Raw genomic sequence first — 56,300 nt, forward strand, 5'->3', positions numbered from 1 at the left:
TGTACGCCAGTTTCGACCTGATCGGCCGCACTTACATTCGTCAGGACCTGACCTGGAAACAGATTCTGCCGGTAGGGATCATCAGCTATGCGTTCAACTTGAACCTGAGCGCGTGGGTGGGTGGCATCGCCATGCGCTATCGGCTGTATTCGCGTCTTGGCGTGAGCAAAAGCAACATCGCCAAGATCCTCGGTTTGAGCCTGGCGACCAATTGGTTTGGCTACATGACCATTGCCGGGGTGGTGTTCAGCAGTGGATTGGTGACAATGCCGCCGGGCTGGAAAATCAGCAGCAGTGCGCTGCAAGGCATCGGCGTGCTGTTGCTATTGATCAGCGCCGGCTATCTCGCCGCGTGTCAGTTTTCCAAACGCCGCGAGTGGTCGATTCGTGGCGTGGAAATCAATCTGCCGTCGTTGCGCATGGCAGTCCTGCAATTGCTGCTGGGGGCGTTGAACTGGTCACTGATGGCGGCGGTGATTTTCACCTTGCTGCCGAGCAAACTGGATTATCCGTTGGTGCTGGGCGTGCTGTTGATCAGTGCGATTGCCGGGGTCATCACCCACATTCCGGCAGGTCTTGGCGTGCTGGAAGCGGTGTTTGTGGCCTTGCTGCAACACGAGGCTTCGCGCGGCAGTCTGGTGGCGGGGTTGCTGGCGTATCGGGCGATTTATTTTCTGCTGCCGTTGTTGATCACAGTCGTGATGTATCTGGTGGTTGAGGCCAAGGCCAAGGCACTGCGAATAGAGAAGAAACCCTCTTGAGTTCGTTTTTGAATTTGAAATCGCTATCGCGAGCAGGCTCACTCCTACAGGGGAACGCATTCCAAAATGTAGGAGTGAGCCTGCTCGCGATAGCTTTCGAACAAACAACAAAGCTCATGCCGACTGAATGATGCTCAACCGTTCACCCACGACCATCTCGGTAATCCAGTCCACCAGAATCGAGGTGTAAGCCTGCTGCGACACCGGTTCGCTCAGCGCATGATCAGCGCCATCGATAATCCGGTGCGTCAATGAATGCGTCTGCTGGCACGCCGCGCGGTAACTCATGATCGCCGCGTGCGGCACGTAATCGTCGGTTTCCGACTCCACCAGCAACACATCCCCGGTGAATTGCGAACAGGCATTCAGCGCCCGATTGGTGTCCGCACGCACCAGCGTGCTGCGGTAATCACGCAAATCGGCCTTGTCCAGCTCACGCTTGGGTGTGTGCCATTGCTCGTCGCGGTACAGCGCCGGCACGCGCAGTGCCAGCCAGCGTACCGGACGCAGCGAAGTCAGGATCGCCGCCAGGTAACCGCCATAACTGGTGCCGACCACGGCAATCGCCGAGGTGTCGAGCGCCGGATGCGCGAGCAAGCGGTCATACGCCGCGAGCAAATCACGCAGATTGTCTTCGCGAGTTACACGGGTCAGCGGGATCCCGGTACCGCCGGTATGTCCGCGCAAGTCGAACGTCAGGCACACACACCCGAGACCCGCGATGCCTTTGGCCCGCTCTAGATCACGCTCTTGGCTACCGCCCCAACCATGGACAAACAACACCCCCGGGACTTTCGATTTGGGACTGAGAAAGGTCCCGCTCATCTGTTCATCATCAATGTCGATTTGAATGCTTTCGCTTCTAGCCGTCATAGGATTTGACCGTTACGTATTTGAGGAGAAATTCACTGTTCTCGGCCGGGCCGCGATACACCTCGATGGCGTCCGCCGGCAGCGGCTGATCGATGTAGGTTTCCACCGACGACACGCGGATCGAGCGCATTCCCGGATCATTGACGAAGCTTTGCAGCGCCGCCACTTCGGCGCTACTGGCACCGCCCATGCGCCAGGATTGCTCGAGCACGCCGCTGCGGGATTTGCCGTTGCTGTCCAGGCCTTGGGCGATGTCATAGTTGCGCCGCGAAGCGTAGAAGCGCGGGTAGGCTTCATCGGCGGCGCTGTCGAAAATCTGCGCCTGTTCGATGGCCAGCCGTACATCATCCGCTAGATCCAGCGCTAGCAGATCGTCATAGCCGCCTTGCACCACCAGCAGATTCGAGCCGCCGTACACGTCTTCGCCGTGGGCATCCTTGGTCAAGTATTGATCGCCACAGTAGCTCAGCACCTTGTCGCCGATGAATGACTGGCCGACGCTGTGGGTGACGACATCGCTCAAGTCCTGTTCCAGCACCACGCCCTCGCTGAACTGCTTTGCAATGTCGGGGCGGGCAAGGATTTCGTCGAAGGCGTCGAGGCTCTTGATCACTTCCTGGCCGCGACCGGCGCAGGCATGAACCGGCTTCAAGCGGATCGGGCCGCTGTACAGCAAATGCTCGGCAGCAGGCCGCGCATCTTCCAGCGCAAACACGCTGAGGCCATCGAGCACCACGTTACGCACGCGCTCCGAAAACAATGGCGACCAGCCTTGCGGCGCATGAGCCAGATGACTGCGCAAACCGTGGCTGATGGCTTTGGTGCAGATGAAATCGTGCTCGACAAAGCCACCCCACAAATCGTCAGGGCCTGTGATACCGAGTTGATGAGCGCTGGCAGCGCCGACGATGGTTTGCGTCGGTAGCAGATACAGGTCACGGCCGCGGTGTTTGTCCGGGTCGTAGCTGCCGCCGAATTTGCATCCGAGAATCTGCGCCAGCCATCGCGCCAGAGACTTGTTGGTCTGTACTTCATGTTGCGGTGCGTCGGCGCGCACCGAGTGGGCGACGACGATTTTCCTGCGGGGTGTCAGGGTCATGCGTCCCCCTTCCATCGGTTCGATGACTGTAGCGGTGAGAGGTGCAGAGATCAGGCCAACGGCCACTCTACGAAAATCCTAGTCCAATCAGAAACTTGCCAGAATCGTGCTGGCACCACGCCTGTTTCAATCTGCACGACCGCGCGCAAAACCCCGGCAATTTGCACGATCTATGGCCCTGTGGAATTCAATGTGGGAGCGAGCCTGCTCGCGAAGGCGTAGTGTCAGCGGACAGCAATTTCGCAGATCCACCGCTTTCGCGAGCAGGCTCGCTCCCACATTAGATATTCGTCGACTTCGGGTTTGGGGTCACCCCAAACCGTGCCCGATAATCACTCGGCGCCAGCCCGGTGATCTTCTTGAATATCGCACGAAACGCGCCCGGATCCTGATAGCCCACCGTCCAGGCAATGTGATCGATCGTGCCATTGCTGAATTCCAGCATTTCCCGCGCCTTGCCGACCCGCAGATGCTGGCAGTACTCGGTCGGTTTCAACCCGCTCGCTGCGCGAAAACGCCGCAGAAAGGTGCGCTCCTCCAACCCCGCCCGCTCAGCCATTGCCGCCAGCGAAACATCCGTCGCACCGGTGCTTTGCAGCCAGTGCTGCACCTTGAGAATCGCCGCATCGCCATGCCCGAGAATCGGCGCGAAGTTACTGCCGCACTCACTGGCGCTGTCACTGTGCTCGATCACCAGAAATCGCGCGGTGCCGGTGGCAATGCTCGGCCCGAGCAACCTGTCGACCAGACGTAATCCCAGTTCCGACCACGCCATCAATCCGGCCGTGGTGATCAAGTCGCCGTCGTCGACAATCGGGGTATCAGCCTTGAGCTTGATCTTCGGGTAACGCTCGGCGAAGGCCTTGGCCGAGGTCCAGTGGGTGGTGGCGCTGCGGCCGTCGAGCAGACCGCTTTCGGCCAACATCAGCGAGCCTACGCAAACCCCGCCCAGCGTCGCACCGCGGGCATGTTGATCCCGTAACCATTGCATCAGGCTGGCCGGCGCCTGCGCCGCCGAGAACCCGCCGATCGATGGCGGAATCAGCACCGCCAGCAAAGCGCTGTCGTCACCCGCATGACTGGCGTAAGTGCGCGTTGGCGGCTGATTACCTTCGACCTGCCAGTGACTGACCCGCAGCACCGGCAACTGCGCGGCCTGATGTTCGGCAGCAATCCGGTTGGCCACCGCAAACAGATCAGTCAAACCATGCACCGCTGCCATCTGCGCGCCGGGATAGATCAGCACGCCCAGTTCAGCGATGGCAGCCCTTTCTGCGCCCATTGTCAGTTTTCCCCTGTCTATTGTCGGTGCGGCCAATCCTCGAATCGCTGGTCAGCACCAATACTGAAGCCACTTCCAGCCAACACATCGAGGACACACCCATGGCCAAGCAAGCGCTCATCGTAGTCGATATCCAGAACGACTACTTCCCCCAAGGCAAGTGGCCGCTGGCCGGTGCTGATGCCGCCGCCGACAATGCCGCCCGGCTGATCGCCGCGTTCCGCGAGAACAGTGATTCGGTAATACACATTCGCCACGAATTCACCTCAGCGGACGCGCCGTTTTTCACCCCGGGTTCGGAAGGCGCCAAGCTGCATCCGAAAGTGCTCAACCGCGCCGATGAACCGGTGGTGCTCAAGCACTTCGTCAACTCGTTCCGCGAAACCGAACTGCAAGCGATCCTCGACGAACAAGGCATCAAGGAACTGGTGGTGGTCGGCAGCATGAGCCACATGTGCGTTGACGGCATTACCCGGGCTGCGGCGGATCTCGGTTATGGCGTGACGGTGATTCATGACGCCTGCGCCAGCCGTGACCTGGAGTTCAATGGCCTGACGGTGCCGGCCGCCCACGTCCATGCTGCGTTCATGTCGGCGCTAGGGTTCGCCTACGCCAGCGTGGTCTCCACTGACGAATTCCTCGCCGCCCAGCGCTAAGCAACATTCTGCAAAAACACCAGGCCCGCCTTGCCGCGGGCCTTTTTTCGCCTGTCATAAAAATCTCACGCGTGAGCCATTGATGGCACTTTGAATTGGTTGTAGTGTGGCTCACGCGTGAGATATCCATAACCGAGCCATTGCCATGAAAAGCCGTTCCCCCACCGCGAAATCAGAGAGTCCCAAGGGGGAGCGCGCGAAACCGTCGGCGAAAAAACCGTCGAGCTTCTATATGAAGCAGATGCGCGCAGGCCTGGCCGCTGCCGGTTATGTGAAACACGAAACTTGGGTGCTTCCCGAAAACCGAAGCTTGCTCAAGCAAATGGAGCAACAGCTACGCCAACCGATTCTGGCTGGCTCTTTCATGTCGGAGAATTACATGAGCGCAGGCAACAACTGGACCATCGATAGCCTCTTCAACGCCCTCAAGGCTCTGGACGAGGTGGCTTCGCAAGAGATCACGCTGTCGCTGATCCAGAGCTCCGAACCCAGCATCAAGCTGGAAATGAACGAATTCGGCGGTCTGCCGATTCACATCGCCCTGGCCGGCCAGCAGATCATCGTCGACACCGTGCTGGTGGACATCGATTCGATCTCGGACGTAGCGGCCTTCAACGACGCCGTGTTGCGCAGCCGGGAAATGTTCCCGCTGTCGTCGATCGGTATCGAGTCGATGCCCAACGGGCAGACCGTTTACAACATGTTTGGCGCCCTCAGCGCCGACTCGAGCCTGACCAACGTCGTCACCGAGGTGAAAACCCTGGTCGACAACGTGCAGCGCGCGAGCGAAGCCTTCGAACACTTCTTCAAGTAATCAACAGGGAATATCCAATGACTCAGTCCATCTGGAGCAAGTTGTTCACCGCACTGCGCGGCGGCGCCAATGAAGTCGGCGAAGCGATCGCTGACCAACAGGCCTTGCGCATCCTCGACCAGGAAATCCGTGATGCCGACAGCGCGCTGTCGAACGCACGTCGCGAACTGGTCACCATCATGGCCAAACACAAACTGGCGGCAGACCGCGTGAGCGAGTACGACGCCAAGATCAAGGATCTGGAAGCCAAAGCCGTCTCGGCGCTGAACGCCGGCCGTGAAGACCTGGCGCTGGAAGTGGCCGAAGCGATTTCGACCCTGACCAACGAACTGGATGTTGAGAAAAAGCAGAGCGACGAGTTCGGCACTTACGCCGAAAACATGCGCAAAGACATCAGCAAGGCCGAATCGCGGATCAAGAGCCTGCGCCAGCAAGTGGACATGGCCAAGGCCCGTGAAAGCGTGCAGAAAGCCCAGGTCAGCGCTTCCATCGCCAGCGGCGGTGCCAATGGCAAACTGGAAACTGCCGTCGGTACCTTGAACCGCCTGCAAGCCAAGCAGCAGCAACGTGCTGCCGAGTTGAGCGCGGCGGACGAACTGGCTGACGCTTCGACCGGCAACGACCTGGAACGCAAACTGCGCGACGCCGGCATCACGCCGAACGAAGGCAGCGCCAACGCGATTCTTGAGCGTCTGAAGCAAAAGTCCTCCCAGTAATCACTGCGGAAAAACAACCTGTGGGAGCGAGCTTGCTCGCGAAAGCGTCGTATCAGTCGACATCGATGTTGACTGACACGCCCTCTTCGCGGGCAAGCTCGCTCCCACATGGTTTACGGCGTGTCGTTCGCCGCTCAGCCCGGTACACTAGCCACGCTTTTTCGCCGACGAACACTTCCACCCGCTTCAAGGAACGTACCCATGGGATGGTTTAAAGACTTGCTGGGCACCAGCAACTGGCAGACCGCTGCGCCAACGCCGACCGTTGTCAGCGGTCCACTCGGCATGGCGCAAGGCAAAGCCGTCAGGTTCGATACGACGCTGGCGCTGTTGCTCGACGGTTCGACCACGGTGCGCGTGCCCTTCGATCAGGCGATCTGGAGTCACGGCTGGGTCGACCTCGGCCAGTCCAATAAACTGCACCGCTATTACATGAACGACGAGGATTTCTGGCTGCAGATCCACGTCACCGGTGACGATCAGATCGAATCGGTCACCCTGTTCAACTACCTCAGTTACGTGACCGTCAACAGTGACGCCGAACTGCAGCGCCTGGCCGGCCCCAACAGCCAGATCGGCTTGCCCGCCTACAACCACGACGGTGTCGAATACAACCGTGAGTGGGGCACCGAACAAGGCCAGACCGAACTGGTACCGATGACCGAACAAGTGGTCAATCCGGACGAGAGCTACACCATCGAACATCACTCCATGCTTTATGCGCGCGAGACCGGCCTGACCGATCGCCGCGAATTGCTGCTGTTCTCCGTCGAGCAGGACGAAGAAGGCACCGTCAGCCTGAGCACCTCGCTCGGCATCTCGCTGTACACGACAGATCTGAGCACCATTTAAAAAAGGAAGTTTTTCATGCTGGAAGTGCTGGCCGTTTCCCTGAACAAAACCGCACTGGTCGGTTTCGTCGTCTACCTCATCGGCGCCGTACTGTTGTTCATGCTGTTCCAATTCGTCTACACGCGCATCACGCCGCACAAGGAGTTCGAGCTGATTCGCTCCGGCAACGTTGCCGCCGCGATCGCTTTGTCCGGCGCGATCATCGGCTTCGCGATTCCGGCCAGTAACGTGATTGCATTTTCGGTGAATGTTCTCGATTTCGTGCTCTGGGCGGTGATTGCCGCCGTCGTGCAACTGCTGGCGTTTCTGGCCACGGGTGTGGTGCTCAAAGGCACTTCGCAACGCATCGCCAACGGTGAAATCGCTTCGGGTATCTATGTCGCTGCGGTCGCGATCAGCGTCGGCATGCTCAATGCGGCGTGCATGACACCGTCCAACTGATCGGCAGGAAGCCTTCGATGAAACGCAGCAAATACGTTCAGCTGTCCCTCGCGGCCTCGGTGGCCATGGCCATTTCCGGCCAGGTGACAGCCGCGGATCAACCGCGCAATTTCCAGAGCCTGGAACAGTGTGTCGGCGCCGAAGTGGCTGCCGACATCTGCTCCAGCGCCTACGTCGCCGCCCTGACCGAACACCGGCGCATCGCCCCGGTGTACAACGACAAGGCCAAATGCGATGCGGACTTTGCCGCCGACTGGTGTCAGAAGAATTCCGACGGCCGCTTCGTGCCGAAACTCGGCGGCTTCAAAGTGCCGAAAGACGGTGAGCCGGCGCAGAATCTCGACGCCATCGCCGGCGCGCAAATGCCTGCGGGTGATGCGGCGGCTGTGCAGAGTGTGCAAAACACTTCGCACACCTCCAGTGGCGGTGGCAACGGTTGGCTGACCGGCTGGCTGATTGGCAATGCGATGAGCAACAACGCCGAACGCACGGTTTACCGCGATCGCGAAACGCGCCAGCCCTACAACACCTCGACGCAGTACCGCAGAGCCGACACCACGACGCGTAGCCAAGCGGATTACGAGAGCAGTAAAAGCAAACCGGTCAACGTGGCTTCTTCGACCTCACGCGGCGGCTTCGGCAGCCAGTCCAGTGCGCGTAGCGGCTGGGGTGGTTGGGGCAGCAGTTCTGGTTCTGGTCGTTCGAGCAGCTGACGATGAAGAAGATCCTCTGCACCGAGCGCCCCGACTGGAAACAGACCGCCGAGAGCCTCGGTTTCATGTTTCACACCATCGACGATCAGCCGTACTGGGACGAAAGCGCGTACTACCAGTTCACGCTTGCGCAAATCGAAAACGATCTCGAAGACCCGACCACCGAACTGCACGAGATGTGCATGGATCTGGTCGACCGGGTGGTCAACAGCGAAGAGTTGCTGGATCGCCTGAGCATCCCGGCGGCGTACTACGACATGATCCGCACGTCCTGGCGGGAAGGTCATCCGCATCTGTATGGGCGCATGGACTTTTCCTACAACGGCAACGGCCCGGCGAAGCTGCTGGAGCTCAACTACGACACGCCAACCAGTCTTTACGAAGCGGCGGCGTTCCAGTGGGGCTGGCTGGAGCAATGCATCGAGCGCGGCACGCTGCCGCGCCATGCCGACCAGTTCAACAGCATCGATACCAAGCTGCATCAGGCCTTCGCCGAGCTGCAACTGAAGCGGCCGTTCTACTTCGCCTCAATGAAAGATTCGGTCGAAGACAAGGGCACCACGGATTACCTGCGCTTGATTGCCGAGAAGGTCGGTATCGAATCGCGGCATATCGATATTGAAGACATCGGCTTGACCGCTGAAGGTCGCTTTGTTGATCTGGAGGATCGCTGGATCCCCCACCTGTTCAAGCTGCATGCCTGGGAGTTTATCTTCCACGAACCGTTCGGCGCGGCGATTGCCGAGTGCGACACGCAGTTTTTCGAACCAGCGTGGAAAGCCATCCTGTCGAACAAAGGCGCGCTGCCGTTGCTGTGGGAACTGCACAAGGGTCATCCGAATCTGCTCGCGGCGCATCTCGATCCGGATCCAGCCAGTGCTGTGCCCAAGGGCTGGGTACGCAAACCGTACTTTTCCCGGGAAGGTGCCAACATCGAGCTGCAAACGGCGGAAGGTCTGATTGTCAAAGAGGACGGGCCCTACACCGATGCGCCATTCATCCTGCAGGAATTTGCGCCGCTGCCAAAGTTCGATCACAGCTACACGCTCATCGGTTCCTGGGTGATTGGCGATCAGGCGGCGGGGATTGGCGTGCGTGAGGACAACAGTCTGATCACCAAGGATTCAAGCCGGTTTCTGCCGCATTTGATCCTCGATTGATCGCTTCGGCACGGCAGAGGCCGGGCATAAAAAACCGTAGCGTTGGCGCGCTACGGTTTTTTTATGGCTGTGGCTTACGACAGCTCTGTCGTGCGCGAGCGATCCGTAAGCGGAGCATCCGCATTGGCGGTCTCGGTTGCGGCAATGCCGGCCATTCTGCGACGGGAGATTTCCGCGCCACGACGACGCAATGGTGTTTCGACGAACCGATAATTCAGTTCACTACACACCAGCATGATCAACAACGACGTGAGCAAGAGTTCAACTGTGTAGTCCGCCCCCAGCGTCCCGCCATTGCTGCCGGCCATGCGCGTCCAGATTTCGGTACTCAGGTGGTAAGCGAATACATGCACGACGTACAAGGCGTATGAGCGCGAGCCCAGCCAGTCGAACAACCCGCGCAACAGCGCAGGACAATAGATGTAGCCTTTGTCGTAACTGGCCAGCCAGACCATGATCACTGCGGTTATTGCGATCAGGCCGACAGCAATCGGCATTACGAGCAATTGCGCCGCGATGGCCCCCAACATGTACAGAAGCCCCAGGGTCAGCGCCAGGCGCTTGAACAGACTGGCGCCGAGCGCGACCGGCTCAAGTTCCTTGTACAGCGGCGTGCGTGTGAACAGGCAGAGCAGAATCCCCCACATCATCGCATCGAGCCGGAACGAAAAAAGCATCGGTGCCGGCGCTGCGCCAAAGGCATTGCGATCAAAGCCGAACTGCGCGGCGATCAGCGCGATCAAGACAATCACTCGCCAGCGTGTCGAGGTCACCAGCAACAGGAACAACGGGAAGATGAAGTAAAACTGCTCCTCCAGCGCCAGGCTCCAATACACCGAATTAGGCCCCAGAATCGCGCCGTACTGATTGGCCAGATTGCCCGAGAATGTCGCAACAGCGGTGAAGCTGCGCAAATTGTCGAACCAGGACTGGAAGGCGTTCGACTGGTTGAAGAAAATCGAGAACACCAGTGGGATCAATACCCACAGCCATGCCGTCGGCAAAAGGCGATACGCACGGCGGATCCAGAAGGAAGTCGCGGCCATGCCAAACCGGTTCTGCTGGCGGTTTTTATCGAAATAATCGAGATAAGCCTTACTGACCACGTATCCGGAAATGCAGAAGAACAGATCCACCCCGGTCCAGGGTGAATACACCGTGAACAATTTGGTCAGGAACACTCCCTGAAACGGCAGCAATTGAGGAAGATGGGCCATGATCGTCATGAGGATGGCCGCCCCGCGCAAATACTCGATTTCCTTGTTTTTGCTACTGCTCATTGGACTCTCTTGTTGTTGTGTATGAACAGTCTGCAAAGCTGTTCTGGCGAAGACGGACAGGTTCAACAGTCGACGGCACGGATCATGGAACGGCTGGCAACGGCCTTCAAGACTCTGAGCGTAACTTTATCGAGATATCGACGAAGACTGGCTGGTCAGTTGGCGGTCATCGCCTTGAAGTGCGCCCCCAGAAATGACAAAACCCCCGCAATGCGGGGGTTTTGGTCAAATCAGATCAGCATCAGAACGGGATATCGTCATCAAAGCTGTCGAAATCCGGAGCCGGTTGCGGTGCGGCCTGCTGTGGAGCCGGAGCCGAACGCTGCTGTGGAGCCGACTGCTGCGGGCGCGGAGCCTGCTGACGTGGAGCAGATGGCGCCGACTGCTGGTAGTTGTTGCCACCGCCCTGCTGGTCGCCCTGTTGTGGACGGCCGCCGAGCAGTTGCATGGTGCCTTGCATGTCGACCACGATTTCAGTGGTGTAACGCTTGATACCGTCTTTTTCCCACTCGCGGGTCTGCAGCTTGCCTTCGATGTAAACCTGCGAACCCTTGCGCAGGTATTCGCCGGCGATTTCGGCAACCTTGCCGAACATCGAAACACGGTGCCACTCGGTCTTCTCGACCTTCTGACCGGTTTGCTTGTCGGTCCACTGTTCGCTGGTGGCCAGACTCAGGTTGGTCACGGCGTTACCGTTAGGCAGGTAGCGAACTTCGGGATCCTGGCCGCAAGTGCCGACCAATATGACTTTGTTAACCCCACGGGCCATAACGTTCTCCTAGGCTTCGCAAGCAGCCCCGGCCGGGTTGTTCACCAGGCGTTCGAGGGTGTCGCGATCCACTAATTCTTTGTCCAGTTTGATGTAAACAGCTGCTTCGTCAGCAACTATCACTGCATCGGTTACCCCTACGAGGGCCTTGAGGCGCTCGACCAGACCCGCTTCGCGGATCGCCTCGGGCGACAACGGCAAGCGCAGGCTCGTCACGTAGGGAGGTTCACGCATGGTAACAGCAAAGGCCAGCCAGATGGCAGCCAGACCCGCGCATCCAAGGAACACAACCGACAGACCGCCATGCTGAAACAGCCAGCCGCCGAGTATCCCGCCGAGTGCCGAACCGAGGAACTGGCTGGTGGAATACACGCCCATGGCCGTGCCCTTCCCGCCCGCCGGTGAAACCTTGCTGATCAGCGACGGCAATGAAGCCTCCAGCAGATTGAACGCGGTGAAGAACACCACCGTACCGATCACCAGAGCCCGCAGGCTGTCGCCGAACTGCCAGAAGAATAGCTCAGTCAGCATCAGCGTCAGGACGGCGCCAAGCAAAACTCGTTTCATTTTGCGTTTCTTCTCGCCATAGATGATGAACGGGATCATGGCGAAGAACGAAATCAGCAGCGCGGTGAGATAGACCCACCAGTGCTGTTCCTTGGGCAAACCGGCTTTTTCCACCAGCGCCAGAGGCAGCGCGACGAAGCTCGACATCAACATGGCATGTAACACAAAGATGCCCAGATCGAGCCGCAGCAAGTCAGGATGCTTGAGTGTCGGCATCAACGCCTGACGCGCCACGCCGGACTCACGGTGCGTCAGCGGACCCGTGGACCTGGGCACCATGAACATCACGATCACGATCCCCACCAATGCCATGCCACCGGTGGCCAGGAACAACCCGGACAAACCGAACGCGCGCGTCAGCAAAGGCCCCACAACCATGGCCACGGCGAACGACAGGCCAATTGTCATGCCGATCATCGCCATGGCCTTGGTGCGGTGTTGCTCGCGGGTGAGGTCGGAAAGCAATGCCATCACCGCCGCAGAAATGGCGCCGGCACCTTGCAGGATCCGCCCGGCAATCACGCCCCAGATCGAATCGGCTTGCGAGGCCAGCACGCTGCCAAGGGCGAAGACGATCAGTCCGAGGTAAATCACCGGGCGACGGCCGATGCGGTCGGAAATGATCCCGAACGGAATCTGGAAAATCGCTTGGGTCAAGCCGTAAGCGCCGATTGCCAAGCCGATCAGGGCCGGGGTCGCGCCTGCCAGATCCATGCCGTAGGTCGCCAGTACCGGCAACACCATAAACATGCCCAGCATACGGAAGGCGAACACCAGGGCCAGACCGCTCGCCGCGCGGGTCTCGCTGCCACTCATGCGTTCGCTGTGGGGATCGTGCATGGAAAAACCTCGTGTGAACCGGCGGCGATTCTACCAGTCCCATCGGAAGACGGGGTAGATCGCGACGCTTTGACGCGTATAGATGAAACTCTCTTCATCCAGGGCAAAAAACCCTTCGTTTGATAGTGTGCATCCATCCAGTATTTGCCCGTATACTCCTACGTTTTCGACGCCCGCCGAGCGAGGCCACTTTGGACAAGATCCTGATACGTGGGGCCCGTACCCACAACCTGAAGAACATCGACCTGACCCTGCCACGGGACAAACTGATCGTCATCACCGGCCTGTCCGGATCCGGCAAGTCGTCCCTGGCCTTCGATACCCTGTATGCCGAAGGTCAGCGCCGCTATGTCGAATCGCTGTCGGCCTATGCCCGCCAGTTTCTGTCGATGATGGAAAAGCCCGACGTCGACACCATCGAAGGCCTGTCGCCGGCAATTTCCATCGAACAGAAGTCGACCTCGCACAACCCGCGCTCTACGGTCGGCACCATCACCGAAATCTACGACTACCTGCGTTTGCTCTATGCACGCGTCGGTACGCCGCGCTGCCCGGATCACGATATTCCACTGGAGGCGCAGACCGTCAGCCAGATGGTCGATCTGGTCCTGGCGCAACCGGAAGGCAGCAAACTGATGTTGCTGGCGCCGGTGATTCGCGAGCGTAAAGGCGAACACCTGTCGGTCTTCGAAGAGCTGCGCGCCCAAGGCTTTGTACGTGCCCGGGTCAACGGCCGGATCTGCGAGCTGGACGAACTGCCGAAACTGGATAAACAGAAGAAGCATTCGATTGACGTGATCGTCGACCGCTTCAAGGTTCGCGCCGACCTGCAGCAACGCCTGGCCGAGTCCTTCGAGACCGCGCTGAAACTGGCGGACGGCATCGCCCTGGTCGCGCCAATGGACGACGAGCCGGGCGAAGAGATGATCTTCTCCGCGCGCTTCGCCTGCCCGATCTGCGGCCACGCCATCAGCGAACTTGAGCCGAAGCTGTTTTCCTTCAACAATCCGGCCGGCGCCTGCCCGACTTGCGATGGTCTGGGGGTCAAGCAGTTCTTCGACATCAAGCGCCTGGTCAACGGCGAGCTGACGCTGGCCGAAGGCGCGATTCGCGGCTGGGACCGGCGCAACGTCTATTACTTCCAGATGCTCGGCTCATTGGCCTCGCACTATGGCTTCAGCCTCGAAGTGCCATTCAACGAGTTGCCGGCCGATCAGCAGAAATCCATTCTGCACGGCAGTGGCTCGCAGAACGTTGACTTCAAATACCTCAACGACCGTGGCGATATCGTTAAACGCTCGCACCCGTTCGAAGGCATCGTGCCAAACCTGGAGCGTCGCTACCGCGAGACCGAGTCGGCGAGCGTACGCGAAGAGCTGGCCAAGTTCCTCAGCACCCAATCGTGCCCGGATTGCCGTGGCACTCGCCTGCGCCGTGAAGCGCGGCACGTCTGGGTTGGCGAGAAAACGCTGCCGGCAGTGACCAACCTGCCGATTGGCGATGCTTGCGTGTACTTCGGCGAGCTGAAGATGACCGGCCGCCGTGGCGAGATCGCTGACAAGATCCTCAAGGAGATTCGCGAGCGCCTGCAGTTCCTCGTCAATGTCGGTCTCGATTATCTGTCGCTGGATCGCAGTGCTGACACCCTGTCCGGCGGTGAGGCGCAGCGGATTCGCCTGGCCAGCCAGATCGGTGCCGGACTTGTTGGCGTTCTGTACATCCTCGACGAGCCGTCCATCGGCTTGCACCAGCGAGATAACGATCGACTGCTCGGCACACTCAAGCACCTGCGCGATATCGGCAACACGGTGATTGTGGTCGAACACGACGAAGACGCGATTCGCCTGGCTGACTATGTCGTCGACATCGGCCCGGGCGCCGGTGTGCATGGCGGGCAAATCGTTGCCGAGGGTACGCCGGCTGAAGTCATGGCGCACCCGGACTCGCTGACCGGCAAATACCTGTCGGGCCGGGTGAAGATCGAAGTGCCAGCCAAACGCACCCCGCGCAACAAGAAGCTCAACCTGTCGCTCAAAGGGGCGCGCGGCAATAACCTGCGCAATGTCGATCTGGACATCCCGATTGGTCTGCTGACTTGCGTCACCGGTGTGTCCGGCTCGGGCAAGTCGACGCTGATCAACAACACCCTGTTCCCGCTGAGCGCCACCGCCCTCAATGGCGCGACCACGCTGGAAGCCGCGGCGCACGACAGCATCAAAGGCCTGGAGCATCTCGACAAAGTCGTCGACATCGACCAGAGCCCGATCGGTCGTACACCGCGTTCCAACCCTGCGACCTATACCGGCCTGTTCACCCCAATCCGTGAGCTGTTCGCCGGCGTACCTGAGTCACGTTCCCGGGGTTACGGTCCGGGTCGTTTCTCGTTCAACGTCAAGGGTGGCCGCTGTGAGGCGTGCCAGGGCGATGGCCTGATCAAGGTTGAGATGCACTTCCTGCCGGACATCTACGTGCCGTGCGACGTGTGCAAGAGCAAGCGCTACAACCGCGAAACCCTTGAGATCAAATACAAGGGCAAGAGCATTCACGAAACCCTCGAGATGACCATCGAGGAGGCGCGGGAGTTCTTCGACGCGGTGCCGGCACTGGCGCGCAAGCTGCAAACGTTGATGGATGTCGGCCTGTCGTACATCAAGCTTGGCCAGTCGGCGACCACGCTGTCTGGTGGCGAGGCACAGCGGGTCAAGCTGTCTCGCGAGCTGTCCAAGCGTGACACTGGCAAGACCCTGTATATCCTCGATGAGCCAACCACTGGTTTGCACTTCGCGGATATCCAGCAATTGCTCGACGTGCTGCATCGCCTGCGCGACCACGGCAACACTGTCGTGGTGATCGAACACAACCTCGACGTGATCAAAACGGCCGACTGGCTGGTGGATCTCGGGCCTGAGGGCGGTTCAAAAGGTGGGCAGATCATTGCCACTGGCACCCCTGAGGACGTGGCCGAGATGAAGCAATCTCACACTGGCCATTACCTCAAGCCATTGCTGATCCGCGATCGGGCTTAAACGCCAGGCATGAAAAAGCCCCTGTCACTTCAACAGTGACAGGGGCTTTTTTAACTGCAGCAATCAGGACGTATGCGATTGCAGGTAGTTCTCGAGACCGATCAGCTTGATCAGGCCCAACTGCTTTTCCAGCCAGTAGGTGTGATCTTCTTCGGTGTCGTTCAACTGCACGCGCAGGATCTCGCGGCTGACGTAGTCCTTGTGCTGTTCGCACAGCTCGATGCCTTTGCACAGGGCGGCGCGAACTTTGTATTCGAGGCGTAGATCCGCTTCGAGCATCTCCGGCACAGTGCTACCGACATCCAGATCATCCGGACGCATGCGCGGCGTGCCTTCGAGCATCAGAATCCGACGCATCAACGCGTCAGCGTGACCCGCTTCTTCTTCCATCTCGTGGTTGATTCGCTCGTAGAGCTTGGTGAACCCCCAGTCCTCATACATCCGCGAATGAACGAAATATTGATCACGCGCGGCCAGCTCGCCGGTCAGCAACGTGTTGAGGTAATCGATTACGTCTGGGTGGCCTTGCATCGCCCTACATCTCCCTACTTGAAAGTCTGTAGTTTGAACCAACCTGACTGGAAGGTCACCCGTTACGCGCAATAAAAGCGAAGATATTCTTGGAAAAGCAGCCTAAATAACGCAAAAACCGCCCAAATGAGGGCGGTTCTGCTTCTCGTTTAGACTTCGTTAAGCTGTACGTTGAGCAGCTTTGCGATTGCTTCTCCATACGCCTGGTCGGCTTTGTAGAAATGCTGCAACTGGCGGTCGACTACATCAGTCGAAACTCCGCTCATCGCACCAGCGATGTTGCTGACCAGCAACGCTTTCTGATCGTCGCTCATCAGGCGAAACAGCACACCGGCGTGGCTGTAATAATCGGTGTCTTCGCGATGATCGTAACGATCAGCCGCACCACTCAGAGCCAGCGCCGGCTCGGCGTAATGTGGAGCTTGTTTCGGCGATTCGACGTAGCTGTTCGGTTCGTAGTTAGGCGCTGCACCACCATTGCTGCCGAACGCCATCGAGCCATCACGCTGGTAAGTGTTCACCGGGCTACGTGGCGCGTTCACCGGCAACTGCTGGTGATTGGTGCCCACACGGTAGCGGTGTGCATCGGCATAGGCGAATACGCGTCCTTGCAGCATGCGGTCTGGCGAGAGACCAACGCCTGGGACCATGTTGCTTGGGCCGAACGCGGCTTGCTCAACTTCAGCGAAATAGTTCTGCGGGTTGCGGTTCAATTCCAGTTCGCCCACTTCGATCAGCGGGAACTCCTTCTGCGACCAGGTCTTGGTCACGTCGAAAGGGTTCTCGTAATGCGCTGCGGCCTGGGCCTCAGTCATGATCTGGATGCATACGCGCCATTTCGGGAAGTCACCGCGTTCAATGGCTTCAAACAAGTCACGTTGAGCGTAATCCGGATCAGTGCCGGCCAGACGTGCTGCATCTGCGGGTGCGAGATTCTTGATGCCCTGTCTGGTTTTGTAGTGCCACTTCACCCAATGGCGCTCGCCTTGAGCGTTGATCAGGCTGTAAGTGTGGCTGCCGAAGCCGTGCATGTGACGGTAGCCATCAGGAATGCCACGATCGGAGAACAGAATGGTGACCTGGTGCAGCGCTTCAGGCGAATGCGACCAGAAGTCCCACATCATCTGCGCGCTTTTCAGGTTGCTTTGCGGCAAGCGCTTTTGGGTGTGGATGAAATCAGGGAATTTCAGTGGGTCACGGATGAAGAACACTGGCGTGTTGTTGCCAACGATGTCCCAGTTGCCTTCCTCGGTGTAGAACTTCAGCGCGAAACCGCGCGGATCACGTTCGGTGTCGGCCGATCCACGCTCGCCACCCACGGTAGAGAAGCGCAGGAAGGTAGGGGTTTGCTTGCCGACGGGCTCAAACAGCTTGGCGCTGGTGTATTCGCTGATGTCATGGGTCACGGTGAACGTGCCATAAGCACCCGAGCCTTTCGCATGTACGCGGCGTTCAGGGATATTTTCACGGTTGAAGTGGGCAAGCTTCTCGAGCAAATGAAAATCGTCGAGCAGCAGCGGGCCACGCGGGCCGGCGGAGCGAGAATTCTGATTATCAGCGACAGGTGCGCCACTGGCGGTCGTAAGCGTTTTGATCTGGCTCATGCGGTCTTCTTCCTCTGTCAGTCTTGAAACTGCCGGCTAATCGGCTTGCTGGGAAGTATTGATCATCCATGTGACAGCTACAAATTCATTAACTTGCAGACATCGATAGATAATTACTAATTATGTTTCCCGGGACATAGTGACAACAGAGACATGTCAAAAGCTTGTATGAACAGCGCATTTTCTTGCGCGCACAAAAAACCGGGCACTAGGCCCGGTTCTTTGTTTCAGACTGACGTCTTACTCGGCGGATACAGCTTCGCCAGCAGTAGCACGATCAACCAACTCGACGTACGCCATAGGCGCGTTGTCGCCAGCGCGGAAACCGCACTTGAGGATGCGCAGGTAGCCACCCTCACGGGTAGCGTAACGCTTGCCCAGGTCGTTGAAGAGCTTACCAACGATAGCTTTCGAACGAGTACGGTCGAAAGCCAGACGGCGGTTAGCCAGGCTGTCTGTCTTGGCCAGAGTGATCAGCGGCTCAGCAACGCGACGCAGTTCTTTGGCTTTTGGCAGAGTAGTTTTGATCAGCTCGTGCTCGAACAGCGACACCGCCATGTTTTGGAACATGGCCTTGCGGTGCGAGCTGGTGCGGCTCAGGTGACGACCACTTTTACGATGACGCATGGTTCATTCCTTACCAAACACTACGTTCGGTGATTACGACGATCAGGCAGTCGCCTTGTCGTCCTTCTTAAGACTTGCAGGCGGCCAGTTGTCGAGGCGCATGCCGAGGGACAGACCGCGGGAGGCCAGAACGTCCTTGATTTCAGTCAAGGATTTCTTGCCCAGGTTCGGAGTCTTCAACAGCTCTACTTCGGTACGCTGAATCAGGTCGCCGATGTAGTAGATGTTTTCCGCCTTAAGGCAGTTAGCCGAACGTACAGTCAGTTCCAGATCGTCAACCGGGCGAAGCAGGATCGGATCGATCTCGTCTTCCTGCTCGACAACCACTGGCTCACTGTCACCTTTGAGGTCGACGAACGCAGCCAACTGCTGTTGCAGGATGGTTGCAGCGCGGCGGATAGCCTCTTCAGGATCCAGAGTACCGTTGGTTTCCAGATCAATAACCAGCTTGTCCAGGTTGGTACGCTGCTCGACACGGGCGTTTTCCACCACGTATGCGATACGGCGAACCGGGCTGAACGAAGAGTCAAGCTGCAAGCGACCGATGCTGCGGCTTTCGTCTTCATCGCTCTGACGCGAGTCGGCTGGTTCATAACCACGACCACGAGCTACGGTGAGCTTCATGTTCAGGGCGCCGTTAGACGCCAGGTTAGCGATTACGTGATCGGGATTAACGATCTCGACATCATGATCCAGCTGAATATCGGCAGCGGTAACCACCCCCGAACCCTTCTTCGACAAGGTCAGCGTAACTTCGTCACGACCGTGCAGCTTGATGGCCAGACCTTTAAGGTTCAACAGGATTTCAATTACGTCTTCCTGTACACCTTCGATGGCGCTGTACTCGTGGAGCACACCGTCAATCTCGGCCTCGACTACTGCGCAGCCGGGCATTGAGGACAACAGGATGCGTCGCAGCGCGTTGCCCAGGGTGTGGCCAAAACCACGCTCGAGAGGCTCGAGAGTGATCTTGGCGCGGGTTGGACTGACAACCTGCACATCAATGTGGCGGGGTGTCAGGAACTCATTTACCGAAATCTGCATGGATGCACCTATTTTCTAGCCCTTACTTGGAGTAGAGCTCGACAATCAGGCTTTCGTTGATGTCGGCGGACAGATCACTGCGAGCAGGAACGTTCTTGAAAACGCCCGACTTCTTCTCAGTGTCTACTTCTACCCATTCTACGCGGCCACGTTGGGCACACAGATCGAGAGCTTGGACAATGCGAAGTTGGTTTTTTGCTTTCTCGCGAACTGCAACCACGTCACCAGCACGAACCTGATACGACGGAACGTTTACGGTCTGACCGTTAACGCTGATCGACTTGTGCGATACCAGCTGACGGGATTCGGCACGAGTCGAACCAAAGCCCATACGGTATACAACGTTGTCCAGACGGCATTCGAGCAGTTGCAGCAGGTTTTCACCGGTTGCACCTTTCTTGCCAGCAGCTTCTTTGTAGTAGCCGCTGAACTGACGCTCGAGAACGCCGTAGATACGACGGACCTTCTGCTTTTCACGCAGTTGGGTGCCGTAATCGGACTGGCGACCGCGGCGTTGGCCGTGGATACCAGGTGCTGCTTCAATGTTGCACTTCGATTCGATCGCGCGCACGCCGCTCTTCAGGAAGAGATCGGTGCCTTCGCGACGAGCGAGTTTGCATTTTGGACCAATGTAACGAGCCATTCTTTACAATCTCCTGGATTACACGCGGCGCTTCTTCGGCGGACGGCACCCGTTGTGCGGGATTGGCGTCACGTCGGTGATGCTGGCGATCTTGTAGCCACAGCCGTTCAAAGCGCGGACTGCGGATTCACGACCTGGACCTGGACCCTTGACGTTAACGTCGAGGTTTTTCAGGCCGTATTCCAGCGCAGCTTGACCAGCACGTTCAGCAGCTACTTGAGCAGCAAACGGGGTGGACTTGCGGGAACCGCGGAAACCCGAACCACCGGAGGTAGCCCAGGAAAGAGCGTTACCTTGACGGTCGGTAATGGTCACGATTGTGTTGTTAAAAGATGCATGGATGTGGGCGATGCCATCAACCACTGTCTTTTTAACTTTTTTACGAGGACGAGCAGCAGGTTTTGCCATGATTAAATTCCTGTCGATTCGCTGGGGCGATTACTTGCGGATCGGCTTACGCGGACCTTTACGGGTACGCGCGTTGGTCTTGGTACGCTGACCGCGTACTGGAAGACCGCGACGATGACGCAGACCGCGATAGCAACCGAGGTCCATCAAGCGCTTGATTTTCATGTTGATTTCGCGACGCAGATCACCTTCAGTGGTGAACTTCGCCACTTCGCCACGCAGCTGTTCAATTTGCTCGTCGCTCAGATCTTTGATCTTTGCTGCTGGGTTTACCCCAGTCACTGCACAGATCTTCTGTGCAGTAGTGCGACCAACACCATAGATGTAGGTCAGCGAGATAACAGTATGCTTGTTATCTGGAATGTTAACGCCTGCAATACGGGCCATTCAGTGGGACTCCAATTGACAGCTACCTACGCCCCGGAAGCCAAGAAATAGGGCGCGAGATAATATCGCTGTAATAACAAATAATCAACCCGGTAGCGCACTAGCTACCGGGCTTGAAGCACAATCACACTCAGCCTTGGCGCTGTTTGTGACGCGGTTCCGCGCTGCAAATTACTCGAACAACACCTTCGCGGCGAATAATCTTGCAGTTACGGCACAGCTTTTTCACCGATGCACGAACTTTCATCACCAACTCCTCGAACCTTATGGGTACTCAGCGCAACATGCCGCTGCCGTAACCCTTCAGGTTGGCTTTCTTCATCAGGGATTCGTACTGGTGCGAAACGAGGTGCGATTGTACTTGGGACATGAAGTCCATCACAACCACGACCACGATCAGCAACGAGGTCCCGCCAAGGTAGAACGGAACGTTTGCTGCAACCACCAGGAACTGGGGCAACAGGCACACGGCCGTCATGTAAAGAGCACCGAACATGGTCAAGCGGGTCAGAACGCCATCAATATAGCGTGCAGACTGCTCACCTGGACGGATGCCCGGAATAAAGGCACCGGACTTCTTCAGGTTTTCCGCTACGTCTTTCGGATTGAACATCAACGCCGTATAGAAGAAGCAGAAGAAAATAATCCCTGCACTAAACAGCAGAATATTCAACGGCTGACCAGGAGCGATCGACTGCGAGATGTCCTGCAACCAGCCCATACCTTCAGACTGACCGAACCAGGCACCCAACGAAGCCGGGAACAGCAAAATGCTGCTCGCGAAAATAGCCGGAATAACACCGGCCATGTTCACCTTAAGCGGCAAGTGGCTTGTCTGCGCAGCAAAAACCTTGCGGCCCTGCTGACGCTTGGCGTAGTGAACAGCGATACGACGCTGACCACGCTCAATGAACACCACGAAACCGATAATCGCTACTGCCAGCAAACCGATGGCAACCAAGGCGAAGATGTTGATATCACCCTGACGCGCAGACTCGAAAGACTGCCCGATTGCTCTCGGAAGACCGGCGACGATACCCGAAAAAATCAACATCGAGATACCGTTGCCTACACCACGCTCAGTAATCTGCTCACCCAGCCACATCATGAACATCGCACCAGCCACAAACGTGGATACTGCGACGAAATGGAAGCCAAAGTCACCAGTGAACGCAACGCCCTGCCCCGCCAGACCAATGGACATGCCAATAGCCTGAACGAGAGCGAGGACGACGGTGCCGTAGCGGGTGTACTGGCTGATCTTGCGACGGCCAGCTTCACCTTCCTTCTTCAACTGCTCCAGCTGCGGGCTGACGGCGGTCATCAGTTGCATGATGATCGATGCCGAAATGTACGGCATGATCCCCAGTGCAAAGATGCTCATCCGTTCCAGCGCGCCGCCGGAGAACATGTTGAACAAGCTAAGAATGGTCCCCTCATTCTGTCGAAACAGGTCTGCGAGTCGGTCCGGGTTGATACCTGGAACCGGGATGTGTGCGCCTATTCGGTAGACGATAATCGCCAGGAACAGAAAACGCAGACGAGCCCAGAGTTCAGACATACCGCCTTTGCCGAGCGCAGAGAGAGCACCTTGCTTAGCCATTTATTCCTCGAACTTGCCGCCAGCTGCTTCGATAGCCGCACGCGCACCTTTGGTGGCGCCGATTCCCTTGCCGATAGTGACAGCGCGAGTCACTTCACCGGACAGCATGATTTTCACACGCTGTACGTTGACGTTGATCACGTTGGCATCTTTCAGGGACTGCACGGTGACGATGTCGCCTTCCACTTTAGCCAGCTCGGACAGACGCACTTCTGCGCGATCCATGGCCTTCAGGGAAACGAAACCGAACTTCGGCAGGCGACGATGCAGCGGCTGTTGACCGCCTTCAAAGCCTGGAGCAATGGTGCCACCGGAGCGGGAGGTCTGACCTTTGTGACCACGGCCACCAGTCTTACCCAAACCGCTACCGATACCACGGCCCGGACGATGCTTTTCGCGACGGGAACCCGGCGCTGGACTCAGATCATTGAGTTTCATCGATTAACCCTCGACACGCAGCATGTAGTAAGCCTTGTTGATCATCCCGCGATTCTCGGGAGTATCCTGGACTTCTACAGTGTGACCGATGCGACGCAGACCCAGACCCTTAACGCACAATTTGTGGTTAGGGATGCGGCCGGTCATGCTTTTGATCAGCGTTACTTTAACGGTAGCCATGATCAGAAGATCTCCTTGACGCTTTTGCCACGCTTGGCGGCAATGGATTCAGGAGACTGCATAGCTTTCAAACCTTTGAAAGTGGCGTGAACCACGTTTACCGGGTTAGTCGAGCCGTAGCACTTGGCCAGAACGTTCTGAACGCCAGCAACTTCGAGGACAGCACGCATAGCGCCGCCAGCGATGATACCGGTACCCTCAGAAGCAGGCTGCATGTACACCTTCGAAGCGCCGTGAGCGGACTTCATTGCGTACTGCAGAGTGGTGCCGTTCAGATCAACTTGGATCATGTTGCGGCGAGCAGCTTCCATTGCCTTCTGGATCGCAGCAGGCACTTCACGCGACTTGCCACGGCCGAAGCCAACACGCCCTTTACCATCACCAACCACGGTCAACGCGGTGAAAGTGAAGATACGGCCGCCTTTAACGGTTTTGGCTACGCGGTTAACTTGAACCAGCTTCTCAATGTAGCCTTCGTCGCGCTTTTGGTCGTTATTTGACATAACTTAGAACTCCAGCCCAGCTTCACGAGCAGCATCAGCCAGCGCTTTCACGCGACCGTGGTACTTGAAGCCAGAGCGGTCGAAAGCCACTTGCGAGACGCCAGCGGCCTTAGCACGCGTAGCGACCAGCTGGCCAACCTTTGTGGCCGCGTCGATGTTGCCAGTGGCACCATCACGCAGTTCTTTATCCAAAGTCGAGGCGCTTGCCAGGACCTTGTTGCCGTCGGCCGAGATGACCTGGGCGTAGATGTGCTGCGACGAGCGGAACACGCAGAGACGCACGACTTCGAGTTCGTGCATTTTCAGGCGTGCTTTGCGAGCGCGACGCAGTCGAGTAACTTTTTTGTCGGTCATTTGCTATGCCCTACTTCTTCTTGGCTTCTTTACGACGGACGACTTCGTCCGCGTAGCGCACACCTTTGCCTTTGTACGGCTCTGGTGGACGGAAGTCGCGGATCTCAGCGGCCACTTGACCTACCAGCTGCTTGTCGATGCCCTTGATCAGGATATCGGTCTGGCTAGGAGTCTCAGCGGTGATGCCTTCCGGCAGTTCGTAATCCACTGGGTGCGAGAAGCCAAGGGCCAGGTTCAGAACCGTGCCTTTTGCTTGCGCTTTGTAACCAACACCGACCAGCTGGAGCTTGCGCTCGAAGCCTTGGCTTACGCCTTGGACCATGTTGTTTACCAACGCACGCGTGGTACCGGCCATTGCGCGAGTTTGTTGATCGCCATTGCGAGCAGCGAAACGCAGCTCACCAGCTTCTTCAACGATCTCAACGGACGAATGGATGTTCAGTTCAAGAGTACCCTTGGCACCCTTCACCGAAAGCTGTTGGCCTGCGAATTTTACTTCGACACCGGCTGGCAGCTTAACGGGGTTCTTAGCGACGCGAGACATGCTTATCCCCCCTTAGAACACAGTGCAAAGAACTTCGCCGCCGACACCGGCAGCGCGCGCAGCACGATCCGTCATCACACCTTTGTTGGTGGAGACGATAGACACGCCAAGACCGCCACGAACTTTCGGCAGATCTTCAACGGACTTGTACTGACGCAGGCCTGGACGACTAACGCGCTTCACTTCTTCGATAACCGGACGGCCTTCGAAGTACTTCAGCTCGATGGACAACGACGGCTTAGCGTCGGTGGTGATCTGAAAATCCGCGATGTAACCTTCGTCCTTCAGGACTTTTGCTACAGCCACCTTCAACGTGGAAGACGGCATGCTTACGACAGACTTTTCAGCCATCTGGGCATTACGGATTCGAGTTAGCATGTCCGCTAACGGGTCCTGCATACTCATGGGCTAGACGCTCCTAATACAGAAAAATTAGCCTTGCGGCTACTACTTGTCGCCGAGAACTTCCGGGCATGAAAAACACGGGCTCAGGCGAGCCGGTCATTCTAGACACACCCCAGAAATGAATCAAGCCCCAAAAGGGGCTTGATTCAGATTCAAGGCCACCGATGGTCAGGTTCTTGCGAACCCGAACATCGAGACTTTGACAGCAATTACCAGCTGGCTTTAACCAGACCTGGTACGTCACCACGCATTGCAGCTTCACGCAACTTGTTACGGCCAAGGCCGAACTTGCGGTAAACGCCGTGCGGACGACCAGTCAGGCGGCAACGGTTACGCATGCGCGAAGCGCTCGCGTCACGTGGTTGCTTCTGCAGAGCTACGGTAGCTTCCCAACGCGCTTCTGGACTTGCGTTCAGATCGACGATGATAGCTTTCAGCGCTGCACGCTTGGTGGCGTACTTGGCAACAGTGAGCTGACGCTTCAGCTCACGGTTTTTCATGCTCTTCTTGGCCATTTTCCTACTCCAATCAGTTGCGGAACGGGAATTTGAAAGCACGCAGCAGAGCGCGGCCTTCATCATCGTTCTTGGCAGTGGTGGTCAGGGTAATGTCCAGACCGCGGAGAGCATCGATCTTGTCGTAGTCGATTTCCGGGAAAATGATCTGCTCTTTCACGCCCATGCTGTAGTTGCCACGACCATCGAAGGACTTGGCATTCAGGCCGCGGAAGTCGCGAACCCGAGGCAGGGAGATCGACAGCAGACGATCCAGGAACTCATACATACGCTCACGGCGCAGAGTCACCTTGACGCCAATCGGCCATCCTTCACGGACTTTAAAGCCAGCGATGGATTTACGAGCGTAGGTCACAACGACTTTTTGGCCGGTGATCTTTTCCAGGTCAGCAACAGCATGCTCGATGACTTTTTTGTCACCAACAGCTTCGCCCAGACCCATGTTCAGGGTGATTTTTGTAACGCGTGGAACTTCCATCACGTTCGAAAGCTTAAGTTCTTCCTTAAGCTTCGGTGCGATTTCCTTCCAGTAAATCTCTTTTAGTCGTGCCATGGTCTTCTACCTAGCAGTGTTCAAGCATCAACCGCTTTTTGGGTCGACTTGAAGACACGAATTTTCTTGCCGTCTTCTACTTTGAAACCAACGCGGTCAGCCTTGTTGGTTTCGCCGTTGAAAATGGCGACGTTAGAAGCGTCCAGTGGAGCTTCTTTTTCGACGATACCGCCTTGCACGCCCGACATCGGGTTAGGCTTGGTATGACGCTTGACCAGGTTCAGACCGCTGATAACCAGACGGTTATTAGCAAGAACCTTGAGCACCTTACCGCGCTTACCTTTGTCTTTGCCGGCGATCACGATGATCTCGTCGTCACGACGAATCTTTTGCATGTCGGATCTCCTTACAGCACTTCTGGGGCGAGCGAGACGATCTTCATGAACTTCTCAGTACGAAGTTCACGGGTCACTGGCCCAAAGATACGGGTGCCGATCGGCTCTTGCTTGTTGTTCAGAAGAACAGCAGCGTTGCCATCAAAGCGGATAATGGAGCCATCAGCACGACGTACGCCGTGACGAGTGCGGACTACAACAGCAGTCATCACTTGGCCTTTTTTCACTTTACCGCGAGGAATTGCTTCCTTCACGGTAACTTTGATGATGTCACCGATACCAGCGTAACGACGATGGGAGCCACCCAGCACCTTGATGCACATAACACGGCGAGCGCCGCTGTTATCGGCCACATCGAGCATGGATTGAGTCTGAATCATATAATTTCTCCGACCCCTAGTCCTTAGACTTCCACAGCGCGTTCGAGAACATCAACCAGCGCCCAAGACTTGGTCTTGGCCATAGGACGAGTTTCACGAATAGTGACTTTGTCGCCGATGTGGCACTGGTTGGTTTCGTCGTGCGCGTGCAGCTTAGTCGAACGCTTAACGTATTTACCGTAGATCGGGTGCTTTACGCGACGCTCGATCAGTACGGTGATGGTTTTGTCCATCTTGTCGCTGACAACACGGCCAGTCAGCGTACGGACAGTTTTTTCGGCTTCAGCCATGATCACTTACCTGCCTGCTGGTTGAGCACAGTCTTCACGCGAGCGATGTCACGTTTAACTTGCGAGAGCAGATGAGACTGCCCCAACTGGCCAGTTGCTTTCTGCATACGCAGATTGAACTGGTCGCGCAGCAAGCCGAGCAGTTGCTCGTTCAGCTGCTGTGCGGATTTTTCACGAAGTTCATTCGCTTTCATCACATCACCGTCCGTTTAACAAAGGCGGTGGCGAGCGGCAGCTTTGCAGCAGCCAGGGCAAAAGCCTCACGCGCCAGCTCTTCAGAAACACCCTCGATTTCATACAGGACTTTGCCTGGCTGAATCTGGGCAACCCAGTACTCCACACTACCCTTACCTTTACCCATACGAACTTCGAGGGGCTTTTTGGAAATAGGCTTGTCCGGGAATACACGGATCCAGATCTTGCCGCCACGTTTAACGTGACGGGTCAGAGCACGACGCGCTGACTCGATCTGACGAGCGGTGAGACGACCACGAGCTACAGACTTCAGCGCGAACTCGCCGAAGCTGACTTTGCTACCGCGCTGAGCCAGACCACGGTTGTGGCCTGTCATCTGCTTGCGGAACTTCGTACGCTTAGGTTGCAACATTTGGCGTACCCCTTACTTAGCAGCTTTTTTACGAGGCGCTGGTGCTTGTGGTTTCAGCTCTTCTTGGCGACCACCAATTACTTCGCCTTTGAAGATCCAAACCTTTACACCGATCACACCGTAAGTGGTGTGAGCTTCGTAGTTGGCATAGTCGATGTCGGCACGCAGGGTGTGCAATGGCACACGACCTTCGCGATACCATTCAGTACGTGCGATTTCAGCACCGCCGAGACGACCGCTCACTTGGATTTTGATGCCCTTGGCACCAATGCGCATGGCGTTCTGAACTGCGCGCTTCATAGCGCGACGGAACATTACACGACGCTCCAGCTGCTGAGCTACGCTCTGCGCAACCAGCATACCGTCGAGCTCCGGCTTGCGGATCTCTTCGATATTGATGTGCACAGGCACACCCATTTGCTTGGTCAGGTCCTGACGCAGTTTCTCAACATCTTCACCTTTCTTCCCGATAACGATACCTGGACGAGCGGTGTGGATGGTGATACGTGCAGTTTGGGCCGGACGATGGATATCGATACGGCTTACGGACGCGCTTTTTAGTTTGTCTTGGAGATACTCACGCACTTTCAGATCTGCGAACAAGTAGTCCGCATAAGTCCGACCGTCTGCGTACCAGACGGAGGTGTGCTCCTTGACGATTCCCAGGCGAATGCCAATGGGATGTACTTTCTGACCCATCTCTTCGACTCCGTTACTTGTCAGCAACCTTGACAGTGATATGGCAAGACCGCTTGACGATGCGATCAGCACGGCCTTTGGCACGTGGCATGATGCGCTTCAGCGAACGCCCTTCGTTGACGAAAACGGTGCTGACCTTCAGGTCATCAACATCTGCGCCTTCGTTATGCTCGGCGTTGGCTACGGCCGACTCCAGCACTTTCTTCATGATCTCGGCGGCTTTCTTACTGCTGAAAGCCAACAAGTTGAGCGCTTCGCCCACCTTCTTCCCGCGGATCTGGTCGGCGACCAAGCGGGCTTTCTGGGCGGAGATTCGAGCGCCCGACAACTTAGCGGCTACTTCCATTTCCTAACCCCTTAACGCTTGGCTTTCTTGTCAGCCACGTGCCCGCGATAGTTGCGGGTACCGGCGAACTCGCCCAGTTTGTGGCCGACCATGTCTTCGTTAACGAGAACTGGGACGTGCTGACGACCGTTGTGTACTGCGATGGTCAGACCGACCATTTGTGGCAGGATCATCGAACGACGCGACCAAGTCTTAATTGGTTTGCGATCGTTCTTTTCCGCCGCCACTTCGATCTTCTTCAGTAGGTGAAGATCAATAAAAGGACCTTTTTTCAGAGAACGTGGCACTGTCGTATCCCTCTATTTACTTGCGACGACGGACGATCATTTTGTCGGTACGCTTATTACCACGAGTCTTCGCGCCCTTAGTCGGGAAGCCCCATGGCGATACCGGATGACGACCACCAGAGGTACGACCTTCACCACCACCATGTGGGTGGTCAACCGGGTTCATGGCAACACCACGAACGGTTGGGCGAACGCCACGCCAGCGCTTGGCACCAGCTTTACCCAGCGAACGCAGGCTGTGCTCGGAGTTCGAGACTTCGCCCAGGGTCGCACGGCATTCAGCCAGGACTTTACGCATTTCACCGGAACGCAGACGCAGGGTCACGTAGACACCTTCACGAGCGATCAGCTGAGCCGAAGCACCAGCGGAACGAGCGATCTGTGCACCTTTACCTGGCTTCAGTTCGATGCCGTGTACGGTAGAACCGACTGGAATGTTGCGCAGTTGCAGAGCGTTGCCTGGCTTGATTGGAGCCAGAGCGCCTGCGATCAGCTGGTCGCCAGCACTCACGCCTTTAGGGGCGATGATGTAGCGGCGCTCGCCGTCTGCGTAGCAGAGCAGTGCGATGTGAGCAGTACGGTTTGGATCGTATTCGATACGCTCGACAGTGGCGACGATGCCATCTTTGTCGTTGCGACGGAAATCGACCATACGATAATGCTGCTTATGACCACCACCGATGTGACGAGTGGTAATACGGCCATTGTTGTTACGACCACCAGTCTTCGATTTTTTCTCGAGCAGCGGTGCGTGAGGAGCGCCTTTATGCAGCTCCTGGTTGACCACCTTGACCACAAAACGGCGGCCAGGGGAAGTCGGTTTGCATTTAACGATTGCCATGATGCACCCCTTCCTTACTCAGCACTGCTGCTGAAATCGAGATCTTGGCCTGGCTGAAGGGAGATAACTGCCTTCTTCCAGTCATTACGCTTGCCCAGACCGCGAGCAGTGCGCTTGCTCTTACCCAGAACATTCAGGGTAGTGACGCGCTCTACTTTCACGCTGAACAGGCTTTCGACGGCCTTCTTGATTTCCAGCTTGGTTGCGTCAGTAGCAACCTTGAAAACGAACTGGCCTTTCTTGTCTGCCAGAACCGTAGCCTTCTCGGAAACGTGCGGGCCAAGCAGAACTTTAAATACGCGTTCCTGGTTCATCCCAGCAGCTCCTCGAATTTCTTCACGGCCGACACGGTGATCAACACCTTGTCGTATGCGATCAGACTAACTGGATCGGAACCTTGAACGTCACGTACATCTACGTGCGGCAGGTTACGAGCAGCCAGGTACAGGTTCTGATCAACAGCGTCCGACACGATGAGAACATCGGTCAGGCTCATGTTGTTCAGCTTGCCCAGCAGATCTTTGGTTTTCGGAGTTTCAACAGCGAAATCCTGAACCACGACCAGACGATCAGTACGCACCAGCTCAGCAAGGATGGAACGCATTGCTGCGCGGTACATCTTTTTGTTCAGCTTCTGGGAGTGATCCTGAGGACGAGCTGCGAAAGTGGTACCGCCGCCACGCCAGATTGGGCTACGGATAGTACCGGCACGAGCACGGCCAGTACCTTTCTGACGCCATGGGCGCTTACCGCCACCACGAACGTCGGAACGGGTCTTCTGCTGCTTGGTACCTTGACGGCCGCCAGCCATGTAGGCCACGACTGCTTGGTGAACCAGCGTCTCGTTGAATTCGCCGCCAAATGTCAGTTCGGAAACTTCGATCGCTTGAGCGTCATTTACATTTAATTGCATGTCAGCTTCCCCTTAACCGCGAGCCTTGGCTGCTGGACGTACAACCAGGTTGCCGCCAGTAGCGCCAGGAACAGCACCCTTGACCAACAACAGATTGCGTTCAGCGTCCACGCGCACTACTTCCAGGGACTGCACGGTCACGCGCTCAGCGCCCATATGACCGGACATTTTTTTGCCCTTAAATACACGACCAGGAGTCTGGCACTGGCCGATAGAGCCTGGGACGCGGTGGGATACGGAGTTACCGTGGGTGTTATCTTGCCCGCGGAAATTCCAACGCTTGATCGTACCCTGGAAGCCTTTACCCTTGGACTGACCGGTTACATCAACCAGTTGACCAGCGGCGAAGATTTCAGCGTTGATCAGATCGCCAGCCTGGTACTCGCCTTCTTCAAGACGGAATTCCATGGTGGTGCGACCAGCGGCAACATTCGCTTTAGCGAAGTGGCCAGCCTGAGCTGCTGTTACACGCGAAGCACGACGCTCGCCGACAGTGACTTGCACTGCACGATAGCCATCGGTCTCTTCAGTTTTGAACTGGGTGACGCGATTCGGCTCGATCTCAATGACCGTGACCGGAATGGAGACACCTTCTTCGGTGAAAATACGGGTCATACCGCATTTACGACCGACTACACCAATAGTCATGTTGTAAACCTCATGAGTGTACGGGGCTTTCACCCGCTATGGCCGCCCATTTCAGAGCGTTACACGACTAAGACCGAGTCTTAGCCGAGGCTGATCTGCACTTCCACACCGGCCGCAAGATCAAGCTTCATAAGAGCATCAACGGTTTTATCCGTTGGCTGGACGATGTCCAGAACGCGCTTATGAGTGCGGATTTCGTACTGGTCGCGCGCGTCTTTGTTGACGTGCGGAGAAACCAGAACGGTGAACCGCTCTTTACGGGTAGGCAGTGGAATTGGACCACGCACTTGAGCACCAGTACGTTTCGCGGTTTCCACGATTTCCTGGGTTGATTGGTCGATCAGGCGATGGTCGAAAGCCTTCAACCTGATACGGATTTGCTGATTTTGCATTGGATTTCAGACTCCGGCTGCTATTCCCACCGAGCGCAATACGCCCGTTAAAAGGAGGCGCAATTCTATAGACGCCCCAGATAGGTGTCAACCCAATAAAAAAGCCCCCGCTGAGCGGGGGCTTTTTCAATCCATCAAGCGAACTCTATAAAAGAGATTACTCGATGATTTTGGCTACGACGCCAGCGCCGACGGTACGACCGCCTTCACGGATAGCGAAACGCAGACCGTCTTCCATCGCGATGGTTTTGATCAGGGTAACAGTCATCTGAATGTTGTCACCTGGCATTACCATTTCAACGCCTTCTGGCAGCTCGCAGTTACCAGTCACGTCAGTAGTACGGAAGTAGAACTGTGGACGGTAGCCTTTGAAGAACGGAGTGTGACGACCGCCCTCTTCCTTGCTCAGAACGTAAACTTCTGCAGTGAACTTGGTGTGCGGCTTAACCGAACCCGGCTTAACCAGAACCTGACCACGCTCAACGTCGTCACGCTTAGTACCACGCAGCAGAACGCCGCAGTTCTCGCCAGCACGACCTTCGTCGAGCAGCTTGCGGAACATTTCAACACCGGTGCAAGTAGTAACGGTGGTGTCACGCAGACCAACGATTTCCAGCGGATCCTGAACGCGAACGATACCGCGCTCGATACGACCAGTCACAACAGTACCGCGACCCGAGATCGAGAATACGTCTTCGATTGGCATCAGGAACGGCTTGTCGATCATACGAACTGGTTCTGGGATGTAGGCATCCAGAGTCTCTACCAGCTTCTTGACAGCGGTAGTGCCCATTTCGTTGTCGTCTTTGCCTTCCAGCGCCATACGAGCCGAACCGATGATGATTGGAGTGTCATCGCCCGGGAAGTCGTAGGTGGACAGCAGGTCGCGAACTTCCATCTCAACCAGTTCCAGCAGCTCAGCGTCGTCTACCAGGTCAGCCTTGTTCAGGAAAACCACGATGTACGGAACGCCTACCTGACGGGACAGCAGGATGTGCTCACGAGTTTGCGGCATCGGACCATCAGCGGCCGAGCAAACCAGAATAGCGCCGTCCATTTGAGCAGCACCGGTGATCATGTTCTTCACATAGTCAGCGTGACCTGGGCAGTCAACGTGAGCGTAGTGACGGATCTTCGAGTTGTACTCAACGTGTGCGGTGTTGATGGTGATACCGCGAGCTTTTTCTTCTGGTGCGCTGTCGATCTTGTCGAAGTCAACGATTGCGGAACCGAAAACCTCGGAGCAAACGCGAGTCAGAGCAGCAGTCAGAGTGGTTTTACCGTGGTCAACGTGACCAATGGTGCCAACGTTGACGTGCGGTAGGGAACGATCAAATTTTTCTTTAGCCACGACAATTAACTCCTAGCCTAAAGGGGCTGAATCAGCCTTGTTTTTTGGTTACGGATTCGACGATGTGCGACGGAGCCGTATCGTATTTTTTGAATTCCATAGAGTAGCTTGCGCGACCCTGGGACATGGAACGAACGTCGGTCGCATAACCGAACATCTCACCCAGTGGAACCTCGGCACGGATAACCTTGCCGGACACTGTGTCTTCCATACCCTGGATCATGCCGCGACGACGGTTAAGGTCGCCCATCACATCACCCATATAGTCTTCAGGCGTAACAACCTCTACAGCCATGATCGGCTCAAGCAACTCACCACCGCCCTTCTGGGCCAGTTGCTTGGTCGCCATGGAGGCAGCCACTTTAAACGCCATCTCGTTGGAGTCGACGTCGTGGTAAGAACCATCGAACACGGTAGCCTTCAGGCCGATCAGCGGATAGCCGGCAACAACGCCGTTCTTCATCTGCTCTTCGATACCCTTCTGGATAGCCGGGATGTATTCCTTAGGAACCACACCACCTACAACTTCGTTCACGAATTGCAGACCTTCCTGACCTTCGTCAGCAGGAGCAAAACGGATCCAGCAGTGGCCGAACTGACCACGACCGCCGGACTGACGAACGAACTTGCCTTCGATTTCACAGTTCTTCGTGATGCGCTCACGATACGAAACCTGAGGCTTGCCGATGTTGGCTTCGACGTTGAACTCACGGCGCATCCGGTCAACCAGGATGTCCAGGTGCAGCTCGCCCATGCCGGAGATGATCGTTTGACCAGTCTCTTCATCAGTTTTAACGCGGAAAGACGGGTCTTCCTGAGCAAGTTTGCCCAGAGCGATACCCATTTTTTCCTGGTCATCCTTGGTCTTAGGCTCTACGGCAACCGAAATAACCGGCTCCGGGAAGTCCATGCGAACCAGGATGATTGGCTTGTCAGCGTTGCAGAGGGTTTCACCAGTGGTGACGTCCTTCATGCCGATCAGGGCCGCGATGTCACCAGCGCGTACTTCCTTGATCTCTTCACGGGCGTTTGCGTGCATTTGCACCATACGACCCACGCGCTCTTTTTTACCTTTAACCGAGTTGATCACGCCGTCGCCGGAGTTCAACACGCCCGAGTAAACACGGACGAAGGTCAAGGTACCCACGAATGGGTCGGTAGCGATCTTGAACGCCAGAGCCGAGAACGGCTCCGCATCGTCTGCATGACGCTCCAGCTCGATTTCCTCGTTATCAGGGTCAGTACCCTTGATCGCAGGAATGTCGGTCGGTGCAGGCAGGAAGTCGATAACGGCGTCGAGAACCAGGGGAACACCCTTGTTCTTGAACGAAGAACCGCAAACAGCCAGAACGATTTCGCCGGCGATAGTACGCTGACGCAAAGCAGCTTTGATCTCTTCGATCGACAGCTCTTCGCCTTCCAGGTACTTGTTCATCAGCTCTTCGTTGGCTTCAGCAGCAGCTTCAACCATGTTGTTGCGCCACTCTTCAGCCAGCTCTTGGAGCTCAGCAGGAATGTCCTTGCGAACAGGGACCATACCCTTGTCAGAGTCGTTCCAGTAGACAGCTTGCATATTGATCAGATCGATCTGACCCTGGAAGTTGTCTTCGGAACCGATAGCCAACTGGATCGGCACCGGAGTGTGACCCAGACGCTGCTTGATCTGACCGATCACGCGCAGGAAGTTGGCACCAGCACGGTCCATCTTGTTTACGTAAACAAGACGTGGAACACCGTATTTGTTGGCTTGACGCCATACGGTTTCCGACTGAGGCTCAACACCCGAAGTACCGCAGAACACAACGACAGCGCCGTCGAGTACGCGCAGGGAACGTTCAACTTCAATAGTGAAGTCAACGTGGCCCGGGGTATCGATTACGTTGAAGCGGTGCTCGTCCTTGTACTGCTTCTCGGAACCTTTCCAGAAAGCGGTGATGGCAGCAGAAGTAATGGTAATACCACGCTCCTGCTCCTGCACCATCCAGTCTGTGGTCGCGGCGCCATCATGCACCTCGCCCATTTTGTGACTTTTGCCGGTGTAAAAAAGGACGCGCTCGGTGGTGGTGGTTTTACCAGCATCCACGTGAGCGACGATACCGATGTTACGGTAGCGGCTAATCGGAGTAGTACGAGCCATAAAGCCCTCGCAAAATTAGTGAAGCTAAAATTAGAAGCGGTAGTGCGAGAAAGCTTTGTTGGCTTCAGCCATACGGTGCACGTCTTCACGCTTCTTAACAGCAGCACCTTTACCTTCAGCAGCATCCAGCAGTTCGCCAGCCAAACGCAGAGCCATAGACTTCTCGCCACGCTTACGTGCGAAGTCTACCAACCAGCGCATTGCCAGAGCGTTACGACGGGAAGGACGAACCTCGACCGGAACCTGGTAAGTAGCACCACCAACGCGGCGCGACTTCACTTCGACCAGCGGAGCGATGGCGTCGAGTGCTTTTTCGAAGAGTTCCAGGGGATCGGTGCCAGCCTTACGGGTCGCAACGGTTTCCAGGGCACCATAAACGATACGCTCGGCAACGGCTTTCTTGCCGCTTTCCATAACGTGGTTCATGAATTTGGCGAGGATCTGGCTTCCGTATTTCGGATCGTCCAGAATCTCACGCTTTGCTGCTACGCGACGTCTTGGCATGATAAGCCCTCAAGCGGTCTTCAGGTTAGCTCGGGACAGATCCAATGGATGCGTGCCCGACCTTACTCTTATCGACTCAATAAAATGAAAATCTGCAAAACGGCCGATTACTTCGGACGCTTGGTACCGTACTTCGAACGACCCTGGTTACGGCCTTTAACGCCGGAAGTATCCAAGGAGCCGCGAACGGTGTGGTAACGAACACCTGGCAAGTCTTTTACACGACCGCCGCGGATCAGTACCACGCTGTGCTCTTGCAGGTTGTGACCTTCACCACCGATGTACGAGGAAACCTCGAAACCGTTGGTCAGGCGCACACGGCATACTTTACGCAGTGCCGAGTTAGGTTTTTTCGGCGTAGTGGTGTACACACGGGTGCACACGCCACGACGTTGCGGGCAGTTCTGCAGCGCAGGTACGTCGGATTTCTCGACGATACGCTTACGCGGCTGACGTACCAGCTGGTTGATAGTTGCCATCTACTAGCTCCACTGTTGTCTTGCGACGCTATTGTCTTGCAAGAAAAGCAAAATGGCAGGAACGAATTCCCGCCAAATTTAGGGGATCAAGAGTCTAAAGAGGATCTTGTCCCCAGTCAAGGCAAGGCCCCGACCTCCCCGCCCGTCGAACCTTGACAATATGTCTCGATTCGACGAACGGAGCGATCAGGGCCTCAGCTCATTTACCGCAGAACTCAGTTACCGCTCGAGTTCAGCGCTTCGGTCAGTGCAGCTTCCACTTCACTGGCGCTTACGCGCAACGGTTTGTCAGCATCACGACGACGCTTGCGCTCGCTGTGATAAGCCAGACCGGTACCAGCCGGGATCAGACGACCCACGACCACGTTTTCTTTCAGGCCGCGCAGGTAATCGCGCTTGCCGGTGACTGCCGCTTCGGTCAGTACACGGGTGGTTTCCTGGAAGGAAGCCGCCGAGATGAACGATTCGGTGGACAACGACGCCTTGGTGATACCCAGCAGAACGCGAGTGTACTTGGAGACGAACTTGTCTTCGCCACCCAGACGCTCGTTTTCTACCAGTACGTGAGTCAGTTCCATCTGGTCGCCCTTGATGAAACTCGAATCGCCGGATTCAGCGATTTCAACTTTACGCAGCATCTGACGCAGGATGGTCTCGATGTGCTTGTCGTTGATCTTCACGCCTTGCAGACGGTAAACGTCCTGGATCTCGTTAACGATGTACTTGGCCAGCGCGCTCACACCCAGCAGACGCAGGATGTCGTGCGGATCGCTTGGGCCGTCGGAGATAACTTCGCCGCGGTTTACCTGTTCGCCTTCGAACACGTTCAGGTGACGCCACTTCGGAATCAGCTCTTCGTACGGATCGCTACCGTCGTTCGGGGTAATAACCAGACGGCGCTTGCCTTTGGTCTCTTTACCGAACGCGATGGTGCCGCTGACTTCAGCCAGAATCGACGCTTCTTTCGGACGACGAGCTTCGAACAAGTCGGCAACACGCGGCAGACCACCGGTGATGTCGCGGGTCTTCGAAGTTTCTTGCGGGATACGCGCGATAACATCACCGATCGCGATCTTCGCACCATCCGCAACACCGACCAGGGCGTTGGCTGGCAGGAAGTACTGAGCGATAACGTCAGTGCCTGGCAGCAACAGATCCTTGCCGTTGTCGTCGACCATCTTCACTGCTGGACGGATTTCCTTGCCCGCAGCTGGACGATCTTTCGCGTCGAGTACTTCAATGTTGGTCATACCGGTCAATTCGTCAGTCTGACGCTTGATCGTGATGCCTTCTTCCATGCCCACGTAGGTCACGGTACCTTTCATTTCGGTAACGATCGGGTGAGTGTGCGGATCCCACTTGGCCACGATTGCGCCAGCGTCGACCTTGTCACCCTCTTTAACCGAAATCACAGCACCGTACGGCAGCTTGTAACGCTCACGCTCACGACCGAAGTCATCAGCGATGGCCAGCTCACCGGAACGGGACACAGCCACCAGGTGACCATCCACTCGCTCAACGTGTTTCAGGTTGTGCAGACGGACGGTACCGCCATTCTTCACCTGAACGCTGTCGGCTGCGGAAGTACGGCTTGCCGCACCACCGATGTGGAACGTACGCATCGTCAGCTGGGTACCCGGCTCACCGATGGACTGGGCAGCGATAACGCCAACCGCTTCACCGATGTTAACCTGGTGACCACGAGCCAGATCACGGCCGTAGCACTTGGCGCAAATGCCATAGCGGGTTTCGCAGCTGATCGGCGAACGCACGATCACTTCGTCGATGCTGTTCAGCTCGATGAATTCAACCCACTTCTCGTCTACCAGAGTACCGGCCGGAACGATAACGTCCTCGGTGCCTGGCTTGAATACGTCACGGGCAATAACACGACCCAATACGCGCTCACCCAACGGCTCTACAACGTCACCGCCTTCAATGTGCGGAGTCATCAGCAGACCGTGTTCGGTGCCGCAATCGATCTCGGTTACAACCAGATCCTGCGCCACGTCTACCAGACGACGAGTCAGGTAACCGGAGTTCGCAGTTTTCAACGCGGTATCCGCCAGACCTTTACGAGCACCGTGAGTGGAGATGAAGTACTGAAGTACGCTCAAACCTTCACGGAAGTTCGCAGTAATCGGCGTTTCAATGATGGAACCGTCCGGCTTGGCCATCAGACCACGCATACCGGCCAGCTGACGAATCTGTGCTGCGGAACCCCGCGCACCCGAGTCAGCCATCATGTACATCGAGTTGAAAGACTCTTGATCGACTTCAACGCCGTGACGGTCGATAACCTTCTCTTTCGAGAGGTTGGCCATCATTGCCTTGGAAACTTCGTCGTTCGCTTTCGACCAAAGGTCGATCACTTTGTTGTACTTCTCGCCCTGGGTTACCAGGCCGGAGGCATACTGGCTCTCGATCTCTTTCACTTCGTCGGTGGCTGCACCGATGATGCGGGCTTTCTCGTCCGGGATAACGAAGTCGTTAACACCGATGGAAACGCCGGAGATGGTCGAGTAAGCGAAACCGGTGTACATCAACTGGTCAGCGAAGATCACGGTCTCTTTCAAACCAACCACGCGGTAGCACTGGTTGATCAGCTTGGAGATCGCTTTTTTCTTCATCGGCAGGTTGACGACGTCGTACGACAGACCTTTTGGCACAACCTGGAACAGCAGCGCACGGCCGACAGTGGTGTCGACGATACGGGTACCGCTCACGCTGTTGCCATCACGGTCGTTGACGGTTTCGTTGATACGAACCTTGACCTTGGCGTGCAGTGCGGCTTCGCCGGCACGGAACACACGGTCAACTTCCTGCAGATCCGCGAACACACGACCTTCGCCTTTGGCGTTGATCGCTTCACGAGTCATGTAGTACAGACCCAATACAACGTCCTGCGACGGAACGATGATTGGCTCACCGTTGGCTGGCGACAGAATGTTGTTGGTCGACATCATCAACGCACGCGCTTCCAGCTGGGCTTCCAGTGTCAGCGGTACGTGCACGGCCATTTGGTCGCCGTCGAAGTCGGCGTTGTACGCGGCGCAGACCAGAGGGTGCAGCTGGATAGCCTTACCTTCGATCAGTACCGGTTCAAACGCCTGGATACCCAGACGGTGAAGGGTCGGTGCACGGTTGAGAAGAACCGGGTGTTCGCGAATCACTTCAGCGAGAACGTCCCAAACCTCTGGCAGTTCGCGCTCGACCATTTTCTTGGCCGCTTTGATGGTGGTCGCGAGACCACGCATTTCCAGCTTGCCGAAAATGAACGGTTTGAACAGCTCGAGAGCCATCTTCTTCGGCAGACCGCACTGATGCAGACGCAGGGTCGGGCCTACGGTAATTACCGAACGACCGGAGTAGTCAACACGCTTACCGAGCAAGTTCTGACGGAAACGACCTTGCTTACCCTTGATCATATCAGCCAGGGATTTCAGAGGACGCTTGTTCGAACCGGTGATAGCGCGGCCACGACGACCGTTGTCGAGCAGAGCATCGACAGCTTCCTGCAACATACGCTTTTCGTTGCGCACGATGATGTCCGGAGCGGACAGATCCAGCAGGCGCTTCAAACGGTTGTTACGGTTGATCACTCGACGATACAGATCGTTGAGGTCGGAAGTCGCGAAACGACCACCATCCAGCGGGACCAGTGGACGCAGATCTGGCGGCAGAACCGGCAGAACGGTCAGCACCATCCACTCTGGCAGGTTGCCGGAACCCTGGAAGGCTTCCATCAACTTCAGACGCTTGGACAGCTTCTTGATCTTGGTTTCCGAGTTGGTTTGCGGAATTTCTTCACGCAGACGGCCAATCTCGTGTTCCAGGTCGATAGCGTGCAGCAGTTCACGGACAGCTTCAGCACCCATACGGGCGTCGAAATCGTCACCGAACTCTTCCAGCGCTTCAAAGTACTGCTCGTCGTTCAGCAGCTGACCTTTTTCAAGGGTGGTCATGCCTGGATCGATAACGACATAGCTCTCGAAGTAGAGAACGCGTTCGATATCACGCAGGGTCATGTCCATCAGCAAGCCGATACGGGACGGCAGCGATTTCAGGAACCAGATGTGGGCAACCGGCGAAGCCAGTTCGATGTGCGCCATGCGCTCACGACGAACCTTGGCCAGTGCAACTTCAACGCCGCACTTCTCGCAGATCACACCACGGTGCTTCAAGCGCTTGTACTTACCGCACAGGCACTCGTAATCCTTTACCGGGCCAAAGATCTTGGCGCAGAACAGACCGTCACGCTCAGGTTTGAACGTACGGTAGTTGATGGTTTCCGGCTTTTTAACTTCACCGAACGACCATGAGCGGATCATCTCAGGCGAGGCCAATCCGATACGGATGGCGTCGAACTCTTCGACTTGACCCTGGTTTTTCAGCAAATTCAGTAGGTCTTTCAAGGCCTTTCCTCCTGGCGGAGCAGAGAGCGGGCAATCCTGCCCCGCTCTCGATTCGCGTCACGTGTTATTCGGTTTCCAGATCGATATCGATGCCGAGGGAACGAATTTCCTTGATCAACACGTTGAAGGACTCGGGCATGCCCGGCTCCATACGGTGATCGCCATCCACGATGTTCTTGTACATCTTGGTACGGCCGTTCACATCGTCCGACTTCACTGTGAGCATTTCTTGCAGAGTGTAAGCAGCACCGTATGCTTCCAGTGCCCAGACCTCCATCTCCCCGAAACGCTGACCACCGAACTGCGCCTTACCACCCAGCGGCTGCTGGGTAACCAGGCTGTACGAACCGGTAGAACGCGCGTGCATCTTGTCGTCTACCAAGTGGTTCAGCTTCAGCATGTACATGTAGCCAACGGTAACTGGACGCTCGAACTTGTTGCCGGTACGGCCGTCAGTCAGCTGCATCTGGCCGCTTTCCGGCAGGTCTGCCAGTTTCAGCATGGCCTTGATTTCGCTTTCCTTGGCGCCGTCGAACACTGGAGTGGCCATTGGAACACCGCCACGCAGGTTCTTCGCCAGATCCAGGATTTCCTGATCGGAGAAGCTGTCCAGATCTTCGTTACGACCGCCGATCTGGTTGTAGATCTCGTCCAGGAAGGTACGCAGTTCAGCGACTTTACGCTGCTCTTCGATCATCCGGTTGATCTTCTCACCCAGACCTTTGGCCGCGAGGCCCAGGTGGGTTTCAAGGATCTGACCAACGTTCATACGCGAAGGTACGCCCAGTGGGTTGAGGACGACGTCGACCGGGGTGCCATTGGCATCGTGCGGCATGTCTTCAACCGGCATGATCACGGAGACCACACCTTTGTTACCGTGACGACCGGCCATCTTGTCGCCCGGCTGGATGCGACGACGGATTGCCAGGTAAACCTTGACGATTTTCAGCACGCCTGGAGCCAGGTCATCGCCCTGCTGCAGTTTGCGCTTCTTGTCTTCGAACTTGTCGTCCAGCAGACGGCGACGATCAACGATGTAGGCCTGAGCCTTCTCGAGCTGCTCGTTCAGAGCATCTTCAGCCATGCGCAGTTTGAACCACTGACCATGCTCAAGACCGTCGAGAACTTCGTCGGTGATGTCCTGACCTTTCTTCAGACCTGCGCCGCCTTCAGCCTTGTGGCCTACCAGAGCGGAACGCAGACGTTCGAAAGTCGCGCCTTCAACGATACGGAACTCTTCGTTCAGATCCTTGCGGATCTCGTCCAGCTGGGACTTCTCGATCGACAGTGCACGAGCATCACGCTCAACGCCGTCGCGGGTGAAGACCTGTACGTCGATGACAGTACCTTTGGTACCGGTAGGTACACGCAGGGAGGTGTCTTTAACGTCGCTGGCTTTTTCACCGAAGATTGCACGCAGCAGTTTTTCTTCCGGAGTCAGTTGGGTCTCGCCTTTCGGAGTGACCTTACCTACCAGAATGTCGCCTGCGCCAACTTCAGCACCTACGTAAACGATACCGGCTTCGTCCAGCTTGTTCAGTGCAGCTTCACCCACGTTAGGGATGTCCGCAGTGATTTCCTCTGGGCCAAGCTTGGTGTCACGGGCCACACAGGTCAGTTCCTGAATGTGGATCGTGGTGAAACGGTCTTCCTGAACCACACGCTCGGACAGGCAGATGGAGTCTTCGAAGTTGAAGCCGTTCCATGCCATGAACGCGATGCGCATGTTCTGACCCAGCGCCAGTTCACCCATGTCGGTGGACGGGCCGTCGGCCATGATGTCGCTACGCTGAACGCGATCACCCTTGCTCACCAGCGGACGCTGGTTGATGCAGGTGTTCTGGTTCGAGCGGGTGTATTTGGTCAGGTTGTAGATGTCGACACCAGCTTCGCCGGTTTCAACTTCGTCATCAGCAACACGAACCACGATACGGCTGGCGTCGACGGAATCGATCACGCCGCCACGACGAGCAACGACGCAAACGCCGGAGTCACGGGCTACGTTACGCTCCATGCCGGTACCTACCAGCGGCTTGTCAGCGCGCAGGGTTGGTACAGCTTGACGCTGCATGTTCGAACCCATCAACGCACGGTTGGCGTCGTCGTGCTCGAGGAACGGAATCAACGACGCTGCAACCGAAACTACCTGCTTCGGCGAAACGTCCATCAAGGTGACTTCTTCAGGCGCCTTGACGGTGAATTCGTTCAGGTGACGTACGGCTACCAGTTCGTCGATCAGGACTTTCTGGTCGTTCATGGTCGCCGAAGCCTGCGCGATCACGTGATCGGCTTCTTCAATAGCGGACAGGAACACGATCTCGTCGGTGACCACACCCTCTTTCACCACGCGGTACGGGCTTTCCAGGAAACCGTACTGGTTGGTGCGAGCGTAAGCAGCCAGGGAGTTGATCAGACCGATGTTCGGACCTTCCGGCGTTTCAATCGGGCATACACGACCGTAGTGAGTCGGGTGTACGTCACGGACTTCAAAGCCTGCGCGCTCACGAGTCAGACCGCCAGGGCCGAGTGCAGAGACACGACGCTTGTGGGTAATCTCGGACAGCGGGTTGTTCTGGTCCATGAACTGCGAGAGCTGGCTGGAACCGAAGAACTCTTTCACCGCTGCAGCCACTGGCTTGGCGTTGATCAGGTCTTGCGGCATCAGGCCTTCGCTTTCAGCCATCGACAGACGCTCTTTGACCGCACGCTCAACACGCACCAGGCCAACGCGGAACTGGTTCTCGGCCATTTCGCCTACGCAGCGAACACGACGGTTACCCAGGTGGTCGATGTCATCGACGATGCCTTTACCGTTACGGATGTCGACCAGAGTCTTCAGTACCGCGACGATGTCTTCCTTGCACAGCACGCCCGAACCTTCGATCTCGGTACGACCGATACGACGGTTGAACTTCATCCGGCCGACCGCAGACAGGTCATAGCGCTCAGGGCTGAAGAACAGGTTGTTGAACAGGGTTTCGGCAGCGTCTTTGGTTGGCGGTTCGCCTGGACGCATCATGCGATAGATCTCGACCAGCGCTTCCAATTGGTTGCTGGTGGAGTCGATCTTCAGCGTGTCGGAGACGAACGGACCGCAGTCGATATCGTTGGTGTACAGAGTTTCGATGCGAACAACGCCGGCCTTGGCAATTTTTGCCAGGACTTCAGTGTTCAGCTCGGTGTTGCACTCTGCCAGAATTTCGCCGGTAGCCGGGTGCACGATGACCTTGGCGGTAGTACGGCCCAGGACGTAGTCCAGAGGTACTTCCAGAGTCTTGATGCCGGCTTTTTCGATCTGGTTGATGTGGCGCGCGGTAATACGGCGGCCCGCTTCAACAATGACCTTGCCCTTCTCGTCCTGAATGTCCAGAACCGCAATTTCACCACGCAGACGCGAAGCAATCAGTTCCAGGCTGAGGGTTTCGCCGCTCAGGTGGAAAACGTTGGTGGTGTAGAAAGCGTCCAGCACTTCTTCAGTGGTATAGCCGAGCGCGCGCAGCAGTACCGATGCCGGCAGCTTGCGACGACGGTCGATACGCACGAACACGCAGTCTTTCGGGTCGAACTCGAAGTCCAGCCACGAACCGCGGTAAGGAATGATGCGCGCGGAGTACAGCAGTTTGCCGGAGCTATGCGTCTTGCCGCGGTCGTGGTCGAAGAACACGCCCGGGGAACGGTGCAGCTGGGAAACGATTACACGCTCGGTACCGTTGATTACGAAGGTACCGTTCTCAGTCATCAGGGGAATTTCACCCATGTAGACTTCTTGCTCTTTGATGTCCTTGATCGCTTTGTTCGACGATTCTTTGTCGAAAATGATCAGGCGCACTTTTACCCGCAAAGGTACGGCGAAAGTTACACCGCGCAATACGCATTCTTTGACATCAAATGCCGGTTCGCCCAGGCGATAACCGACGTACTCCAGCGCAGCATTGCCGGAGTAGCTGATGATCGGGAAAACGGATTTGAAGGCCGCATGCAGGCCCACGTCGCGGAACTGATCTTTAGTCGCTCCCGCTTGCAAGAATTCACGATACGAATCCAGCTGGATGGCCAGGAGGTAAGGCACATCCATGACGTCCGGCAACTTGCTAAAGTCCTTGCGGATACGTTTTTTCTCAGTATATGAGTAAGCCATCAGCGTTCCCCAGCTTGGTCACCTGCTTGTTTGGCCCCTCCCGACGGGAGCAGCCAGAAAATCGTGCAAACCCCATGGTTTGCGCCACCGCATCGGGTGGTTACAGCGCCTTTATCAGCACCGACCCAGTCGGCTGCCAATAACGGAAAAAGGCCGGTGGCAAGAGCCACCAGCCATCAGCCTGTCGCTTGACGCTCGGGCTGGAGGAGCAAAGTCGATACTTATTTCAGCTCGACTTTAGCGCCTGCTTCTTCCAGCTTCTTCTTGGCGTCTTCAGCCGCTTCTTTCGAAACGCCTTCAGCTACAACCTGAGGAGCGCCGTCTACTTTCTCTTTGGCTTCTTTCAGGCCCAGACCAGTCAGTTCACGAACTGCCTTGATCACGTTAACCTTCTTCTCGCCAGCTTCCAGCAGAACAACGTTGAACTCGGTTTGCTCTTCAACAACAGCGGCAGCAGCAGCTGGACCAGCCGAAGCAGCAGCAGCGGTAACACCGAAGGTTTCTTCCATCGCTTTGATCAGCTCAACGATTTCCACTACGGATTTCTGGCCGATTGCTTCGATGATTTGTTCGTTAGTCAGAGACATGACTCAATTCCTGAATTGGGGGACGGCCTACGCGACCATCGAAATAAACAAAAAACGCGAGAAGTTGACGAGCCTTAGGCTGCGGCAGCTTCTTTCTGGTCGCGAATTGCCGCCAGAGTACGAGCCAATTTGCTGGTAGCGCCTTGAATCACGCTCATCAGCTGAGAAATTGCTTCGTCACGGGTCGGCAAGGTTGCCAGTACGTCGATCTGATTAGCTGCGAGGAACTTGCCCTCGAACGCAGCTGCCTTGATCTCGAACTTGTCCTGACCCTTGGCAAACTCTTTGAAGATACGGGCAGCAGCGCCCGGATGTTCGTTCGAGAATGCAATCAGGGTCGGGCCGGTGAACACGTCGTTGAGGACACTGTATTGAGTGTCAGCAACAGCGCGCTTGAGCAGGGTGTTACGTACAACACGTACGTAAACGCCAGCTTCACGAGCCTCTTTACGGAGTCCGGTCATTGCGCCTACTGTTACGCCACGTGCATCAACCACGACAGCGGACAGAGCGACTTTGGCAGCCTCGTTGACTTCAGCGACGATGGCCTTCTTGTCTTCGAGATTAATTGCCACGGGTTTAACTCCTGCTTGTTACCGTTTCATTCGATCGGAACCGAATGTCGTTTTGGTGTCTGATTCGGTAAGGAACCGGGAGCACCATCTGCGTAGGCTTATGGTTTAAGACTTGCGTCGCCTACGGTCTTGGATAGCCCCCGCCAGGCAGGGACCCCAATCTTTCAATTGGCGCGAACCATCGCGCCAACCTTTGTCTTACGCGTCCAGCGAGCTCTGATCGATGACCAGACCTGGGCCCATGGTGGTGCTCAGGGTAACGCGCTTGACGTAGATACCTTTCGAAGAAGCAGGCTTGATACGCTTCAGATCAGCGATCAGGGCTTCAACGTTTTCCTTCAGCTTGACGGCGTCGAAGCCCATCTTGCCAACGGAAGTGTGAATGATGCCGTTTTTGTCGGTGCGATAGCGAACCTGACCAGCTTTAGCGTTTTTAACCGCGGTAGCTACGTCTGGAGTTACGGTACCAACCTTAGGGTTAGGCATCAGACCACGTGGACCGAGGATCTGACCCAGTTGACCTACAACGCGCATGGCATCCGGGGATGCGATCACTACGTCATAGTTCAGGTCGCCGCCTTTCATTTCGGCAGCCAGGTCGTCCATACCTACACGGTCAGCGCCGGCAGCCAAAGCGGCCTCAGCAGCTGGACCCTGGGTGAACACAGCAACGCGAACAGTCTTGCCAGTGCCGTGTGGCAGCACAGTAGCGCTACGAACAACCTGGTCGGATTTACGCGGGTCTACGCCGAGGTTTACAGCAACGTCGAACGACTCGCTGAACTTGACAGTCGACAGCTCAGCCAGCAGAGCTGCGGCGTCTACAATGTTGTAGGCCTTGCCTGCTTCGATTTTGCCGGCGATAGCCTTTTGACGCTTGGTCAGCTTAGCCATTACACACCCTCCACGTTAAGGCCCATGCTACGAGCAGAACCGGCGATAGTACGCACGGCTGCATCCATATCAGCTGCAGTCAGATCCGCGTTTTTGGTTTTCGCGATTTCTTCCAGCTGAGCACGGGTAACGGTGCCAACCTTAACGGTGTTCGGACGAGCGGAACCGCTGGTCAGACCGGCCGCTTTCTTCAGCAGAACCGAAGCAGGGGTGGATTTTGTTTCGAAAGTGAAGCTACGGTCGCTGTAAACAGTGATGATCACTGGAGTCGGCAGACCAGCTTCCAGACCCTGAGTACGGGCGTTGAAGGCCTTGCAGAACTCCATGATGTTCACGCCGTGCTGACCCAGAGCAGGACCAACAGGTGGGCTTGGGTTAGCCTGAGCGGCCTTCACTTGCAGCTTGATGTAAGCGGTAATTTTCTTGGCCATGAGGCACTCCAATTACGGGTTCAAACGCCTCGAAAGGCTCCCCGGTTACTTGCGCGTTTATCCCAGTGACGACAAAACCCCACAGCCTAGGGCTGCGGGGTTGGGATGCTTGTCCAGTTAGACCTTTTCGACCTGACTGAACTCCAACTCTACCGGAGTAGAGCGACCGAAAATAAGCACAGCCACTTGGATCCGGCTCTTTTCGTAATTAACTTCTTCAACAACGCCATTGAAATCAGCGAATGGACCGTCATTGACTCGCACCGTTTCACCTGGCTCGAAGAGAGTCTTTGGCTTCGGCTTGTCGCTACCATCAGCAACACGACGCAGAATCGCTTCTGCTTCTTTATCGGTGATCGGTGCAGGTTTATCAGCAGTACCGCCAATAAAGCCCATCACCCGAGGAGTATCCTTGACCAAGTGCCAAGTACCCTCATTCATATCCATCTGAACCAGCACGTAGCCCGGAAAGAACTTACGCTCGCTTTTGCGCTTCTGGCCATTACGCATTTCAACCACTTCTTCAGTGGGAACCAGAATCTCGCCGAAGCCATCTTCCATGCCAGCCAGCTTTACGCGCTCGATCAGCGAGCGCATCACATGCTTCTCGTAACCCGAGTAAGCATGCACAACATACCAACGCTTAGCCACGGGACACCCTTAGCCGACAATCAAGGAAACAAGCCAGCCGAGCAGGGAATCAAGCCCCCACAACAGCAACGCCATAACCAGAACAACAGCCACCACAATCAGGGTGGTCTGCGTGGTTTCTTGGCGAGTTGGCCACACGACTTTACGAATCTCGGTGCGAGCTTCCTTAACCAGTACAAAGAAAGACTTGCCCTTCGCAGTCTGCAGGCCTACAAAGGCAGCTACAGCAGCAATGACAAGCAAAGCGAGTACACGGTACAGGATCGGCGAAGCAGAGTAATACTGATTGCCAACAACGCCAATAACCACCAAAGCGACAACTACAAGCCACTTGAGCAGATCGAAGCGAGAGCCTTGAGCTTCAGCTTTAGGAGTCATCTATGAAGATCCTGTGAAAAGAAAGCCAGACACACCGAGTGAATCTGGCAGGTCAGGAGGGAATCGAACCCCCAACCTACGGTTTTGGAGACCGTCGCTCTGCCAATTGAGCTACTGACCTAAAACAAAATCAGGCCGACCATTATGCCGGCCCGAAAAATACATTACAACCACTTACTCGATGATTTTAGCTACGACGCCAGCGCCGACGGTACGACCGCCTTCACGGATAGCGAAACGCAGACCGTCTTCCATCGCGATGGTTTTGATCAGGGTAACAGTCATCTGAATGTTGTCACCTGGCATTACCATTTCAACGCCTTCTGGCAGCTCGCAGTTACCAGTCACGTCAGTAGTACGGAAGTAGAACTGTGGACGGTAGCCTTTGAAGAACGGAGTGTGACGACCGCCTTCTTCCTTGCTCAGAACGTAAACTTCTGCAGTGAACTTGGTGTGCGGCTTAACCGAACCCGGCTTAACCAGAACCTGACCACGCTCAACGTCGTCACGCTTGGTACCACGCAGCAGAACGCCGCAGTTCTCGCCAGCACGACCTTCGTCGAGCAGCTTGCGGAACATTTCAACACCGGTGCAAGTAGTAACAGTGGTGTCACGCAGACCAACGATTTCCAGCGGATCCTGAACGCGAACGATACCGCGCTCGATACGACCAGTCACAACAGTACCGCGACCCGAGATCGAGAATACGTCTTCGATTGGCATCAGGAACGGCTTGTCGATCATACGAACTGGTTCTGGGATGTAGGCATCCAGAGTCTCTACCAGCTTCTTGACAGCGGTAGTGCCCATTTCGTTGTCGTCTTTGCCTTCCAGCGCCATACGAGCCGAACCGATGATGATTGGAGTGTCATCGCCCGGGAAGTCGTAGGTGGACAGCAGGTCGCGAACTTCCATCTCAACCAGTTCCAGCAGCTCAGCGTCGTCTACCAGGTCGGCCTTGTTCAGGAAAACCACGATGTACGGAACGCCTACCTGACGGGACAGCAGGATGTGCTCACGGGTTTGTGGCATCGGACCATCAGCGGCCGAGCAAACCAGAATAGCGCCGTCCATTTGAGCAGCACCGGTGATCATGTTCTTCACATAGTCAGCGTGACCTGGGCAGTCAACGTGAGCGTAGTGACGGATCTTCGAGTTGTACTCAACGTGTGCGGTGTTGATGGTGATACCGCGAGCTTTTTCTTCTGGCGCGCTGTCGATCTTGTCGAAGTCAACGATTGCGGAACCGAAAACTTCGGAGCAAACGCGAGTCAGAGCAGCAGTCAGAGTGGTTTTACCGTGGTCAACGTGACCAATGGTCCCAACGTTGACGTGGGGCAGGGAACGATCAAATTTTTCCTTAGCCATCGATATCACCCTCAACAGAAGAAATTAGACAAACAATATCAACCATTAAAACAAAGGCAGATATTTTCATATCTGCCTTGTTATATGGAGCTCTTGAGCGGATTTGAACCGCTGACCTCACCCTTACCAAGGGTGTGCTCTACCAACTGAGCTACAAGAGCGAAACACTTGCACAACCTGCAAACTTGGAGCGGGTAGCGGGAATCGAACCCGCATCATCAGCTTGGAAGGCTGAGGTTCTACCACTAAACTATACCCGCGGAGCCTGCAGCTCACGCTTAAATCTGGTGGAGGGAGAAGGATTCGAACCTTCGAAGTCGTAGACGTCAGATTTACAGTCTGATCCCTTTGGCCGCTCGGGAACCCCTCCTAATCAGGCCGGCATTCTATACTATGCCAAGCCCCTGTCAAGCATTTTCTCATTTAAAAACCTGAGGTTAGCTGCGTTGACGTCGCTTCACTTTGAATCCCTGTTTAGGTCTTCACTGTGGAGCGGGCGCCATTCTATGCAAACTATTCAGCAGGTGCAACCCCCTCACACAGCATTATTTTATGTTTTAACTCATTGAATTCCTTGGAAAGGTTTTGCAACTGGGCGTCCCCTAGCAAACGCTGGCTCTGAGGCGCGACAGACAACCAATAACCAGCCCCGGGAGCATCCTTCGACGAAGTTTTCACATCGACACCCATTTCAGCCAACCGCTGTCGAAGGGCGGAAATCGATTCTTCCCGGGAAAAGCCACCAAGGAAAAGGCACTCTTGCCGCCGAGCCCCCTGCACCTCCCGAACATCGCCCTTCGTTTCACTGAGCAAGCGAATGTCTTGCTGGGAACCTCGATACAAACTAAGAGGCGTCACGTCCTTCGCCCGCAAGGGCGCCTCCTGCTGATGCCAGACATAATAGAAACCATTAAGAACAAGGAGCAGGAGAAACAACCAACGCATACAAACCTCAGGAAAAAGGACACGCCATAGCCAAGCCCACAAACACGAGGTCGGGTACGACTCGGGCCTCAGGCGCGACATCTGCGACCAAAACAGCATCACCGCCAGTTATAAAGACTGCGAAATCTTTCCCCCAGTAGGAACTCGCCATTTCCAGTTGAGTCAGCACAAAACCTCGCAACATTAACGAGCACCCACGCTCCACCGCCTCAACAGTGCTCCGCCCAGGCGCATTGCTGGACAGCGCGCGTTCAGCCGCCAGGTCGCCATAGCGAATCTTGCGGGTATGAGTACGCAACTGATTTCGCATCAACGGCATCCCCGGGCAAATAAAGCCGCCCAGATGCTCGCCATCAGCGGCAATAAAATCAGCAGTTACCGCCGTACCGAAATCGAGTACCAGGCAAGCGCTGCCCGATGCCAGATGAAACCCGCCAAGCATGGCCAACCATCTATCGAGCCCGAGACGCTCGTAGTCTTCATAACCATTTTTGACACCAGACATTTCACGAGCGGACTCAGCGCACACAACCGAAATACCGAACTCCCGCTCGATCGCGCCGATCAATGCATCAGTTTCCTCTGCAGTCCTGACACTCACCAGGCGACACTTGCGCAGCACAAGCCCATCAAGAGATCTCAAACTGTCAAGCAACGCCAGATCAGAGTCGACAACCCCTTCAGAAAAGAGAGCGTCGGACGCAGCCTTCAGTACTCGCCATTTAATAAAGCTGTTCCCGCAGTCGAGCTCAAGAATCATCACGCAACCTCAGACTGAGCTCACCACCACTAAAGACTTTTTCCACGCCACTCACCTTCAGGCGCAGAGCACCCTGACTATCTATTCCGAGCACCACGCCATCTACCTGACTCGAACCCGCAATCAATGATACAGGCCGATCCTGCCACAGGTGATTGGCCTCCCATTCTGCCTGGAGAACCGAGAAGCCATCCGCCTGATGACGCTGGATGTAAGCACTTAACTGCTCACTCAGCTCAACCACCAAAGCATTACGATCACTGCTCTTGCCTGACTCAAGCCGGATAGAGGTCCATTGCTGGTCAACCTCATCAGCAAGCTGCATATTCACGTTGATACCAATACCCAACACCACGTGGCAAACATCTGCCGGATCTCCAACGAGCTCCAGGAGAATGCCGGCGATTTTCTTGTTACCTACCAAGACATCGTTGGGCCACTTCAATCCGGCACTTGGCACACCAAAATTTCGCAGAGCCTGCAAGACAGCCAACCCCACGACAAGACTCAAGCCCTCGAGCTGGCGCATTCCGCCATCAATACGCAGGACAAGGCTGTAATAAAGATTTTCAGCGAACGGACTCACCCATTTGCGACCTCTTCGCCCACGCCCGGAGACTTGCCGTTCTGCGAGCACCAAAAAGGGGGCCAAACTACCTTGGCCGATCGCGCGCAAAGCCTCAGCGTTTGTCGAGTCGACCGAATCCAGAACGGTCACCGGCCAGCTTGGCGCCATTGCAGATATAGTCAGAGAGTCGAGCAGCATCAATGGTGCAGCCAGTTGATAGCCCCGCCCCCGAACTTTATGAATGGATAAGCCAAGATCAGCCTCCAGATGCTGAAGCTGCTTCCATACCGCACTTCGACTTATTCCCAGGGCAGCGCCCAGATCCTGACCAGAATGGAATCGACCATCCTTCAGAAGGTTCAACAACGTCAGCATGCAGGTCTCGCCTCACAATGAGGCCCGAATAATAGCCATGCCCCGGGCCGTTGCATAGAAATCAAGCAGATACATTTCCTGCGGGCAAAACAAAACCCCAACTGCTTTCGCAATTGGGGTTTCGGAATTTAATCTTGACGATGACCTACTCTCACATGGGGAAACCCCACACTACCATCGGCGATGCATCGTTTCACTGCTGAGTTCGGGATGGGATCAGGTGGTTCCAACGCTCTATGGTCGTCAAGAAATTCGGGTACTGAGTCGTGGCCTTGCGGCCTCGCTTCAGCAAATTGGGTATGTGACAGCTAGGTGTTTTGTGAACATCGAACTTTCGGTTCGTTTCGTCTTCACACACCGCAATCTGGCCTTTCGACGCAAATTGCTTGGGTGTTATATGGTCAAGCCTCACGGGCAATTAGTATTGGTTAGCTCAACGCCTCACAGCGCTTACACACCCAACCTATCAACGTCGTAGTCTTCGACGGCCCTTCAGGGAACTCAAGGTTCCAGTGAGATCTCATCTTGAGGCAAGTTTCCCGCTTAGATGCTTTCAGCGGTTATCTTTCCCGAACATAGCTACCCGGCAATGCCACTGGCGTGACAACCGGAACACCAGAGGTTCGTCCACTCCGGTCCTCTCGTACTAGGAGCAGCCCCTCTCAAATCTCAAACGTCCACGGCAGATAGGGACCGAACTGTCTCACGACGTTCTAAACCCAGCTCGCGTACCACTTTAAATGGCGAACAGCCATACCCTTGGGACCGGCTTCAGCCCCAGGATGTGATGAGCCGACATCGAGGTGCCAAACACCGCCGTCGATATGAACTCTTGGGCGGTATCAGCCTGTTATCCCCGGAGTACCTTTTATCCGTTGAGCGATGGCCCTTCCATACAGAACCACCGGATCACTAAGACCTACTTTCGTACCTGCTCGACGTGTCTGTCTCGCAGTCAAGCGCGCTTTTGCCTTTATACTCTACGACCGATTTCCGACCGGTCTGAGCGCACCTTCGTACTCCTCCGTTACTCTTTAGGAGGAGACCGCCCCAGTCAAACTACCCACCATACACTGTCCTCGATCCGGATAACGGACCTGAGTTAGAACCTCAAAGTTGCCAGGGTGGTATTTCAAGGATGGCTCCACGCGAACTGGCGTCCACGCTTCAAAGCCTCCCACCTATCCTACACAAGCAAATTCAAAGTCCAGTGCAAAGCTATAGTAAAGGTTCACGGGGTCTTTCCGTCTAGCCGCGGATACACTGCATCTTCACAGCGATTTCAATTTCACTGAGTCTCGGGTGGAGACAGCGCCGCCATCGTTACGCCATTCGTGCAGGTCGGAACTTACCCGACAAGGAATTTCGCTACCTTAGGACCGTTATAGTTACGGCCGCCGTTTACCGGGGCTTCGATCAAGAGCTTCGCGTTAGCTAACCCCATCAATTAACCTTCCGGCACCGGGCAGGCGTCACACCCTATACGTCCACTTTCGTGTTTGCAGAGTGCTGTGTTTTTAATAAACAGTCGCAGCGGCCTGGTATCTTCGACCGGCATGAGCTTACGGAGCAAGTCCTTCACCCTCACCGGCGCACCTTCTCCCGAAGTTACGGTGCCATTTTGCCTAGTTCCTTCACCCGAGTTCTCTCAAGCGCCTTGGTATTCTCTACCCAACCACCTGTGTCGGTTTGGGGTACGGTTCCTGGTTACCTGAAGCTTAGAAGCTTTTCTTGGAAGCATGGCATCAACCACTTCGTGTTCTAAAAGAACACTCGTCATCAGCTCTCGGCCTTAAGATCCCGGATTTACCTAAGATCTCAGCCTACCACCTTAAACTTGGACAACCAACGCCAAGCTGGCCTAGCCTTCTCCGTCCCTCCATCGCAATAACCAGAAGTACAGGAATATTAACCTGTTTTCCATCGACTACGCTTTTCAGCCTCGCCTTAGGGACCGACTAACCCTGCGTCGATTAACGTTGCGCAGGAAACCTTGGTCTTTCGGCGTGGGTGTTTTTCACACCCATTGTCGTTACTCATGTCAGCATTCGCACTTCTGATACCTCCAGCAAGCTTCTCAACTCACCTTCACAGGCTTACAGAACGCTCCTCTACCGCATCACCCGAAGGTGATACCCGTAGCTTCGGTGTATGGTTTGAGCCCCGTTACATCTTCCGCGCAGGCCGACTCGACTAGTGAGCTATTACGCTTTCTTTAAAGGGTGGCTGCTTCTAAGCCAACCTCCTAGCTGTCTAAGCCTTCCCACATCGTTTCCCACTTAACCATAACTTTGGGACCTTAGCTGACGGTCTGGGTTGTTTCCCTTTTCACGACGGACGTTAGCACCCGCCGTGTGTCTCCCATGCTCGGCACTTGTAGGTATTCGGAGTTTGCATCGGTTTGGTAAGTCGGGATGACCCCCTAGCCGAAACAGTGCTCTACCCCCTACAGTGATACATGAGGCGCTACCTAAATAGCTTTCGAGGAGAACCAGCTATCTCCGAGCTTGATTAGCCTTTCACTCCGATCCACAGGTCATCCGCTAACTTTTCAACGGTAGTCGGTTCGGTCCTCCAGTTAGTGTTACCCAACCTTCAACCTGCCCATGGATAGATCGCCCGGTTTCGGGTCTATTCCCAGCGACTAGACGCCCTATTAAGACTCGCTTTCGCTACGCCTCCCCTATTCGGTTAAGCTCGCCACTGAAAATAAGTCGCTGACCCATTATACAAAAGGTACGCAGTCACAGAACAAAGTCTGCTCCCACTGCTTGTACGCATACGGTTTCAGGATCTATTTCACTCCCCTCTCCGGGGTTCTTTTCGCCTTTCCCTCACGGTACTAGTTCACTATCGGTCAGTCAGTAGTATTTAGCCTTGGAGGATGGTCCCCCCATATTCAGACAAAGTTTCTCGTGCTCCGTCCTACTCGATTTCATGACCAAGAGATTTTCGCGTACAGGGCTATCACCCACTATGGCCGCACTTTCCAGAGCGTTCCGCTAATCTCAAAGCCACTTAAGGGCTAGTCCCCGTTCGCTCGCCACTACTAAGGGAATCTCGGTTGATTTCTTTTCCTCAGGGTACTTAGATGTTTCAGTTCCCCTGGTTCGCCTCTTGCACCTATGTATTCAGTACAAGATAACCATCTTATGATGGCTGGGTTCCCCCATTCAGACATCTCCGGATCAAAGTCTGTTTGCCGACTCCCCGAAGCTTTTCGCAGGCTACCACGTCTTTCATCGCCTCTGACTGCCAAGGCATCCACCGTATGCGCTTCTTCACTTGACCATATAACCCCAAGCAATCTGGTTATACTGTGAAGACGACATTCGCCGAAAATTCGAATTTCTCAATTAAGAGAACTCACAAATTTTACCTTAGCCTGATCCGTTACCAGTGAAAGTAACGTTCAGTCTATCTTTCTATCACATACCCAAATTTTTAAAGAACGATCTAATCAAAAGACTAGAAATCAATATTCTCAATGGAATACTCATTTCTAAGCTTTCAGAAGCAGTTATATGGTGGAGCCAAACGGGATCGAACCGTTGACCTCCTGCGTGCAAGGCAGGCGCTCTCCCAGCTGAGCTATGGCCCCATAACAAAATTGGTGGGTCTGGGCAGATTCGAACTGCCGACCTCACCCTTATCAGGGGTGCGCTCTAACCAACTGAGCTACAGACCCAATTTCGAGCGCGTAACTGTTAGCTTGGAGCTATCAGCTTGGAGCTTAAAGCTGCTTCTATCGTCTTCTTCAATGAATCAAGCAATTCGTGTGGGAACTTATGGAGCAGCTGATGTCGTCGATTAAGGAG

The 56,300-nt window shown here is 55.8% G+C and carries 61 protein-coding genes, 6 tRNA genes and 3 rRNA genes (2 of these 70 cut by a window edge); 9 read left to right on the forward strand and 61 right to left on the reverse strand.

Annotation, left to right across the window (positions count from 1 at the left end; genetic code table 11):
• Positions 1 to 761, forward strand: the 3' portion of a protein-coding gene (locus QOM10_RS26105; protein WP_150751777.1) for a lysylphosphatidylglycerol synthase domain-containing protein. Its footprint begins 226 nt before the window's first position; the window shows 761 of its 987 coding nt (coding positions 227–987); its start codon lies off the left edge, out of view; its stop codon occupies positions 759 to 761.
• 114 nt (positions 762 to 875) lie between these two features.
• Here the strand turns inward: QOM10_RS26105 and QOM10_RS26110 are convergent, their stop codons facing one another.
• The 3 genes from QOM10_RS26110 to QOM10_RS26120 all read right to left on the reverse strand — a co-directional run bounded on the left by QOM10_RS26110 (position 876) and on the right by QOM10_RS26120 (position 4,015).
• Complete coding sequence (locus QOM10_RS26110; protein WP_316917183.1) at positions 876 to 1,634, reverse strand: alpha/beta hydrolase family protein; 759 nt, start codon at positions 1,632 to 1,634, stop codon at positions 876 to 878.
• Positions 1,624 to 2,733 carry a DUF3182 family protein gene (locus QOM10_RS26115; RefSeq protein ID WP_316917184.1) on the reverse strand — a complete coding sequence of 370 codons (1,110 nt, stop codon included), beginning with the start codon at positions 2,731 to 2,733 and terminating at the stop codon, positions 1,624 to 1,626. Before QOM10_RS26115 ends, QOM10_RS26110 begins: the two co-directional genes overlap by 11 nt.
• Before the next feature lie 280 nt (positions 2,734 to 3,013).
• A complete protein-coding gene (locus tag QOM10_RS26120; protein WP_316917185.1) occupies positions 3,014 to 4,015 on the reverse strand; it encodes a GlxA family transcriptional regulator in 1,002 nt (333 codons plus the stop codon).
• A 101-nt stretch (positions 4,016 to 4,116) separates the two neighbouring features.
• Here QOM10_RS26120 and QOM10_RS26125 point away from each other — a divergent pair, with 101 nt between their 5' ends.
• From QOM10_RS26125 to QOM10_RS26160, 7 genes are all read left to right on the forward strand, one after another.
• Complete coding sequence (locus tag QOM10_RS26125; protein WP_316917186.1) at positions 4,117 to 4,671, forward strand: cysteine hydrolase family protein; 555 nt, start codon at positions 4,117 to 4,119, stop codon at positions 4,669 to 4,671.
• Positions 4,672 to 4,816: 145 nt separating this feature from the next.
• Positions 4,817 to 5,485 carry a YjfI family protein gene (locus tag QOM10_RS26130; RefSeq protein WP_095122196.1) on the forward strand — a complete coding sequence of 223 codons (669 nt, stop codon included), beginning with the start codon at positions 4,817 to 4,819 and terminating at the stop codon, positions 5,483 to 5,485.
• 17 nt (positions 5,486 to 5,502) lie between these two features.
• Positions 5,503 to 6,201, forward strand: a complete 699-nt coding sequence (locus tag QOM10_RS26135) for a PspA/IM30 family protein (protein WP_016983574.1) — start codon at positions 5,503 to 5,505, stop codon at positions 6,199 to 6,201.
• Positions 6,202 to 6,402: 201 nt separating this feature from the next.
• Complete coding sequence (locus QOM10_RS26145) at positions 6,403 to 7,053, forward strand: DUF2491 family protein (RefSeq protein WP_127929962.1); 651 nt, start codon at positions 6,403 to 6,405, stop codon at positions 7,051 to 7,053.
• Between the two features lie 15 nt (positions 7,054 to 7,068).
• On the forward strand, positions 7,069 to 7,494 hold the full coding sequence (locus tag QOM10_RS26150; protein WP_127929963.1) for a DUF350 domain-containing protein: 426 nt from the start codon (positions 7,069 to 7,071) through the stop codon (positions 7,492 to 7,494).
• 17 nt (positions 7,495 to 7,511) lie between these two features.
• The gene (locus QOM10_RS26155) at positions 7,512 to 8,207 is read left to right on the forward strand and encodes a DUF1190 domain-containing protein (RefSeq protein WP_316917187.1); all 696 of its coding nucleotides are present in this window, start codon (positions 7,512 to 7,514) and stop codon (positions 8,205 to 8,207) included.
• A 2-nt stretch (positions 8,208 to 8,209) separates the two neighbouring features.
• On the forward strand, positions 8,210 to 9,367 hold the full coding sequence (locus QOM10_RS26160) for a glutathionylspermidine synthase family protein (RefSeq protein ID WP_127929965.1): 1,158 nt from the start codon (positions 8,210 to 8,212) through the stop codon (positions 9,365 to 9,367).
• A gap of 74 nt (positions 9,368 to 9,441) precedes the next feature.
• On the opposite strand, the gene QOM10_RS26165 is transcribed toward QOM10_RS26160, so the two are convergent.
• From QOM10_RS26165 to QOM10_RS26175, 3 genes are all read right to left on the reverse strand, one after another.
• On the reverse strand, positions 9,442 to 10,647 hold the full coding sequence (locus tag QOM10_RS26165) for an acyltransferase family protein (protein WP_127929966.1): 1,206 nt from the start codon (positions 10,645 to 10,647) through the stop codon (positions 9,442 to 9,444).
• Positions 10,648 to 10,888: 241 nt separating this feature from the next.
• Positions 10,889 to 11,416 (reverse strand): single-stranded DNA-binding protein, encoded by a 528-nt coding sequence (locus QOM10_RS26170; RefSeq protein WP_127929967.1) that lies wholly within the window; start codon positions 11,414 to 11,416, stop codon positions 10,889 to 10,891.
• Between the two features lie 9 nt (positions 11,417 to 11,425).
• Entirely contained in the window at positions 11,426 to 12,823 is a 1,398-nt protein-coding gene (locus tag QOM10_RS26175) for an MFS transporter (RefSeq protein WP_150751782.1), read from the reverse strand.
• 191 nt (positions 12,824 to 13,014) lie between these two features.
• Here QOM10_RS26175 and uvrA point away from each other — a divergent pair, with 191 nt between their 5' ends.
• Positions 13,015 to 15,849, forward strand: a complete 2,835-nt coding sequence (uvrA, locus tag QOM10_RS26180) for an excinuclease ABC subunit UvrA (protein WP_150751783.1) — start codon at positions 13,015 to 13,017, stop codon at positions 15,847 to 15,849.
• A gap of 63 nt (positions 15,850 to 15,912) precedes the next feature.
• On the opposite strand, the gene bfr is transcribed toward uvrA, so the two are convergent.
• From bfr to QOM10_RS26455, 55 genes are all read right to left on the reverse strand, one after another.
• On the reverse strand, positions 15,913 to 16,380 hold the full coding sequence (bfr, locus tag QOM10_RS26185; RefSeq protein ID WP_053124309.1) for a bacterioferritin: 468 nt from the start codon (positions 16,378 to 16,380) through the stop codon (positions 15,913 to 15,915).
• Between the two features lie 149 nt (positions 16,381 to 16,529).
• Positions 16,530 to 17,984, reverse strand: coding sequence for a catalase (locus QOM10_RS26190; RefSeq protein WP_316917188.1), 1,455 nt, complete (start codon positions 17,982 to 17,984; stop codon positions 16,530 to 16,532).
• Between the two features lie 240 nt (positions 17,985 to 18,224).
• A complete protein-coding gene (rplQ, locus tag QOM10_RS26195) occupies positions 18,225 to 18,611 on the reverse strand; it encodes a 50S ribosomal protein L17 (protein WP_003176402.1) in 387 nt (128 codons plus the stop codon).
• Between the two features lie 42 nt (positions 18,612 to 18,653).
• Positions 18,654 to 19,655, reverse strand: coding sequence for a DNA-directed RNA polymerase subunit alpha (locus QOM10_RS26200; RefSeq protein ID WP_003186012.1), 1,002 nt, complete (start codon positions 19,653 to 19,655; stop codon positions 18,654 to 18,656).
• 22 nt (positions 19,656 to 19,677) lie between these two features.
• On the reverse strand, positions 19,678 to 20,298 hold the full coding sequence (rpsD, locus tag QOM10_RS26205) for a 30S ribosomal protein S4 (RefSeq protein WP_003176404.1): 621 nt from the start codon (positions 20,296 to 20,298) through the stop codon (positions 19,678 to 19,680).
• Between the two features lie 18 nt (positions 20,299 to 20,316).
• A complete protein-coding gene (gene rpsK, locus QOM10_RS26210) occupies positions 20,317 to 20,706 on the reverse strand; it encodes a 30S ribosomal protein S11 (RefSeq protein WP_002555466.1) in 390 nt (129 codons plus the stop codon).
• A gap of 30 nt (positions 20,707 to 20,736) precedes the next feature.
• A complete protein-coding gene (gene rpsM / locus QOM10_RS26215) occupies positions 20,737 to 21,093 on the reverse strand; it encodes a 30S ribosomal protein S13 (RefSeq protein ID WP_003186020.1) in 357 nt (118 codons plus the stop codon).
• Between the two features lie 130 nt (positions 21,094 to 21,223).
• Positions 21,224 to 21,340, reverse strand: coding sequence for a 50S ribosomal protein L36 (rpmJ, locus tag QOM10_RS26220; RefSeq protein ID WP_002555468.1), 117 nt, complete (start codon positions 21,338 to 21,340; stop codon positions 21,224 to 21,226).
• A 27-nt stretch (positions 21,341 to 21,367) separates the two neighbouring features.
• Positions 21,368 to 22,696, reverse strand: coding sequence for a preprotein translocase subunit SecY (gene secY, locus QOM10_RS26225; protein ID WP_003228718.1), 1,329 nt, complete (start codon positions 22,694 to 22,696; stop codon positions 21,368 to 21,370).
• Entirely contained in the window at positions 22,697 to 23,134 is a 438-nt protein-coding gene (gene rplO / locus QOM10_RS26230; protein ID WP_003228720.1) for a 50S ribosomal protein L15, read from the reverse strand.
• 3 nt (positions 23,135 to 23,137) lie between these two features.
• On the reverse strand, positions 23,138 to 23,314 hold the full coding sequence (gene rpmD / locus QOM10_RS26235) for a 50S ribosomal protein L30 (protein WP_003176408.1): 177 nt from the start codon (positions 23,312 to 23,314) through the stop codon (positions 23,138 to 23,140).
• A gap of 2 nt (positions 23,315 to 23,316) precedes the next feature.
• Complete coding sequence (gene rpsE, locus QOM10_RS26240; RefSeq protein ID WP_003186035.1) at positions 23,317 to 23,817, reverse strand: 30S ribosomal protein S5; 501 nt, start codon at positions 23,815 to 23,817, stop codon at positions 23,317 to 23,319.
• Between the two features lie 3 nt (positions 23,818 to 23,820).
• A complete protein-coding gene (gene rplR / locus QOM10_RS26245; RefSeq protein ID WP_003186037.1) occupies positions 23,821 to 24,171 on the reverse strand; it encodes a 50S ribosomal protein L18 in 351 nt (116 codons plus the stop codon).
• 10 nt (positions 24,172 to 24,181) lie between these two features.
• The gene (gene rplF, locus QOM10_RS26250; RefSeq protein ID WP_003176412.1) at positions 24,182 to 24,715 is read right to left on the reverse strand and encodes a 50S ribosomal protein L6; all 534 of its coding nucleotides are present in this window, start codon (positions 24,713 to 24,715) and stop codon (positions 24,182 to 24,184) included.
• Between the two features lie 12 nt (positions 24,716 to 24,727).
• Positions 24,728 to 25,120 carry a 30S ribosomal protein S8 gene (gene rpsH / locus QOM10_RS26255; protein WP_007918458.1) on the reverse strand — a complete coding sequence of 131 codons (393 nt, stop codon included), beginning with the start codon at positions 25,118 to 25,120 and terminating at the stop codon, positions 24,728 to 24,730.
• A gap of 209 nt (positions 25,121 to 25,329) precedes the next feature.
• Positions 25,330 to 25,635, reverse strand: a complete 306-nt coding sequence (gene rpsN, locus QOM10_RS26260) for a 30S ribosomal protein S14 (protein WP_003228726.1) — start codon at positions 25,633 to 25,635, stop codon at positions 25,330 to 25,332.
• 13 nt (positions 25,636 to 25,648) lie between these two features.
• Complete coding sequence (rplE, locus tag QOM10_RS26265; protein WP_003176415.1) at positions 25,649 to 26,188, reverse strand: 50S ribosomal protein L5; 540 nt, start codon at positions 26,186 to 26,188, stop codon at positions 25,649 to 25,651.
• 20 nt (positions 26,189 to 26,208) lie between these two features.
• Positions 26,209 to 26,523: a 50S ribosomal protein L24 gene (gene rplX, locus QOM10_RS26270; protein ID WP_008081905.1), complete on the reverse strand. Its 315-nt coding sequence runs from the start codon at positions 26,521 to 26,523 to the stop codon at positions 26,209 to 26,211.
• 11 nt (positions 26,524 to 26,534) lie between these two features.
• Positions 26,535 to 26,903: a 50S ribosomal protein L14 gene (gene rplN / locus QOM10_RS26275; protein ID WP_002555479.1), complete on the reverse strand. Its 369-nt coding sequence runs from the start codon at positions 26,901 to 26,903 to the stop codon at positions 26,535 to 26,537.
• 23 nt (positions 26,904 to 26,926) lie between these two features.
• A complete protein-coding gene (gene rpsQ, locus QOM10_RS26280) occupies positions 26,927 to 27,193 on the reverse strand; it encodes a 30S ribosomal protein S17 (RefSeq protein WP_003194644.1) in 267 nt (88 codons plus the stop codon).
• A 2-nt stretch (positions 27,194 to 27,195) separates the two neighbouring features.
• Positions 27,196 to 27,387, reverse strand: a complete 192-nt coding sequence (rpmC, locus tag QOM10_RS26285) for a 50S ribosomal protein L29 (protein ID WP_002555481.1) — start codon at positions 27,385 to 27,387, stop codon at positions 27,196 to 27,198.
• Positions 27,387 to 27,800: a 50S ribosomal protein L16 gene (gene rplP / locus QOM10_RS26290; protein WP_007896757.1), complete on the reverse strand. Its 414-nt coding sequence runs from the start codon at positions 27,798 to 27,800 to the stop codon at positions 27,387 to 27,389. The genes rpmC and rplP overlap by 1 nt, the downstream gene beginning before the upstream one ends.
• Positions 27,801 to 27,812: 12 nt before the next feature.
• Entirely contained in the window at positions 27,813 to 28,499 is a 687-nt protein-coding gene (gene rpsC / locus QOM10_RS26295; protein ID WP_003176422.1) for a 30S ribosomal protein S3, read from the reverse strand.
• A gap of 13 nt (positions 28,500 to 28,512) precedes the next feature.
• Positions 28,513 to 28,845 carry a 50S ribosomal protein L22 gene (gene rplV, locus QOM10_RS26300; protein ID WP_003103908.1) on the reverse strand — a complete coding sequence of 111 codons (333 nt, stop codon included), beginning with the start codon at positions 28,843 to 28,845 and terminating at the stop codon, positions 28,513 to 28,515.
• 11 nt (positions 28,846 to 28,856) lie between these two features.
• Positions 28,857 to 29,132: a 30S ribosomal protein S19 gene (gene rpsS, locus QOM10_RS26305; RefSeq protein ID WP_011336172.1), complete on the reverse strand. Its 276-nt coding sequence runs from the start codon at positions 29,130 to 29,132 to the stop codon at positions 28,857 to 28,859.
• Between the two features lie 16 nt (positions 29,133 to 29,148).
• The gene (gene rplB, locus QOM10_RS26310; protein WP_003228734.1) at positions 29,149 to 29,973 is read right to left on the reverse strand and encodes a 50S ribosomal protein L2; all 825 of its coding nucleotides are present in this window, start codon (positions 29,971 to 29,973) and stop codon (positions 29,149 to 29,151) included.
• 14 nt (positions 29,974 to 29,987) lie between these two features.
• On the reverse strand, positions 29,988 to 30,287 hold the full coding sequence (gene rplW, locus QOM10_RS26315; RefSeq protein WP_002555488.1) for a 50S ribosomal protein L23: 300 nt from the start codon (positions 30,285 to 30,287) through the stop codon (positions 29,988 to 29,990).
• The gene (rplD, locus tag QOM10_RS26320; protein WP_007918468.1) at positions 30,284 to 30,886 is read right to left on the reverse strand and encodes a 50S ribosomal protein L4; all 603 of its coding nucleotides are present in this window, start codon (positions 30,884 to 30,886) and stop codon (positions 30,284 to 30,286) included. The genes rplW and rplD overlap by 4 nt, the downstream gene beginning before the upstream one ends.
• 12 nt (positions 30,887 to 30,898) lie before the next feature.
• Positions 30,899 to 31,534 carry a 50S ribosomal protein L3 gene (gene rplC, locus QOM10_RS26325; RefSeq protein ID WP_003228738.1) on the reverse strand — a complete coding sequence of 212 codons (636 nt, stop codon included), beginning with the start codon at positions 31,532 to 31,534 and terminating at the stop codon, positions 30,899 to 30,901.
• Positions 31,535 to 31,614: 80 nt separating this feature from the next.
• Complete coding sequence (gene rpsJ / locus QOM10_RS26330; protein WP_003186070.1) at positions 31,615 to 31,926, reverse strand: 30S ribosomal protein S10; 312 nt, start codon at positions 31,924 to 31,926, stop codon at positions 31,615 to 31,617.
• 157 nt (positions 31,927 to 32,083) lie between these two features.
• The gene (gene tuf / locus QOM10_RS26335) at positions 32,084 to 33,277 is read right to left on the reverse strand and encodes an elongation factor Tu (protein ID WP_064361246.1); all 1,194 of its coding nucleotides are present in this window, start codon (positions 33,275 to 33,277) and stop codon (positions 32,084 to 32,086) included.
• A 31-nt stretch (positions 33,278 to 33,308) separates the two neighbouring features.
• Positions 33,309 to 35,414: an elongation factor G gene (gene fusA / locus QOM10_RS26340; RefSeq protein WP_016984188.1), complete on the reverse strand. Its 2,106-nt coding sequence runs from the start codon at positions 35,412 to 35,414 to the stop codon at positions 33,309 to 33,311.
• A 30-nt stretch (positions 35,415 to 35,444) separates the two neighbouring features.
• Complete coding sequence (gene rpsG, locus QOM10_RS26345) at positions 35,445 to 35,918, reverse strand: 30S ribosomal protein S7 (RefSeq protein ID WP_007916467.1); 474 nt, start codon at positions 35,916 to 35,918, stop codon at positions 35,445 to 35,447.
• Positions 35,919 to 36,025: 107 nt separating this feature from the next.
• Positions 36,026 to 36,397, reverse strand: coding sequence for a 30S ribosomal protein S12 (gene rpsL, locus QOM10_RS26350; protein ID WP_003186084.1), 372 nt, complete (start codon positions 36,395 to 36,397; stop codon positions 36,026 to 36,028).
• Positions 36,398 to 36,612: 215 nt separating this feature from the next.
• Positions 36,613 to 40,812 (reverse strand): DNA-directed RNA polymerase subunit beta', encoded by a 4,200-nt coding sequence (gene rpoC, locus QOM10_RS26355; RefSeq protein WP_034156498.1) that lies wholly within the window; start codon positions 40,810 to 40,812, stop codon positions 36,613 to 36,615.
• A gap of 64 nt (positions 40,813 to 40,876) precedes the next feature.
• Entirely contained in the window at positions 40,877 to 44,950 is a 4,074-nt protein-coding gene (gene rpoB, locus QOM10_RS26360) for a DNA-directed RNA polymerase subunit beta (protein ID WP_150751785.1), read from the reverse strand.
• A gap of 221 nt (positions 44,951 to 45,171) precedes the next feature.
• A complete protein-coding gene (gene rplL / locus QOM10_RS26365; RefSeq protein WP_003228750.1) occupies positions 45,172 to 45,537 on the reverse strand; it encodes a 50S ribosomal protein L7/L12 in 366 nt (121 codons plus the stop codon).
• Positions 45,538 to 45,611: 74 nt separating this feature from the next.
• Positions 45,612 to 46,112, reverse strand: a complete 501-nt coding sequence (gene rplJ / locus QOM10_RS26370; RefSeq protein WP_008081912.1) for a 50S ribosomal protein L10 — start codon at positions 46,110 to 46,112, stop codon at positions 45,612 to 45,614.
• A gap of 198 nt (positions 46,113 to 46,310) precedes the next feature.
• The gene (rplA, locus tag QOM10_RS26375) at positions 46,311 to 47,006 is read right to left on the reverse strand and encodes a 50S ribosomal protein L1 (protein ID WP_007916481.1); all 696 of its coding nucleotides are present in this window, start codon (positions 47,004 to 47,006) and stop codon (positions 46,311 to 46,313) included.
• Complete coding sequence (rplK, locus tag QOM10_RS26380) at positions 47,006 to 47,437, reverse strand: 50S ribosomal protein L11 (RefSeq protein WP_003228756.1); 432 nt, start codon at positions 47,435 to 47,437, stop codon at positions 47,006 to 47,008. The genes rplA and rplK overlap by 1 nt, the downstream gene beginning before the upstream one ends.
• Positions 47,438 to 47,554: 117 nt before the next feature.
• Entirely contained in the window at positions 47,555 to 48,088 is a 534-nt protein-coding gene (nusG, locus tag QOM10_RS26385) for a transcription termination/antitermination protein NusG (protein ID WP_007957598.1), read from the reverse strand.
• A gap of 9 nt (positions 48,089 to 48,097) precedes the next feature.
• Complete coding sequence (gene secE, locus QOM10_RS26390) at positions 48,098 to 48,466, reverse strand: preprotein translocase subunit SecE (RefSeq protein ID WP_127929972.1); 369 nt, start codon at positions 48,464 to 48,466, stop codon at positions 48,098 to 48,100.
• Between the two features lie 45 nt (positions 48,467 to 48,511).
• A tRNA-Trp gene (locus QOM10_RS26395) sits at positions 48,512 to 48,587 on the reverse strand.
• 53 nt (positions 48,588 to 48,640) lie between these two features.
• Positions 48,641 to 49,834 carry an elongation factor Tu gene (gene tuf / locus QOM10_RS26400; protein WP_064361246.1) on the reverse strand — a complete coding sequence of 398 codons (1,194 nt, stop codon included), beginning with the start codon at positions 49,832 to 49,834 and terminating at the stop codon, positions 48,641 to 48,643.
• 85 nt (positions 49,835 to 49,919) lie between these two features.
• Positions 49,920 to 49,995: transfer RNA gene (locus QOM10_RS26405), tRNA-Thr, on the reverse strand.
• 25 nt (positions 49,996 to 50,020) lie between these two features.
• Positions 50,021 to 50,094, reverse strand: a tRNA-Gly gene (locus QOM10_RS26410).
• 25 nt (positions 50,095 to 50,119) lie between these two features.
• A tRNA-Tyr gene (locus QOM10_RS26415) sits at positions 50,120 to 50,204 on the reverse strand.
• A gap of 143 nt (positions 50,205 to 50,347) precedes the next feature.
• Positions 50,348 to 50,779 (reverse strand): hypothetical protein, encoded by a 432-nt coding sequence (locus QOM10_RS26420; protein ID WP_150776696.1) that lies wholly within the window; start codon positions 50,777 to 50,779, stop codon positions 50,348 to 50,350.
• A gap of 7 nt (positions 50,780 to 50,786) precedes the next feature.
• Positions 50,787 to 51,539: a pantothenate kinase gene (locus tag QOM10_RS26425; RefSeq protein ID WP_160042054.1), complete on the reverse strand. Its 753-nt coding sequence runs from the start codon at positions 51,537 to 51,539 to the stop codon at positions 50,787 to 50,789.
• The gene (gene birA / locus QOM10_RS26430; protein WP_150751788.1) at positions 51,529 to 52,482 is read right to left on the reverse strand and encodes a bifunctional biotin--[acetyl-CoA-carboxylase] ligase/biotin operon repressor BirA; all 954 of its coding nucleotides are present in this window, start codon (positions 52,480 to 52,482) and stop codon (positions 51,529 to 51,531) included. The genes QOM10_RS26425 and birA overlap by 11 nt, the downstream gene beginning before the upstream one ends.
• 132 nt (positions 52,483 to 52,614) lie before the next feature.
• Positions 52,615 to 52,730, reverse strand: a 5S ribosomal RNA gene (gene rrf, locus QOM10_RS26435).
• Positions 52,731 to 52,879: 149 nt separating this feature from the next.
• Positions 52,880 to 55,773 (reverse strand): 23S ribosomal RNA (locus QOM10_RS26440).
• Between the two features lie 234 nt (positions 55,774 to 56,007).
• A tRNA-Ala gene (locus QOM10_RS26445) sits at positions 56,008 to 56,083 on the reverse strand.
• Positions 56,084 to 56,093: 10 nt separating this feature from the next.
• Positions 56,094 to 56,170: transfer RNA gene (locus QOM10_RS26450), tRNA-Ile, on the reverse strand.
• Between the two features lie 123 nt (positions 56,171 to 56,293).
• Positions 56,294 to 56,300, reverse strand: a 16S ribosomal RNA gene (locus QOM10_RS26455); it runs 1,530 nt beyond the window's last position.
• Together the 16S, 23S and 5S rRNA genes with 2 tRNA genes alongside form the textbook arrangement of a ribosomal RNA operon.

Origin of the sequence: Pseudomonas sp. P108, assembly GCF_032613195.1 — a bacterium.
In the GTDB taxonomy this organism is placed as follows: Bacteria; Pseudomonadota; Gammaproteobacteria; order Pseudomonadales; family Pseudomonadaceae; genus Aquipseudomonas.

Coding starts and splice junctions, on each gene's coding strand:
- rplN (WP_002555479.1), bottom strand. CDS start 26,903: ATGATTCAGACTCAATCCATGCTCGATGTGGCCGATAACAGCGGCGCT.
- rpmJ (WP_002555468.1), bottom strand. CDS start 21,340: ATGAAAGTTCGTGCATCGGTGAAAAAGCTGTGCCGTAACTGCAAGATT.
- rplO (WP_003228720.1), bottom strand. CDS start 23,134: ATGAAACTCAATGATCTGAGTCCAGCGCCGGGTTCCCGTCGCGAAAAG.
- rplC (WP_003228738.1), bottom strand. CDS start 31,534: ATGACTATTGGTGTAGTCGGTCGTAAATGCGGTATGACCCGTATTTTC.
- QOM10_RS26125 (WP_316917186.1), top strand. CDS start 4,117: ATGGCCAAGCAAGCGCTCATCGTAGTCGATATCCAGAACGACTACTTC.
- QOM10_RS26155 (WP_316917187.1), top strand. CDS start 7,512: ATGAAACGCAGCAAATACGTTCAGCTGTCCCTCGCGGCCTCGGTGGCC.
- rplR (WP_003186037.1), bottom strand. CDS start 24,171: ATGACCGACAAAAAAGTTACTCGACTGCGTCGCGCTCGCAAAGCACGC.
- rpsD (WP_003176404.1), bottom strand. CDS start 20,298: ATGGCTCGTTACATTGGTCCAAAATGCAAACTCGCTCGTCGCGAAGGC.
- rpsJ (WP_003186070.1), bottom strand. CDS start 31,926: ATGCAAAATCAGCAAATCCGTATCAGGTTGAAGGCTTTCGACCATCGC.
- QOM10_RS26200 (WP_003186012.1), bottom strand. CDS start 19,655: ATGCAGATTTCGGTAAATGAGTTCCTGACACCCCGCCACATTGATGTG.
- rpsM (WP_003186020.1), bottom strand. CDS start 21,093: ATGGCCCGTATTGCAGGCGTTAACATTCCAGATAACAAGCATACTGTT.
- fusA (WP_016984188.1), bottom strand. CDS start 35,414: ATGGCTCGTACTACTCCGATTAGCCGCTACCGTAACATCGGTATCGTC.
- rpsC (WP_003176422.1), bottom strand. CDS start 28,499: ATGGGTCAGAAAGTACATCCCATTGGCATTCGCCTGGGAATCGTCAAG.
- rplE (WP_003176415.1), bottom strand. CDS start 26,188: ATGGCACGACTAAAAGAGATTTACTGGAAGGAAATCGCACCGAAGCTT.
- rplQ (WP_003176402.1), bottom strand. CDS start 18,611: ATGCGTCATCGTAAAAGTGGTCGTCACCTGAGCCGCACCAGCTCGCAC.
- QOM10_RS26120 (WP_316917185.1), bottom strand. CDS start 4,015: ATGGGCGCAGAAAGGGCTGCCATCGCTGAACTGGGCGTGCTGATCTAT.
- rplW (WP_002555488.1), bottom strand. CDS start 30,287: ATGAACCAGGAACGCGTATTTAAAGTTCTGCTTGGCCCGCACGTTTCC.
- QOM10_RS26170 (WP_127929967.1), bottom strand. CDS start 11,416: ATGGCCCGTGGGGTTAACAAAGTCATATTGGTCGGCACTTGCGGCCAG.
- QOM10_RS26160 (WP_127929965.1), top strand. CDS start 8,210: ATGAAGAAGATCCTCTGCACCGAGCGCCCCGACTGGAAACAGACCGCC.
- rplK (WP_003228756.1), bottom strand. CDS start 47,437: ATGGCCAAGAAAATTACCGCTTACATCAAGCTGCAAGTGAAGGCCGCT.
- birA (WP_150751788.1), bottom strand. CDS start 52,482: ATGCTGACGTTGTTGAACCTTCTGAAGGATGGTCGATTCCATTCTGGT.
- QOM10_RS26150 (WP_127929963.1), top strand. CDS start 7,069: ATGCTGGAAGTGCTGGCCGTTTCCCTGAACAAAACCGCACTGGTCGGT.
- QOM10_RS26420 (WP_150776696.1), bottom strand. CDS start 50,779: ATGCGTTGGTTGTTTCTCCTGCTCCTTGTTCTTAATGGTTTCTATTAT.
- tuf (WP_064361246.1), bottom strand. CDS start 49,834: ATGGCTAAGGAAAAATTTGATCGTTCCCTGCCCCACGTCAACGTTGGG.
- rplP (WP_007896757.1), bottom strand. CDS start 27,800: ATGTTGCAACCTAAGCGTACGAAGTTCCGCAAGCAGATGACAGGCCAC.
- QOM10_RS26130 (WP_095122196.1), top strand. CDS start 4,817: ATGAAAAGCCGTTCCCCCACCGCGAAATCAGAGAGTCCCAAGGGGGAG.
- rpsG (WP_007916467.1), bottom strand. CDS start 35,918: ATGCCAAGACGTCGCGTAGCAGCAAAGCGTGAGATTCTGGACGATCCG.
- rplX (WP_008081905.1), bottom strand. CDS start 26,523: ATGCAAAAGATTCGTCGTGACGACGAGATCATCGTGATCGCCGGCAAA.
- QOM10_RS26115 (WP_316917184.1), bottom strand. CDS start 2,733: ATGACCCTGACACCCCGCAGGAAAATCGTCGTCGCCCACTCGGTGCGC.
- rplF (WP_003176412.1), bottom strand. CDS start 24,715: ATGTCTCGCGTCGCTAAGAACCCCGTTAAGCTGCCAGCCGGTGTCGAA.
- rplL (WP_003228750.1), bottom strand. CDS start 45,537: ATGTCTCTGACTAACGAACAAATCATCGAAGCAATCGGCCAGAAATCC.
- QOM10_RS26135 (WP_016983574.1), top strand. CDS start 5,503: ATGACTCAGTCCATCTGGAGCAAGTTGTTCACCGCACTGCGCGGCGGC.
- QOM10_RS26425 (WP_160042054.1), bottom strand. CDS start 51,539: ATGATTCTTGAGCTCGACTGCGGGAACAGCTTTATTAAATGGCGAGTA.
- rpsE (WP_003186035.1), bottom strand. CDS start 23,817: ATGTCAAATAACGACCAAAAGCGCGACGAAGGCTACATTGAGAAGCTG.
- rpoB (WP_150751785.1), bottom strand. CDS start 44,950: ATGGCTTACTCATATACTGAGAAAAAACGTATCCGCAAGGACTTTAGC.
- rpsQ (WP_003194644.1), bottom strand. CDS start 27,193: ATGGCTGAAGCCGAAAAAACTGTCCGTACGCTGACTGGCCGTGTTGTC.
- QOM10_RS26175 (WP_150751782.1), bottom strand. CDS start 12,823: ATGCACGATCCCCACAGCGAACGCATGAGTGGCAGCGAGACCCGCGCG.
- QOM10_RS26165 (WP_127929966.1), bottom strand. CDS start 10,647: ATGAGCAGTAGCAAAAACAAGGAAATCGAGTATTTGCGCGGGGCGGCC.
- rpmD (WP_003176408.1), bottom strand. CDS start 23,314: ATGGCTACCGTTAAAGTAACGCTGATCAAAAGCATGACCGGCCGCATC.
- QOM10_RS26110 (WP_316917183.1), bottom strand. CDS start 1,634: ATGACGGCTAGAAGCGAAAGCATTCAAATCGACATTGATGATGAACAG.
- rplD (WP_007918468.1), bottom strand. CDS start 30,886: ATGCAATTAAATGTAAATGACGCTCAAGCGATCGAAGTTTCCGAACTG.
- secE (WP_127929972.1), bottom strand. CDS start 48,466: ATGACTCCTAAAGCTGAAGCTCAAGGCTCTCGCTTCGATCTGCTCAAG.
- QOM10_RS26190 (WP_316917188.1), bottom strand. CDS start 17,984: ATGAGCCAGATCAAAACGCTTACGACCGCCAGTGGCGCACCTGTCGCT.
- rpsH (WP_007918458.1), bottom strand. CDS start 25,120: ATGAGTATGCAGGACCCGTTAGCGGACATGCTAACTCGAATCCGTAAT.
- QOM10_RS26145 (WP_127929962.1), top strand. CDS start 6,403: ATGGGATGGTTTAAAGACTTGCTGGGCACCAGCAACTGGCAGACCGCT.
- secY (WP_003228718.1), bottom strand. CDS start 22,696: ATGGCTAAGCAAGGTGCTCTCTCTGCGCTCGGCAAAGGCGGTATGTCT.
- rpmC (WP_002555481.1), bottom strand. CDS start 27,387: ATGAAAGCGAATGAACTTCGTGAAAAATCCGCACAGCAGCTGAACGAG.
- rpsN (WP_003228726.1), bottom strand. CDS start 25,635: ATGGCCAAGAAGAGCATGAAAAACCGTGAGCTGAAGCGTCAGCTCACT.
- rplV (WP_003103908.1), bottom strand. CDS start 28,845: ATGGAAGTAGCCGCTAAGTTGTCGGGCGCTCGAATCTCCGCCCAGAAA.
- rplA (WP_007916481.1), bottom strand. CDS start 47,006: ATGGCTAAGCTGACCAAGCGTCAAAAGGCTATCGCCGGCAAAATCGAA.
- rplB (WP_003228734.1), bottom strand. CDS start 29,973: ATGGCAATCGTTAAATGCAAACCGACTTCCCCTGGCCGCCGTTTTGTG.
- rpsL (WP_003186084.1), bottom strand. CDS start 36,397: ATGGCAACTATCAACCAGCTGGTACGTCAGCCGCGTAAGCGTATCGTC.
- rpsK (WP_002555466.1), bottom strand. CDS start 20,706: ATGGCAAAACCTGCTGCTCGTCCTCGTAAAAAAGTTAAAAAGACAGTG.
- bfr (WP_053124309.1), bottom strand. CDS start 16,380: ATGCAAGGCCACCCAGACGTAATCGATTACCTCAACACGTTGCTGACC.